General features: G+C 61.5%; 53 protein-coding genes (1 of these 53 running past the window's edge). 22 read left to right on the top strand and 31 right to left on the bottom strand.

Features of this window, described 5'->3' with window-relative positions:
- The 11 genes from P0D70_RS24950 to P0D70_RS25000 form a co-directional block, all read right to left on the bottom strand.
- Positions 1-895 (bottom strand): Solitary outer membrane autotransporter beta-barrel domain (locus P0D70_RS24950; protein WP_408186424.1); only part of this gene is annotated, 895 nt, incomplete at its 3' end.
- A gap of 593 nt (positions 896-1,488) precedes the next feature.
- Positions 1,489-2,490 (bottom strand): response regulator, encoded by a 1,002-nt coding sequence (locus tag P0D70_RS24955; protein WP_408186456.1) that lies wholly within the window; start codon positions 2,488-2,490, stop codon positions 1,489-1,491.
- Positions 2,490-3,611, bottom strand: a complete 1,122-nt coding sequence (locus tag P0D70_RS24960; RefSeq protein WP_408186425.1) for an ATP-binding protein — start codon at positions 3,609-3,611, stop codon at positions 2,490-2,492. Before P0D70_RS24960 ends, P0D70_RS24955 begins: the two co-directional genes overlap by 1 nt.
- A 7-nt stretch (positions 3,612-3,618) precedes the next feature.
- Positions 3,619-4,953, bottom strand: a complete 1,335-nt coding sequence (locus P0D70_RS24965) for a sensor histidine kinase (RefSeq protein ID WP_408186426.1) — start codon at positions 4,951-4,953, stop codon at positions 3,619-3,621.
- 21 nt (positions 4,954-4,974) lie between these two features.
- Complete coding sequence (locus P0D70_RS24970; protein WP_091803662.1) at positions 4,975-6,363, bottom strand: class I SAM-dependent methyltransferase; 1,389 nt, start codon at positions 6,361-6,363, stop codon at positions 4,975-4,977.
- A 784-nt stretch (positions 6,364-7,147) separates the two neighbouring features.
- Positions 7,148-7,594, bottom strand: coding sequence for an SRPBCC family protein (locus P0D70_RS24975; protein WP_408186427.1), 447 nt, complete (start codon positions 7,592-7,594; stop codon positions 7,148-7,150).
- Positions 7,595-7,701: 107 nt separating this feature from the next.
- Positions 7,702-8,700, bottom strand: a complete 999-nt coding sequence (gene lipA, locus P0D70_RS24980) for a lipoyl synthase (RefSeq protein WP_408186428.1) — start codon at positions 8,698-8,700, stop codon at positions 7,702-7,704.
- Between the two features lies 1 nt (position 8,701).
- Positions 8,702-9,814, bottom strand: coding sequence for an acetoin dehydrogenase dihydrolipoyllysine-residue acetyltransferase subunit (locus P0D70_RS24985; RefSeq protein WP_408186429.1), 1,113 nt, complete (start codon positions 9,812-9,814; stop codon positions 8,702-8,704).
- 3 nt (positions 9,815-9,817) lie between these two features.
- Positions 9,818-10,822: an alpha-ketoacid dehydrogenase subunit beta gene (locus P0D70_RS24990; RefSeq protein WP_091803674.1), complete on the bottom strand. Its 1,005-nt coding sequence runs from the start codon at positions 10,820-10,822 to the stop codon at positions 9,818-9,820.
- 89 nt (positions 10,823-10,911) lie between these two features.
- Entirely contained in the window at positions 10,912-11,895 is a 984-nt protein-coding gene (locus P0D70_RS24995) for a thiamine pyrophosphate-dependent dehydrogenase E1 component subunit alpha (protein ID WP_091803676.1), read from the bottom strand.
- A gap of 40 nt (positions 11,896-11,935) precedes the next feature.
- Complete coding sequence (locus P0D70_RS25000) at positions 11,936-13,000, bottom strand: ATP-NAD kinase family protein (RefSeq protein WP_408186430.1); 1,065 nt, start codon at positions 12,998-13,000, stop codon at positions 11,936-11,938.
- Positions 13,001-13,440: 440 nt separating this feature from the next.
- Between P0D70_RS25000 and P0D70_RS25005 the strand changes: the two genes are divergently transcribed.
- The gene (locus P0D70_RS25005; RefSeq protein ID WP_408186431.1) at positions 13,441-15,405 is read left to right on the top strand and encodes a sigma-54-dependent Fis family transcriptional regulator; all 1,965 of its coding nucleotides are present in this window, start codon (positions 13,441-13,443) and stop codon (positions 15,403-15,405) included.
- Positions 15,406-15,445: 40 nt separating this feature from the next.
- On the opposite strand, the gene P0D70_RS25010 is transcribed toward P0D70_RS25005, so the two are convergent.
- From P0D70_RS25010 to urtA, 7 genes are all read right to left on the bottom strand, one after another.
- A complete protein-coding gene (locus P0D70_RS25010; protein ID WP_408186432.1) occupies positions 15,446-15,775 on the bottom strand; it encodes a zinc ribbon domain-containing protein in 330 nt (109 codons plus the stop codon).
- A gap of 118 nt (positions 15,776-15,893) precedes the next feature.
- Positions 15,894-17,126, bottom strand: a complete 1,233-nt coding sequence (fmdA, locus tag P0D70_RS25015) for a formamidase (RefSeq protein ID WP_091803684.1) — start codon at positions 17,124-17,126, stop codon at positions 15,894-15,896.
- Between the two features lie 36 nt (positions 17,127-17,162).
- Entirely contained in the window at positions 17,163-17,852 is a 690-nt protein-coding gene (gene urtE, locus P0D70_RS25020; protein WP_408186433.1) for an urea ABC transporter ATP-binding subunit UrtE, read from the bottom strand.
- 72 nt (positions 17,853-17,924) lie between these two features.
- The gene (urtD, locus tag P0D70_RS25025) at positions 17,925-18,668 is read right to left on the bottom strand and encodes an urea ABC transporter ATP-binding protein UrtD (RefSeq protein WP_091803689.1); all 744 of its coding nucleotides are present in this window, start codon (positions 18,666-18,668) and stop codon (positions 17,925-17,927) included.
- Positions 18,665-19,828 carry an urea ABC transporter permease subunit UrtC gene (gene urtC, locus P0D70_RS25030; protein ID WP_091803692.1) on the bottom strand — a complete coding sequence of 388 codons (1,164 nt, stop codon included), beginning with the start codon at positions 19,826-19,828 and terminating at the stop codon, positions 18,665-18,667. Before urtC ends, urtD begins: the two co-directional genes overlap by 4 nt.
- Positions 19,829-19,888: 60 nt before the next feature.
- Entirely contained in the window at positions 19,889-20,806 is a 918-nt protein-coding gene (gene urtB / locus P0D70_RS25035; RefSeq protein ID WP_091808902.1) for an urea ABC transporter permease subunit UrtB, read from the bottom strand.
- A gap of 74 nt (positions 20,807-20,880) precedes the next feature.
- On the bottom strand, positions 20,881-22,146 hold the full coding sequence (gene urtA / locus P0D70_RS25040) for an urea ABC transporter substrate-binding protein (RefSeq protein ID WP_091803694.1): 1,266 nt from the start codon (positions 22,144-22,146) through the stop codon (positions 20,881-20,883).
- A gap of 253 nt (positions 22,147-22,399) precedes the next feature.
- Here urtA and P0D70_RS25045 point away from each other — a divergent pair, with 253 nt between their 5' ends.
- Positions 22,400-25,864, top strand: coding sequence for a hybrid sensor histidine kinase/response regulator (locus P0D70_RS25045; RefSeq protein ID WP_408186434.1), 3,465 nt, complete (start codon positions 22,400-22,402; stop codon positions 25,862-25,864).
- The gene (locus P0D70_RS25050) at positions 25,857-26,915 is read left to right on the top strand and encodes a response regulator transcription factor (RefSeq protein WP_408186435.1); all 1,059 of its coding nucleotides are present in this window, start codon (positions 25,857-25,859) and stop codon (positions 26,913-26,915) included. Before P0D70_RS25045 ends, P0D70_RS25050 begins: the two co-directional genes overlap by 8 nt.
- Positions 26,916-26,962: 47 nt before the next feature.
- Here the strand turns inward: P0D70_RS25050 and P0D70_RS25055 are convergent, their stop codons facing one another.
- Complete coding sequence (locus P0D70_RS25055; RefSeq protein ID WP_408186436.1) at positions 26,963-27,496, bottom strand: GNAT family N-acetyltransferase; 534 nt, start codon at positions 27,494-27,496, stop codon at positions 26,963-26,965.
- 558 nt (positions 27,497-28,054) lie between these two features.
- On the opposite strand from P0D70_RS25055, the gene P0D70_RS25060 reads away from it, so the two are divergent.
- Positions 28,055-28,252, top strand: coding sequence for a hypothetical protein (locus P0D70_RS25060; protein ID WP_408186437.1), 198 nt, complete (start codon positions 28,055-28,057; stop codon positions 28,250-28,252).
- 109 nt (positions 28,253-28,361) lie between these two features.
- Here the strand turns inward: P0D70_RS25060 and P0D70_RS25065 are convergent, their stop codons facing one another.
- Complete coding sequence (locus P0D70_RS25065) at positions 28,362-28,547, bottom strand: hypothetical protein (protein WP_091803709.1); 186 nt, start codon at positions 28,545-28,547, stop codon at positions 28,362-28,364.
- A gap of 1,070 nt (positions 28,548-29,617) precedes the next feature.
- Here P0D70_RS25065 and P0D70_RS25070 point away from each other — a divergent pair.
- Positions 29,618-30,601 (top strand): GlxA family transcriptional regulator, encoded by a 984-nt coding sequence (locus tag P0D70_RS25070; RefSeq protein WP_091803712.1) that lies wholly within the window; start codon positions 29,618-29,620, stop codon positions 30,599-30,601.
- A 347-nt stretch (positions 30,602-30,948) separates the two neighbouring features.
- A complete protein-coding gene (locus P0D70_RS25075; RefSeq protein WP_091803715.1) occupies positions 30,949-31,257 on the top strand; it encodes a hypothetical protein in 309 nt (102 codons plus the stop codon).
- A gap of 23 nt (positions 31,258-31,280) precedes the next feature.
- On the opposite strand, the gene P0D70_RS25080 is transcribed toward P0D70_RS25075, so the two are convergent.
- From P0D70_RS25080 to P0D70_RS25095, 4 genes are all read right to left on the bottom strand, one after another.
- Positions 31,281-32,528 carry an enolase C-terminal domain-like protein gene (locus P0D70_RS25080; protein WP_408186438.1) on the bottom strand — a complete coding sequence of 416 codons (1,248 nt, stop codon included), beginning with the start codon at positions 32,526-32,528 and terminating at the stop codon, positions 31,281-31,283.
- 53 nt (positions 32,529-32,581) lie between these two features.
- A complete protein-coding gene (locus P0D70_RS25085) occupies positions 32,582-33,874 on the bottom strand; it encodes an MFS transporter (RefSeq protein ID WP_091803722.1) in 1,293 nt (430 codons plus the stop codon).
- Positions 33,875-33,971: 97 nt separating this feature from the next.
- Complete coding sequence (locus P0D70_RS25090) at positions 33,972-34,739, bottom strand: SDR family oxidoreductase (RefSeq protein WP_408186439.1); 768 nt, start codon at positions 34,737-34,739, stop codon at positions 33,972-33,974.
- A 109-nt stretch (positions 34,740-34,848) separates the two neighbouring features.
- Complete coding sequence (locus P0D70_RS25095; RefSeq protein WP_286162109.1) at positions 34,849-35,571, bottom strand: FadR/GntR family transcriptional regulator; 723 nt, start codon at positions 35,569-35,571, stop codon at positions 34,849-34,851.
- A 246-nt stretch (positions 35,572-35,817) separates the two neighbouring features.
- Here P0D70_RS25095 and P0D70_RS25100 point away from each other — a divergent pair, with 246 nt between their 5' ends.
- The 3 genes from P0D70_RS25100 to P0D70_RS25110 all read left to right on the top strand — a co-directional run bounded on the left by P0D70_RS25100 (position 35,818) and on the right by P0D70_RS25110 (position 39,679).
- The gene (locus tag P0D70_RS25100) at positions 35,818-36,489 is read left to right on the top strand and encodes a gluconate 2-dehydrogenase subunit 3 family protein (RefSeq protein ID WP_408186440.1); all 672 of its coding nucleotides are present in this window, start codon (positions 35,818-35,820) and stop codon (positions 36,487-36,489) included.
- A gap of 62 nt (positions 36,490-36,551) precedes the next feature.
- Entirely contained in the window at positions 36,552-38,324 is a 1,773-nt protein-coding gene (locus P0D70_RS25105) for a GMC family oxidoreductase (protein ID WP_091803732.1), read from the top strand.
- 2 nt (positions 38,325-38,326) lie between these two features.
- The gene (locus P0D70_RS25110; RefSeq protein WP_408186441.1) at positions 38,327-39,679 is read left to right on the top strand and encodes a c-type cytochrome; all 1,353 of its coding nucleotides are present in this window, start codon (positions 38,327-38,329) and stop codon (positions 39,677-39,679) included.
- 96 nt (positions 39,680-39,775) lie between these two features.
- Here P0D70_RS25110 and P0D70_RS25115 read toward each other — a convergent pair whose 3' ends face one another.
- The 4 genes from P0D70_RS25115 to P0D70_RS25130 are packed head-to-tail and all read right to left on the bottom strand — an operon-like array spanning position 39,776 to position 43,533.
- On the bottom strand, positions 39,776-40,600 hold the full coding sequence (locus P0D70_RS25115) for an amidohydrolase family protein (RefSeq protein ID WP_408186442.1): 825 nt from the start codon (positions 40,598-40,600) through the stop codon (positions 39,776-39,778).
- A complete protein-coding gene (locus tag P0D70_RS25120; protein ID WP_408186443.1) occupies positions 40,597-41,445 on the bottom strand; it encodes a sugar phosphate isomerase/epimerase family protein in 849 nt (282 codons plus the stop codon). Before P0D70_RS25120 ends, P0D70_RS25115 begins: the two co-directional genes overlap by 4 nt.
- On the bottom strand, positions 41,442-42,182 hold the full coding sequence (locus P0D70_RS25125) for an SDR family NAD(P)-dependent oxidoreductase (protein WP_408186444.1): 741 nt from the start codon (positions 42,180-42,182) through the stop codon (positions 41,442-41,444). Before P0D70_RS25125 ends, P0D70_RS25120 begins: the two co-directional genes overlap by 4 nt.
- Before the next feature lie 19 nt (positions 42,183-42,201).
- Entirely contained in the window at positions 42,202-43,533 is a 1,332-nt protein-coding gene (locus P0D70_RS25130; RefSeq protein ID WP_408186445.1) for an MFS transporter, read from the bottom strand.
- A 189-nt stretch (positions 43,534-43,722) separates the two neighbouring features.
- Between P0D70_RS25130 and P0D70_RS25135 the strand changes: the two genes are divergently transcribed.
- Positions 43,723-44,637, top strand: a complete 915-nt coding sequence (locus P0D70_RS25135; RefSeq protein WP_091803748.1) for a LysR family transcriptional regulator — start codon at positions 43,723-43,725, stop codon at positions 44,635-44,637.
- 224 nt (positions 44,638-44,861) lie between these two features.
- Here P0D70_RS25135 and ctlX read toward each other — a convergent pair whose 3' ends face one another.
- Together ctlX and ocd are read right to left on the bottom strand one after the other, a co-directional pair.
- Positions 44,862-45,800 carry a citrulline utilization hydrolase CtlX gene (gene ctlX, locus P0D70_RS25140; RefSeq protein WP_408186446.1) on the bottom strand — a complete coding sequence of 313 codons (939 nt, stop codon included), beginning with the start codon at positions 45,798-45,800 and terminating at the stop codon, positions 44,862-44,864.
- 50 nt (positions 45,801-45,850) lie between these two features.
- Entirely contained in the window at positions 45,851-46,927 is a 1,077-nt protein-coding gene (gene ocd / locus P0D70_RS25145) for an ornithine cyclodeaminase (RefSeq protein WP_408186447.1), read from the bottom strand.
- Positions 46,928-47,144: 217 nt separating this feature from the next.
- On the opposite strand from ocd, the gene P0D70_RS25150 reads away from it, so the two are divergent.
- From P0D70_RS25150 to P0D70_RS25170, 5 genes are all read left to right on the top strand, one after another.
- Positions 47,145-47,576 carry an Lrp/AsnC family transcriptional regulator gene (locus P0D70_RS25150; protein WP_091803811.1) on the top strand — a complete coding sequence of 144 codons (432 nt, stop codon included), beginning with the start codon at positions 47,145-47,147 and terminating at the stop codon, positions 47,574-47,576.
- Between the two features lie 229 nt (positions 47,577-47,805).
- Entirely contained in the window at positions 47,806-49,158 is a 1,353-nt protein-coding gene (locus P0D70_RS25155) for an MFS transporter (protein ID WP_091803814.1), read from the top strand.
- Between the two features lie 33 nt (positions 49,159-49,191).
- Positions 49,192-49,851, top strand: coding sequence for an RraA family protein (locus tag P0D70_RS25160; protein ID WP_408186448.1), 660 nt, complete (start codon positions 49,192-49,194; stop codon positions 49,849-49,851).
- A gap of 107 nt (positions 49,852-49,958) precedes the next feature.
- Entirely contained in the window at positions 49,959-50,735 is a 777-nt protein-coding gene (locus P0D70_RS25165) for a class II aldolase/adducin family protein (protein WP_408186457.1), read from the top strand.
- 22 nt (positions 50,736-50,757) lie between these two features.
- The gene (locus P0D70_RS25170; RefSeq protein ID WP_408186449.1) at positions 50,758-51,684 is read left to right on the top strand and encodes a 2-hydroxyacid dehydrogenase; all 927 of its coding nucleotides are present in this window, start codon (positions 50,758-50,760) and stop codon (positions 51,682-51,684) included.
- 21 nt (positions 51,685-51,705) lie between these two features.
- Here the strand turns inward: P0D70_RS25170 and P0D70_RS25175 are convergent, their stop codons facing one another.
- The gene (locus P0D70_RS25175) at positions 51,706-52,659 is read right to left on the bottom strand and encodes a LysR family transcriptional regulator (RefSeq protein WP_286162111.1); all 954 of its coding nucleotides are present in this window, start codon (positions 52,657-52,659) and stop codon (positions 51,706-51,708) included.
- 141 nt (positions 52,660-52,800) lie between these two features.
- Between P0D70_RS25175 and P0D70_RS25180 the strand changes: the two genes are divergently transcribed.
- The 7 genes from P0D70_RS25180 to P0D70_RS25210 form a co-directional block, all read left to right on the top strand.
- Complete coding sequence (locus tag P0D70_RS25180; RefSeq protein ID WP_408186450.1) at positions 52,801-54,033, top strand: Zn-dependent hydrolase; 1,233 nt, start codon at positions 52,801-52,803, stop codon at positions 54,031-54,033.
- Positions 54,030-54,932, top strand: a complete 903-nt coding sequence (locus tag P0D70_RS25185; protein ID WP_408186451.1) for an HpcH/HpaI aldolase/citrate lyase family protein — start codon at positions 54,030-54,032, stop codon at positions 54,930-54,932. The genes P0D70_RS25180 and P0D70_RS25185 overlap by 4 nt, the downstream gene beginning before the upstream one ends.
- Before the next feature lie 168 nt (positions 54,933-55,100).
- Positions 55,101-55,679 (top strand): RNA polymerase sigma factor, encoded by a 579-nt coding sequence (locus P0D70_RS25190; protein WP_408186452.1) that lies wholly within the window; start codon positions 55,101-55,103, stop codon positions 55,677-55,679.
- Positions 55,680-55,691: 12 nt separating this feature from the next.
- Positions 55,692-56,000: a hypothetical protein gene (locus P0D70_RS25195; protein WP_091803831.1), complete on the top strand. Its 309-nt coding sequence runs from the start codon at positions 55,692-55,694 to the stop codon at positions 55,998-56,000.
- A 181-nt stretch (positions 56,001-56,181) separates the two neighbouring features.
- Positions 56,182-56,898: an O-methyltransferase gene (locus P0D70_RS25200; RefSeq protein ID WP_408186453.1), complete on the top strand. Its 717-nt coding sequence runs from the start codon at positions 56,182-56,184 to the stop codon at positions 56,896-56,898.
- 268 nt (positions 56,899-57,166) lie between these two features.
- Positions 57,167-57,436 (top strand): MoaD/ThiS family protein, encoded by a 270-nt coding sequence (locus tag P0D70_RS25205; RefSeq protein ID WP_408186454.1) that lies wholly within the window; start codon positions 57,167-57,169, stop codon positions 57,434-57,436.
- Positions 57,437-57,527: 91 nt separating this feature from the next.
- Positions 57,528-57,671, top strand: the start of a protein-coding gene (locus P0D70_RS25210) for a WD40/YVTN/BNR-like repeat-containing protein (protein ID WP_408186455.1). Its footprint extends 1,014 nt past the window's final position; the window shows 144 of its 1,158 coding nt (coding positions 1-144); its start codon is at positions 57,528-57,530; its stop codon lies off the right edge, out of view.

Raw genomic sequence — 57,671 nt, forward strand, 5'->3', positions numbered from 1 at the left:
CGTCCTGGCTCGAAAGAGGAACTTCAAATCCGCCCCCGACGTTGGCTAGTGTTGAAAAACCCAGCGCGCCGTAATTGGGTCCGAAAAATCCGCCATATCCCGCATTGACAACGTAATTCAGCGGGCGCGCAAATAGCCGGGCACCCGTCGGCCCCGAGTAAGACGACTGGATCGACCATGAACCCGCTGTTTCCCTGAACCGGAGTAAAGGATCCGACTCGTCAAAGCTGGAGACCCACGACCATGCAATATGCCCGCGAATAGTCAGCGTCTGTGCCTGCGCTATGTTCGCCGTCCATTCGAGCGCGGCATTCGGCGTGATCAGCCATGCATTTTCGTGCCAGTTAAGCAGCGGTCCGTCGGTAGCGGGTTTCAAGCTAGTGGCCGCGCCTGCATACGAAGCGTCATTGAGCAGCCTGGCGACGCTGAGGTCGAGGCCGGGCTCGAATGTAAACCCATAGCCGAGTTTGCTTTTCAGGAACAGACCGCCCGTCGCGCTGAAGGCCGACCACCTGCTTACGATGCTCCCTGCCGCGCCGTTTGGCGCATTGATCATGAAATCAGCTTTTTCATGAAAGTAACCACCGGACACTCGCCAGCCAACACTGTTGCGATCGGAAAAAATGAGCAGACTGCCCTCGTAGGGGATTCGGGTGACAGTAAGCGATTGCGGAACCGCACCGTCCGAGATGTCGAGGTGCGCGGAGCTGATGTCCGGGGTCGCGCTCAAGTTGACGATTTGCGAATACCCCGAACCGAGACGTGCAGCGCCGATGAGGTCCCGGTTGGACTGCGCAACGGCAGGGCCCGCGCTGGTGACAACGAAAAAAACGAAGAGAAACTGGGCCACACAGACCGGCGCAACGCTACATTGGGTTTGAGCCGAAGATCGCATGCGGGGTTCTCTCCGTGTGGCGAATGAATACGCGCTAGGTATTCAATGTACCGCATGCAATGTACCGCATGGATCCGGGCGAAGTCATTGAACTAGAAAACGGCGCGTTCACCGGGACGGCGCACTCGGCTCATATGTGCTTCAGGCATGCCGAAGGTATTTCAAGTCTGAGAGCTGATTCGCAGGGAAAATGGACTCGGCGAGTTCCCGCAACCTCAATCACCATCCAGCAGGCCGTTGAATCAATCGGATGCGTTACGTTTTAAGCAATGACCATCAAATCACGCTTATTTCGCGTGTGCGGCAATCCTCTCCCTGTTCCTTGCGTGATATCGCCTTTTCTATGGCGGACTTTAGGCTGGATATCCGCTTTGCTTTGCGTCGCTAAATGGTCTACTGGCATCGCCGCGATTTACTTGTATTTATTTGCGTGAGCCAAACGGAAGAGCAGCGTCGCCATTAAGTCTCTTTTGGCATTAGCGCGCCGCCGGCTGATTCACGACTTCTCGCCCACACATATCGGAATGGTCTGCCCGAGGTGGGCGCCACTGTCAGCAATGGACGAACAACGCCACTCCCACCCGCAGCGGCGCTCAGAACTGCTCGATCCACGTCGCGAGGCGATCGGCAGAAAACTCTGTTTTATATTGGGTAGGCCGAAACGCGACGGCGTTGCCTTCACGTACCGGCTGGAGCGCGAGGTCGTTCGCGTCCAGCCAAAGCAGGCTTGCCAACCATGCAGCGTGCCGGCTCGATACGGCCTGGTTTGCCGGTTCTCCCAGAAATTCGGTAAGCGCCGCAAGCTCGTCCCACACCAGAGCATCCGCTTCGCGCCTGACCCTGATGCCCGCCTCCTCCAACGTGTCAGCCAGCGCCGCCACAGCGTCGCCAGCGCCAGAAACGGCACGTCGGTTACGCAACTCCGCGAGCTTCGCCGACACCATGTTGCCAAACGCCCCGCTCCGGCTACTTTCGGCCGCGACCAGATCCGAGTAGTCCAGCAACAGCCAGTCCGGCTCGGCATTGTGCACATCGGCGAGCAGTGCGGCCGCGAGGTACGTCTCCACCGGCTGGAAGCGCTCGGGCCCGATCAGCGTGGCGGACAGCGCGCGAATCAGACCGATCCGAGTGGCGAGAGTCTGCTTTTGCAGCACGCCGAGTTTCTCGCGCAGCAAATGGTCCCGCTCCTTGCGCAGTTCGGACAGTTCGAGCGCCTGTTTCAGTTCCATGCGCAACGCTGCAATGTCCCACGGCTTTTTGATGTAGCGGTGGATATGACCGAGGTTGACGGCGGCAACAGTCTGGTCGATCTCCGAATAAGCGGTAGTCAGTATCCGCACGACATGCGGATAGCGCTCGCTTGCATAGCGGAGCAACTCGTTGCCGAACTCGCCCGGCATGCGCTGGTCGGAGACAAGGACGCCCACCGTGTCACCGTGTGCGTCCAGTAACGCTTTGCCCTCTTCCACCGAGTTGCCAGTCAGGACTGGCGCCAGGCTTCCGATGGCACGCTGGAAGTATTTCACGGCCGTGGCCTCGTCATCGACGAAGATGATCGCCGCCGACGACTCCTGTGTGGCTTTCGCTTCGTTCATCAACAACTCCTGTGCGTTTGACCTTTGATAGGGGGGAAATCCAGCATGACGGTGGTGCCAACCCCCGACGTGGACTCGATCTGGAGTCCGCCGCCACAGGACTGCATGACGCGATTGCACAGAATCAGGCCCAAGCCGTTCCCGCCGGATTTCGCGTGCGTTGTAATCGGGTCCGTCAACAGGCGGGCCTTTATCTCGGGCGGAATTCCTGGCCCGTTGTCGCTAATGCGAATGCCGGGGCCGTGCTCTGCTGTCACGGTAAAGCGCACCGACGGAGAAGGCACATCCGCCAGCGCGCGCAGCGCATTCGACAATAGCGAAGAGAGCACGAGCGCCACGCAATTGGGCTGCGTCACGACGGGAAAGTCGCCGATGATCTCAACCTGCACCCACGAGCGCTGCGCCGCCGCAAACGGATAGGTGTCGAGCAAAGCCGAGATCAGTCCATGTGCCGTTATCTCGGTGCGGGCATCGCCCTCCGCCATTTTCCGGTGCCCATTGTGAACCGATCGCCAGAAGGACGAGACCACCGCAATGCAGTATTGTGCGCTCTCGCGCATCGCTCTAACGGCCCCGGTGATCTCGAGCGGCGAATCGTGCTCCCTGTCGTCGCGATTTTCGATGCTGCTCGCGTTCAACGCGATGGAAGCGAGCGGCGTGTTCAGTTCGTGCGCCAGAAAGGCGAGCGTCTCGTCTATCGCCATCAACCGCTGGTTCTGAATGGCCCGCTCGCGATAGCGCTCGATCGCCATTTGCAGTGTCTCGCGCACGGAAGCGGGCTTAAGCGGTTTTTCGAGGATGCGGAAAACCTCGCCGGTATTCACCGTTTGTAGCAGCACGTCCACGTCTGCGTAAGCGGTGACCAGAATACGAACGATGTGCGGGTATTCCTGCGCCACCTGTCGCAACAGGTCGCCGCCATCGCGGCCAGGCATGCGGAAATCCGTCACCAGCACGGCAATGCGGGCGTTGTCCTGTTGCAGGATCGCAATCGCTTCGTCACTGCTTTTCGCGAGCAGGACCTCATAATCCGCATCGACCGCGCGTGCGAAATATTTGCCCGCCAACTCTTCGTCGTCGACGTAGAGAATAGTGGGCTGCGTCTGCCTGATGTCGTTCATGGGGTTCTCACGGGGCGCGCGACAGATCGAAACTGAACGATGCCCAACTTCCCAGTTCGCTCTCAGCGTACAGCAGGCCGCCATGGCGTTCGATAACGGCATAACTGATCGACAGACCCAAGCCTAGGCCCTGACCGACATCACGTGTGGTGAAGAACGGCTCGAACACGCGCGCCAGATGCTCATCCGCGATGCCCGGCCCGTTGTCCCGCACCGTCACATGCAGGCGTTGCTCCGACCACTTCACCGAGATGTGAATCGTCGGCCCGGCGGTGCCCGCATTGCGCATGGCCAGCACTGAATTGGAAAGCAGGTTGATCAATACACCGATAATGGCCGCTTCGTCGCCCAGCACGAGCGTATCCGCGGGAAGCTCACGCGTCACGGCTACACCGCGCAATTCATGCGCGATGAGCCGGATTGCCGAATCGAGTGCCTTTTCGAACAGGAAAGGCGTGCCCGCCTCCGCCTCGGCGCCGGGCCGGCGGTAAGCGAAGGTCTTGAGGTCCGATACGATGTGCTGGATCCGCTGCATGCCCTGCCTCGCGTCGACAAGGCATTCCTGCAGCGTCGGTTCCGTTTTGGTCACGGGCTCCTCCAACGCGACCTCGATCGCCATCAGGCAAAAATTCACCGGGTTGTTGACTTCATGCAACAGGCCCGCGGCCAGCGTACCGACTGCCGCCATTTTTTCCTGCTGCAGCAGTTGGCCTTTGATGTCGAGCAACTTGCTGTTGGTCTCTTCGAGCTGGGCATTCTTTTCCGACACTTCGGTCTTCAGGCGGAACAACATGAAGCGCACCCGCTCATTGAAGAAAGTGTAGACAGCACTGGCGGCAGCGGCGAACAGAAGAAGCAGTACGTTGACGGTCATCGTGCCGACCAGCACGGCGCCATGCGGAGGCAGCAGGCAGGCAAGCAGGTACAGGACGCAGGACAGCACCCCGAAAACCAGGTTCTGCCACAGCCCGAATGGCAACGCGATCCCGGAAGCGAAGATGGCAAGATTCAGACCCATATAGTAGGGTGACTGAACACCGTCGGTCTGCCAGATCATCCACGAAATCATGGCCTGCGGCAGCAGCAGCCAGGAGAGCGTCAACCATGGGGACATGCGTCGGCCCCATGCGGTGCCCAGCATGATCACGATGCCACCGATCAGCAGCGAGACGAGCAGGCGCGCGGCGGCGAACGACGTCTGCAGTTGCGGATACTGCGCGTGATCCAGCCCCACGCCCAGCAGGACGAGCACAATGGCCGTATACGCGCCGCCGCGGCTGAACGTCACGCGGAAGTCCGCCAGCTCGGTCTGATAGCCTGTGTGCAGTTGACTGATACTCATGGATGGGTGTCTGCTGACGTGTCAGAGGATCGTGGCTTCAGCGAACACATTCACCCCGGTCTCGTCGACGTAGAGCTTCTGTTCGGTGGACTGTGCGGGCAGCAGCGAGCGCATGCCGCTCTCGTCCCGATAGATCAGATACCACTCGAGCAGATGCTCCATGCCGAACTTCTCGGGGTTCGCCGAGTGGACGTTGGTGACCAGCAGTTGCCCGCCAGGTCGCGTACGCGCAGCGAAATAACTCAACAGGCGCGCGCACACCTTGTCCGATAGATAGTCGAACAGGCCCGCACAGTACACGGCGTCGAATTCCCGCAGAGACGCATCGGGTGTAATTTTGCGTTTCAGCAAATCGTGCACCGATTGATGCACCGTCTCCACCGAAACCGTTTTTCCGGCCTCGGCCGCCGCGCTTTCGATGGCGGCCTTCGTGAAAGCCAGTGTTTCCTCGCTGAAGTCCACTAACTGGAACGACAGCAGATCGGGACGCGCGTATTCGCGCACGAAGCGCTGGATCTCGAAAGCCGGTCCGCAGCCGACGTTGAGTATCCGGAACGGTCTGCCGGCAACGCGCGCCGCTTCGGCCTGACGCGTCAGAAAGTCGATCAGCAGCGTGATCCGGTTCCGGTGCGCGGTCGCCACGGCGGCCTTGAGGAAAGCCGTATTGACGATCTGGAAGTAGGTGGTCGGTCCCTGTTGCGGATCGTTCAGGATCTGGTTGACCATCTCGTAGTCGCCGGCATAGCCCAGCGGCTTCGTAAACGTCCGGTAAACGAAAGGGGCTCGCAGCAGCAACGGATGCAGTGCCGCTTGCGCGTACGTACGATGCACGGGGGCACTGTCTACGTCGACGAGTCCGGCCTCTTCTTCGAGCCGCACGAGGTACGACTTGACCTTGTGCATGATCGGCGTGGCGAGCTCGTAGAACAGGTCCTCGCGCAGCCTGCCGTCGGTCTTTGGCAGGCTCTCGGTGAGATCGACCTGCTCGACCCAGCGCGACACTTCCGAGAGGAACGCGCGCATCTCGTTGACCACGATCTGGTAGCCGCGCCGGATATTGAAGCGCGCATCCCAGTCGCTGATGAAGAGTTCGGCTTCTCGCCCGACCGACCTGGGTTCATTGGACAGGACGCTCAGTTCGCGCCATTCGTCGATCAGCGCCAGCGATACCACCGCCGTGAGGCCGGTGTTCACCAGACTGACGACCACGGCCTTGCCCAGATAGGCGTTCTTGCTACCCATCCGCACGCTCAGCTCGCTTAACACCTCGCTGACCTGCACGATCGAGTAGGGGTTATAGACCTCCATCACCAAAGACTTTCTCTGGAGGTTAATGATCGTCCCACGCACGTGCTCGCGTTGCGAGTTGCGGAAGCTGACTACCGGATCGATTTGCGTTTGAGAGTACACGGTATAAGAACCTGAGGAATCTGGAAAACGCAGTTGGGTGTTGGATGAAGTCCAGTGATTGGCTGCCGCACTTACGACATGGGATACGAGCCGTGGACGTGGATCAAACCAGTGTTGCGCGGGCAACAATAAAACCCTTTGCCAGAAGCTGGCCTCCGGCGAGTCGCAGTGTAACACCAACAACGGTTAATTCTGAACCACGCCAAATTAGCGGGGAAGCACGTCGGCAAGTTTGCCTTACGAGCGCCTACACGAGCTGGAATTGGAGTGTTGACGAGCCGTCTTTCTCAATGGCCGCTACTGTGGACAGGAAGATGATTGCTATAGCGCGAATTAGTCCGCTACGCAATAGCGACGCTCAGCCGCGCTGGGTCTACGAATGCGGGCGTGACTCACCGCGCTATTCCGAAGCCGGCACAAGGGCTCTGGCGGTTCGCTCGGATTGAGCTTCCGGGAATTGACCCAAATAGCTTTAGCTTTCCGTTTTATTACGTGTTAAAAGGCGCCTGCGCACGGGTGAATTACGCAAATAGCATCTTGATTTGACCTTTGCCAACGGTATAACGTCCAATTGCAAAATTGTTAGCTATTGGCTTTGCCGCGCTCTTGGGCCCGATGTGCTTCGAAATACGAATGCCTTTGCCAGCCCTACGGCGCATCTATCCAATTGGACAGCATGCGCCGGCCGGAACGCGCGTGTAAGCACCTCATAGACCGCGGTTCGGCATAAGCAGTGAATCGCGGTATGAAGGACAGCACCGCGCCCACGCCCATGCCTGCGCAGTCAACCTGGAATCTCGGGCTCGACCAGCTTGGCCAGTTGAACCAGCGACTCTTGCCAGCCGAGGTAGCACATCTCGACAGGAATGACCTCGGGCACGCCCTCCTGCACGACGGCGAGTTCGGTCCCGCAAGACACCTGCCGCAGTGAAATGGTGGTGATCATCTGGCCGGGCAGGTTCGGATCGTCGAACCGGTCCGTATAGCGGATCTTCTCGGACGGCACCAGCTCGAGGTATTCGCCGCCGAACGAGTGACCGTTGCCGGTGCCGAAGTTACGAAAGGACATCTTGAACGTACCGCCCACCCGCGCGTCCATGTGGTGAACCTGACAGGTAAATCCGTAAGGAGGAAGCCATTTTGCCAGCGCATTGGCTTCGAGGAATGCCCGGTACACGCGTTCGGGAGTAGCGCGCAGGATCCGATGAAGGTTGACGGTTCCGGTAGTCATGGTGTGTTCGCCTTTCACTAAAGAGTTGGACATACTCCTACGACGAACCGGCGCCAGCAATATCGACATGGCAGTGACTCGGGAAAACCCGTAGACACCAACGGACTTCACCCGTGACCGTTCCTCCGGCCTGCGGCCGTCACCACATCGGCGGCATGATCCGCGTGATACGACGAACGCACGAGCGGCCCCGCAACCACCTCGCGAAAGCCCATTTTCAAACCCTCGTCGCGCCACGAAGCAAACTGTCCCGGCTCGACGTATCGACGCACCGGCATATGAAAGCGCGACGGCGCAAGATACTGGCCGATGGTGAGGATATCGACATCATGCGCGCGCAAATCGCGCATGGTGTCGAGTAATTCCTGGTCGGACTCGCCAAGTCCGACCATCAATCCCGACTTCGTCAATACGGCCCCATTCGCCTGCTTGACGCGCGCGAGCAACGCGAGCGAGCCGCGATAGTCCGCGCCGGCACGCGCGGCCCGATACAGTGACGGCACCGTTTCGATGTTGTGATTGAACACGTCGGGCCACGCCTGCGAGAGTTCGGACAAGGCCCGCTCCACGCGCCCCCTAAAATCCGGCGTCAGCACTTCGACCCGGATGCCCGGTACACGCTCGCGCAGCAACGCGATGCAACTTGCGAAATGCGCGGCGCCGCCGTCGCGCAAATCGTCACGATCCACCGAGGTCACCACCACATAGCGAAGACCGAGCGCCGCCACGGCTTCGGCGAGCCTGCGCGGCTCGCCATCGTCCAATGGCTCCGGCCGGCCGTGCGCGACGTCGCAGAACGCACAACGCCGCGTACAGATGCCGCCCATGATCATGAACGTAGCGGTGCGCTGTGCAAAACATTCGCCGATGTTCGGGCACATCGCCTCCTCGCACACCGAATGCAATCGATGCTCGCGCAGAATCGCCGCCACGCCGGCAACCGTCTCGCTCATCATCGGCCGCGCATGCAGCCACGGCGGCTTCGGCAAGGCTTCGCCGCCGGCGAGCGGCACGATCTTCACCGGAATTCGCGCGAGTTTGTCGCCACTGCGCTTGCCGTGCTGGCCAAGTGCAGTGACGCTATCGCCATGCAGGGCGGCGTCCATCTCAACGCCCCAGGAAGTCGTTGAGCAGGCGGTTCACCTCCGAGGCCGCCTCCATCTGCACCATATGCCCCTTTCCTTCGAGCACATGAACGCGGATATCGCCCTGGAGTTCCTGTGCATGCGAAGCCGGAATGATCTGATCCTGAGCACCCCAGATCACCAATGCGCGAGGAACCAACTCCACAAGCCGGTCGCGATAGCCCGCGCGTTGGACGTCGCCATCGAAAGCAGACGCGGCAATCTTGCGTAGCGTGTCCTGCACGCCTTCGAGCCGCTTGTACTTGACGATATCCTCCACGAGTTGGCGCGTCACGAGCGTGGGGTCGGCAAACAGCTTCGCCAGGTGCGGCTTGAGCGCGTTGCGATTGCTGCCCTCCGTGAATCCGCTGATGTACCCGCCATTGATTTCATTGCCGAGCCCCGCGCCCGCGATCAGCGAAAGCGACGCCACGCGCGCAGGCGCTCTGGCGGCCACCGTCATGGCCACCAACGCGCCCATCGAATGACCGACCAGATGAGCGTTGCCGATACCGCGGTCGTCCATGAACGCGATTACGCTATCCGCCAGTTCTTCCGCACTGCCGGTCTCGACCGCTTTGCCGGATTCACCGTGGCCGGGCAAATCCAGCGCCCACACGGTTCGATGCGCGGCGAGATCGGCATGATTGAAAAGCCAGTTGTTGAGATCGCCGCCAAAGCCGTGAATCAGCACCGCGGGCGTGCCGCCATCGCCCAGTTTCAGATAGCGCACGGTGCGCCCGCCGATCTGCGCTTTTTCCGGCTGGGGTCCGGATTCGCCGGCCTCGGCGCTGGCCGGCACGAAGTCGCGCTGAAATGCTTCGACCGCCGCGTCGATCTCCGCATCCGCCGCCTCCGCGTCGGCTACCACGGCAAGCAGCGCGCCGATCGGCAGCGTGTCGCCCTCCTGCGCGATCTGCCGCCGCAAGATGCCGTCGAACGCGCACTCGACGCCGGACGAAATCTTGTCCGTCTCCACGTCGAGTATTTCCTCGCCTTTGGTGACCTTGTCGCCGATCGCCTTGAGCCAGCCGTTGACCTGCCCCTGCTCCATCGAAAGGCCCCACTTGGGCATCGTAATCATATGGATCGGCATCGCTTAACCTCTCACTTTCAACACGGCGTCAGCGATCTGCCTGGCCGACGGGATATACATATCTTCGAGCACGCCAGCGAACGGCGTGGGCGTATGCGGCGCGGTCACCATTTCGATCGGCGCCTTCAGCGAGTGAAACGCGCGTTGTGCGATGAGTGCGGAGATATCCGTAGCCATCGAGCAGCGCGGATTCGCTTCGTCCACGACCACGACGCGGCCAGTGCGCCTCGCGCTTTCGAGAATGGTCTCTTCGTCCAACGGCGAGGTGGTGCGCAGATCGATCACCTCGACCTCTATGCCGTCTTTCGCGAGTTTTTCCGCGGCCTCGGTGGCGTAATGCACCATGCGGCCGTACGTGACGATCGTGGCGTCGTCCCCGTCCCGTACGATGTTCGCTTCGCCGAACGGAATCGCATACGACTCTTCGGGCACGTCGCCTTCGCGGCTGTATAGCAGCTTGTGCTCGCAGAAAATCACCGGGTCGTTGTCACGAATCGCCTGGATCAGCAGCCCTTTCGCGTCGTACGGTGTGGACGGACACACCACTTTCAGTCCGGGTATGTGCGTAAACAGCGAGGTCAGCATCTGCGAGTGCTGGGCGGCCGCGCGCAAACCAGCGCCCTGCATTGCGCGTATCACGACCGGCGTCACCGCCTTGCCGCCGAACATATAGCGGAACTTGGCGGCCTGATTGAAAATCTGGTCGAAGCACACCCCCATGAAATCGATGAACATCAACTCGGCCACCGGCCGCATGCCGCACGCGGCCGCGCCCACCGCCGCGCCGATATAGCCGCCTTCGGAAAGCGGCGTATCGAGCACGCGGCCCGGATACTTGTGAAACAGGCCTTTCGTGACGCCGAGTACGCCGCCCCACGCATCCTGTTCGCCTGGCGAGCCTGCGCCGCCCGCGTTGTCCTCGCCCATCACGATGACGGTTTCATCGCGGGCCATTTCCTGACTCAGTGCTTCGTTGATTGCCTGAGAAAATGTGATCTTGCGTGCCATGTCTGTCTCCTGGCGACCGGCGTTAGCGCTGTCGCGCCGACTTCGGTTCCGTGAAAGTTTGCGAATCGTTCGGGTTTGCCGCGGACGCGTTACGGATAGGACACGTAGACGTCGCTCAACAGGTCTTCTGCGGTTGGCAGCGGAGCGGCCTTGGCCTCGGTCACGGCGCTATCGATCAACACCTTGACTTCCGCATCGACGCCGCGCAATTGATCCGCGCTGAGCATCTCTGAGCGCACCACGCGTTCCTCGAAACGCTTCAGGCAGTCTTTCTCGTCCCGCAGTTTCTGCACTTCGCCCGGCGCGCGATAGGTTTGCGCATCGCCTTCGAAGTGGCCGAAGTAGCGCGAGAATTTCACTTCGACGAGCGTCGGCCCGCCGCCGTGACGCGCCCGTTCGATCGCCTCGCCAAGCGCCTCATGCACCGCGAAGAAATCGAAGCCGTCCACGATTACGCCTGGCATGCCGAAACCGCTCGCGCGATCGGCAATGTTGTCGGTCGCAACGGACCACGTCGAAGAAGTCGCTTCCGCATAACCGTTGTTCTCCGCGACGAAGATCACCGGCAAGCGCCATACGGACGCGAGATTCATCGATTCGAAGATCACACCCTGATTCGACGCGCCATCGCCGAAGAAACACACGCCCACGCCGCCCGAGTTCTTGTACTTTGCCGCGAGCGCCGCTCCGCAAATCAGCGGGCCGCCCGCGCCGACAATACCGTTCGCGCCGAGCATGCCCTTCGACAGATCGGCGATATGCATCGAGCCGCCTTTGCCGTGGCATACACCGGTCTTGCGGCCATAGATTTCGGCCATCATGCCGCGCACGTCGACACCTTTGGCGATGCAGTGGCCATGACCGCGGTGCGTGGTTGCCACGTAGTCCGCGTCGTTCAGATGCAGCATCGTGCCGACCGCGGACGCTTCCTCGCCCGCATACAGGTGCACGAAACCGGGTATTTCGCCGGTCGCGAATTCCACGTGCAGGCGCTCCTCGAACTCGCGGATCGTGCGCATCATGCGATACGCCTTCAGCAGTTCGTCCTTGCTCAACTCAGTTGAAACCGACATGGTGTGTCTCCTTGGAATGAATGCACTGCTTGCCTACAACCTACGTTTGATGCGCAACCACATTTGCCACTTCACGAACCAGTTGCCGCGACGCCGAGTAGCGCAGCGTGCGTTCGACATCGACGGTGAGCGGCCCGTCCCAATCCAGCGAGATTTCGTATTGATCGCCGCGCTCCAGTTCGATTTCGCGCTCGCCGTCGAACGCGAGCGTGCCGTGTTCGGCATCGAGCGGCACCCAGTTGCCGACTTCGAAACGCTCGCAGGTCCGCATGAAGACCCGCTCGACGCGCCCCGGTGCAATCGGCGCGACCAGCGGCACGCCGGATTCGCCGGGCCGCGCAAAGCGCAGATGCAAACCGTGCGACGCCGTGCGCTCGACGGGCGCCCACGCGCCGCCGATCGACGAGAGCCCGATGCCGTCCGGCGACGCGAAGGTGAGAAAGAGCGTGTCGATATCGGCCGGATCGGATACGGCGCGAGCACCGACGAAGCGTTGCCGGCTCACGCACACATCCACTAACGCGATCTCTTCACGGCCGCGGTTCGGACCGGCCACGCAGCGCACCACAAGGCGTTTGTTACGCGTGAACGCCACTTCTGGCGGCACCGCGCCGGACGCGGCCAGAGCGCCGGCGAGACCGGCGACCGTCGCCTCGCGCAGATCGGGAAACGCGTTGTTCGTGCCGGTCGACAAGGTCAGCAACGGCACCCTGCCGCAATGCGCGGCCACCGCGCGATGCGTGCCGTCGCCGCCCAGCACCGCAATCAGTTCGACGCCGGCCTGCAGCATGGCGGCGACACCCGCGTGCGTGTCGGCGGCGCTGTCGGTAATCGGTTGTTCGATGAAATCGACCGCGGGCCAGCGTTGCTGCGCGGCGACCGCGGCATGCGTATCGAGCGCGCGCAGCAGCAACGCGGCAACGCCGGTCCGGTCGCGCAAGGTCAGCACGCGATCCACGCCGAGCACGCCTAGGCCCGCCAACAGACGAACGACCATGTTGGCTTTCTCGGCTGTCGGAAACACCGATGCGTAGGAGGTAAGGCGGCGAATGTCACGACCCGACGCAGGGTTCGCGATCACGCCGACGGTCACTGGCGATGGCACTGGGCTTGTCTCCTGCCCGCGTCTTGCGCGGACTCATACCTGGAGCGCCGTCTTCGAGCGACGACGCTTTTGTCATGAGCAGAACACTGCAAGGGGTGTGCCAATTTCACCGCGCGAGCGTCAGACCAGGCGAAAGTGCCTTGTTTAAAGGGTCTTGCGCCTCGAACACGTTGCGAGGCGGGTTGGTCGCGCCGTGCGCCGCAACGCGCGGCGCGTCTCACGTACCGCGTGTGCGACGTGCAGCGGCTGGCATCACTTGCGCATTGAGTCGTGCAAACGCTTGTGCCACCTGCATCGAGGCGATGCGAGACGGCGTCTCATCCCGAGTTGAGACAAACGTCTCACGCGTCTCGCGTGCTGCATTGCAATGTGATTGATGCGGCAGGATGTGCTACAAGAACAGCCTGACCTGACTGCGTGTCGCTCGACCGGAGCCGAACATGCCTTACGTTTCGCAAAACCAGCACGTCGAACGCGTGCGCGGCGCCATCGAAGGACGGCTTCCCGCGCCGGCCGATTCCACGCGCCTCGTATCGTCGTGGCAACGCTCGTTCGAACAATATCGGCTCGATCCCGGGGCGGCGATCGGCCCACGCGTCCTGACGTCTGCCGAATTGCGCGAAGTGCAGGGAAAAGAGGAAGCTTTCCTGCGTGCCTCGGGCCAGTGCCTGAGCCGCCTGCACGACATGATTCGCGTCGCCGACTATTGCGTGATGCTCACGGATGCGCACGGCATCACGATCGACTACCGGATCGAGCGGGAACGCCGCAGCGATTTCAAGCACGCGGGACTGTATATCGGATCATGCTGGTCCGAACGGGAAGAAGGCACGTGTGGCGTGGCGAGCGTATTGACCGATCTTGCGCCGATCACAGTGCACAAGACCGATCACTTTCGCGCCGCCTTCACGACCTTGACCTGCAGCGCCGCGCCGATTTTCGCGCCGACCGGCGAGATGATCGGCGTGCTCGACGCCTCCGCCGTGCGCTCGCCGGATAACCGCGACAGTCAGCGGTTGGTGTTCCAACTGGTGCGTCAAAGTGCCGGCCTGATCGAGGACGGCTATTTCCTCAATCAAACCGCGCAGCACTGGATCCTGTTCGGTCATTCGAGCCGCAACTTCGTCGAGGCGCAACCCGAAGTGCTGATCGCGTTCGACGAATGCGGCAATCTGGTCGCCGCCAATCGCAAGGCGCGCGAGTGCATTCCCGCGTTGAACGGTCCACGCCACATCGACGAGATATTCGACACGACCGACGTGCACCTGCACGACGTCGCGCGTACCGATGCGATTGTCTGTCTGCGTTTGCGCGCGACCGGCGCCACTTTATATGCGCGCATTCGTGCGCCGCTCAAACGCGCTTCGCGTGCGACAACCGGCACGGCGGCCGGTGCCGCGCGGCAATCGCGCGGCGAGACTCAGGACGATCTGCAAGTCGGCGCATTGGGCCGTTTTCTGAAAAGCGCCGATGCACGTATCGCGCACAATGCGTCGGTGGCATTGCGCATCATCGGCAAACGGCTGCCGATTCTGATTCTCGGCGAGACCGGCGTCGGCAAGGAAGTCTTCGCGCACGCCGTGCATGATTCGGGCGCGAGACGTACACGGCCATTTATCGCCGTGAATTGCGGGGCGATTCCCGAATCGCTGATCGAGAGCGAACTATTCGGCTACGCGCCCGGCGCCTTTACCGGCGCACGCAGCCGCGGCGCTCGCGGCAAGATCGCGCAGGCGCATACCGGCACGTTGTTTCTCGACGAAATCGGCGATATGCCGCTCAATCTGCAAACACGGCTGCTGCGCGTGCTGGCGGAAGGCGAGGTGATGCCGCTCGGTGGCGATGCGCCCGTGCGCGTCGATATCGACGTGATCTGCGCCACGCACCGCAATCTCGCGCAGATGGTGGCGGAAGGATCGTTCCGCGAAGATCTCTACTACCGCTTGAGCGGCGCCAGCTTGCCGATGCCGCCGTTGCGCGAACGCGCGGATATCGGCGACATGATCGCGGCCGTATTCGACGAAGAAGCGCAAATGGCCGGGCATGTCCTCACGCTCGACCCACGCCTCGCCGAACGCCTCGCGGCCTTCGCATGGCCGGGCAACATTCGCCAGTTACGCAACGTACTGCGTTACGCCTGCGCGATGTGCGATTCCGCGCGCGTTGAATTGCGGCATATCGCGCCGGACGTTGCGGCATTGCTGGCACCCGAGGGCGCGGGCAATCGCGCATTGGCCTCGGCGTTCGCGCAGCAGGACCCGTGCGACGAGCGTACGCGCATTGTCGAAGCGCTGACGCAACATCAATGGCGGCCCAACGCCGCGGCGCAATCACTGGGCATGTCGCGCGCGACCTTATACCGGCGTATCGCGAAACTGGGGATCGTCGGGCCGCATCGCTGCTAATGCTTTTTCCGCAGGCGCCGATAATCCATCGGCACTAGCGTCAGTGGCTGATCATCCATGGCCTGCCCGCGGGATTGGTCTTGAGGCCGCCCGCGGTCGTCGCGCCCTTGGTGCTGCCCGATCCGCATCCACAACCCGGCCCATGCCGGTGCTTGTACTCACCCGAGCGTTGCGGCGCATGCGCCGAACGCTCGTTGACCTGATGCCCGGCGCGCGCGCTCGCCGCCATCAACGACAACGAAGGCAAGCTCAAGGTGCGTTGCGCCGGCGTGTCACAGGTGGGGCATGCGCAAGGCATGTCGCGCTCGGCCACGCGGCGGATCGCCGCGAATGGGCCGCAGTTCTCGCAACGGTAATCATATGTCGGCATGGTATGGTCCTTGAGTACCTTGATTCGTTCTATCTCCAACGACCGCCGCGCCAAGGACAAACTCAGCACGGCGGTCTTCCAGCCACGACCCTTTCGGGTGTTTCAACAGCCGCCTACGTCAGACCAGATCCGGTGACAAAGGTAGATCCACGCCGCCGGTAATGTGCTTGACGGGCCCTGCGGAAGTCGGCTGGATATCGAAGTCGAAAATCTGCGTCGGCAACCAGAGCGTCGCGCACGCGTTAGGCACATCCACGACGCCGCTGATATGCCCCTGCACCGGCGCCGTGCCCAGAATCGAGTAAGCCTGAGCGCCCGAGTAACCAAACTTCTTCAGGTACTCGATCGCATTCAGGCACGCCTGACGGTAGGCGATATGCACGTCCAGATAGTGCTGCTTGCCCTGTTCGTCGACGGAAATGCCTTCGAAGATCAGGTAGTCGTTATAGTTGGGTGTGATCGGGCTTGGTTTGAAAATCGGGTTCTTGATCCCGTACTTCTCCATGCCGCCTTTGATCAACTCCACCTTCATATGCACCCAGCCGGCCATTTCAATGGCGCCGCAGAAGGTGATTTCACCGTCGCCCTGGCTGAAGTGCAGATCGCCGACGGAAAGACCCGCGCCATCCACGTACACCGGGAAATACACCTTCGAGCCGCGCGACAGGTCCTTGATATCGCAATTGCCGCCATGCTCGCGCGGCGGCACGGTGCGCGCGCCCTCGGCGGCGGCGTTGTCGCGCGCGTCTCCGGCGAGGCGCCCCATGTGCGCCGTGGCGGCGAACGGCGGATTGGCGAGGCCGGGAACGCGTTGCGGGTCGGTGGCGATCAACCCGGCTTCGCGCTCGTTCCAGGTGGCCAGCATCTTCGGATCAGGCAGGCAGCCGATCAGCCCCGGGTGAATCAGGCCCGCGAAATTCACGCCGGGAATATGGCGCGAACTCGTGTAGAGACCATGAAAATCCCAGATCGACTTTTGTGCTTGGGGAAAATGGTCGGTCAGGAAACCACCGCCATTCTTCTTCGAGAAGAAACCGTTGAAGCCCCATTGGCTCTCCTGCTTCGCGCCGATGTCGAGCAGGTCCACCACCAGCAGATCGCCCGGCTCCGCGCCCTTCACGCCTACCGGTCCCGAGAGGAAGTGCACGATGGAGAGATCGATGTCGCGCACGTCGTCGGCACTGTCGTTGTTCTTGATGAAGCCCCCGGTCCAGTCGTAGGTCTCCAGAATGAAATCGTCACCCGGATTGACCCAGCAGGCCATCGGGATATCCGGGTGCCAGCGGTTATGGACGTTCTCGTTGTCGTAGGCCGACTGGTTCAGATCGACCTTGATTAGCGTTTCAGCCATTGCAAACTCTCCTCTTGGAAATTGCAGACAGTCGGCTCACACCGACAGATACTCGCGAATCTTCGCGGTGTCGGCGTCGCTGCGCGTGCTCTCATGCACGAGGCGCCCGCCTTCGATAACGAAGAGCCGGTCAGCCACATCGAGTGCGAAACTCAGGACCTGCTCGGACACGACAATCGTGATGTCCCGCAACTTGCGGATCTCATTCAGCGCGCGCGCAATGTCCTTAATGATGGACGGCTGAATGCCCTCGGTGGGCTCGTCGAGCAACAGCACCTTGGGCTCCGTCACCAGCGCGCGGGCAATCGCCAGTTGTTGCTGCTGACCGCCGGACAGGTTGCCGCCCTTGCGAGAGCGCATCTCATAGAGCACCGGAAAGAGCGCATAGATCTCTTCGGGCACGCGCTTCGTAGGCGAGTTCTCCAGACCGGTCTGGATGTTCTCCTCCACGCTCAAGGTGGAGAAAATCTGCCGCCCCTGTGGCACGTACGCGATACCTTTGGCGACGCGCCGGAAACTTTCATCGCGCGAGACCTCTTCGCCATCCACCTGTACCGAACCCGCCTTGAGCGGCAAAATGCCGATCAGCGACTTGAACAGCGTGGTCTTGCCCATGCCGTTGCGTCCCATGATCGCCACGGTCTCGTTGCGGGCGGCGCTGAAGCTGATGCCGTGCAAGGCTTCGCTCTGGCCATAACTGACGAATACGTCGTCGACATTCAACATGCTGGGCTCCTCGTTGCTCGTTTCACGGCCGCCTGCTGTCCAACTCGTGGTTCGTTCGACTTCGTACACGACTCAGTGGCCCAGATAGACATCAATCACGCGCGGGTCGTTTTGCACCTGTTCCATCGCGCCCTCGGCGAGAATCTTTCCCTGGTGCATTACCGTGACCTTGTGGGCAATCTGCTCGACGAATGCCATGTCATGTTCGATAACGATCATCGAACGGTTCTGGCAGATCCGTTTGAGCAGTTCGGCCGTGACCTCGCGCTCGCGCACGCTCATACCGGCGATCGGCTCGTCGAGCATCAACAGTTCGGGCTCCTGCATCAGCAACATGCCGATTTCCAGCCACTGTTTCTGCCCGTGCGACAGCAAGCCGGCTTCGAGATCGAGCTGACTGGCGAGGCCGATCTCACCAGCCACGCTTCTCACGCGGTCCATCACGTCGTCGGTGCGGCGAAACGCCAGCGCACCGAACACGCCACGTCCTCGCGGAAACGACACTTCGAGGTTCTGAAACACGGAGAGGTTTTCGTAGATAGACGGTGTCTGGAACTTGCGGCCTATCCCTTTGCGCACGCGGCGAAACTCCGGCAACTGCGTCATCTCTTCGTTGCGGAACTTGATGCTGCCGTGGGTCGCACGCGTCTTGCCGCAGATGAGATCGAGCAGCGTGGTCTTGCCCGCGCCGTTCGGTCCGATCACCACGCGCAGCTCGCCGCGATCCACATACAGGTTGAGCGAATCGATCGCCTTGAAGCCGTCGAACGAGACGCTCAGCTCTTCCACAGCCAGCACGAAATCGGTATTGCTCATGAGGCGCTCCTTGCGCCGCGGCGCGCGAGCCACGGCTTCACATGACTGTCGTAGAGACCGGCGAGCCCGTTCGGAAATGCCATCACCACGCCAATGAAGAGCGCAGCCATCAGGAATAGCCACAGGTTCGGAAAGCTCTCCGAAAACCACGTCTTGCCGAGATTGACGAGCACCGCGCCGTAGACCGCACCGACCAGCGACATGCGTCCGCCGACAGCGGCATAGATCACCATTTCAATGGAAGGCACGATCCCCACGAACGACGGTGACATGAAACCCACCTGCAACGTGAACATCGCGCCACCGATCGCGGCCAGTATCGCGGCGACGCAGAACGCGAACACTTTGAACATGGCCACGTCGTAGCCCGAAAAACGCACGCGGTCTTCCTTGTCGCGCATGGCGAGCAGCAGCGTGCCGAGCTTGCTGCGCTGGATTTGCCGGCAACAGAGAATCGCCACCAGCAGCAGGACCGCATTGACGAAGTACAGGATCAGCTTCGCACCGTCGCCGCGAATGTCCCATCCGAGCAGCGTGCGCAAATCCGTAATGCCGTTCACGCCGCCCGTATACCCTTGCTGGCCGATGATCAGCACCGAAAGAATCAGCGCCACCGCCTGCGTGATGATGGCGAAGTACACGCCGCCCACGCGCCGCTTGAACATGGCAAAGCCCACCACGAACGCCAGCGCGCACGGTACGACCACCACCGCCGCGAGCGCGAACGGCAGCGAATGAAACGGCTTCCACCAGAACGGCAAAGCGGTGAGCTGGTTCCAGTCCATGAAGTCGGGAATGCCGGGCGTCGACTGGATTTTCGTGCTGACCGGGTCGGAGGCTTCGAGCTTGAGGAACATGGCCATGCAGTAGCCGCCGAGGCCGAAGAACACGCCTTGCCCGAGGCTCAACACGCCGCCGTAGCCCCATGCCATTACGAGGCCGACCGCAACGAACGCGTAGGTCAGGTACTTGCCCATCAGGTTTAGACGGAACACGTCGAGCGCGAGCGGAAACACCACGAGAATCAGCGCTGCCAGCACGGCGATGCTGCCGTAGCCATCGGTCGTCAGCCAGCGCCACAGCGCGGGCCGCAGGCCGGCGCGCCCGGCTGCATGATCCGGCGAAGCGGGCACGCCGGCGGAAGGGTTCAGCGGGTCCATATGCGTTTCTCCGGGCTGAAGCAATTGATAGGTCGGTTCAGAGGCGCGCTCAATGAAAGATCACGCACGGCGCACCTTCGACGCGAAAAGTCCTTGCGGCCGCAGCATCAGCACGATCACGATGGTCAACAGCGTCACCACGCGCGCCGACGAACCCGTCATGAAGAACTCGCTGATCGACTGCATCTGCGCAATGCCGAACGCGGACGCCACCGTGCCAAGCAGGCTCGCGGCGCCGCCGAACGTCACCACGAGGAACGAATCGACGATGTAGAGCGAGCCGCTGGTCGGCCCGGTGGAACCGATCGCGGTGAACGCCGCGCCCGCGACGCCCGCCATGCCGCAGCCGATCGCAAAGGTCAGCCGGTCGGTCTTGCGTGTGTCGATGCCCGCGGCATTCGCCATCTGACGGTTCGCCACCGTGGCCCGTACACGCAGGCCCCAGCGCGAGCGGTACAGCGCCAGCAGCACGCCGCCTGTCATCAGCACGGCGAGGCTCATCACGAAGAGGCCGTTGATCGGAATGTCGAGGCCCGGCTTCGGCGACCATGAGCCCATCAGCCAGTCGGGCAAAGTCGGGCTCACTTCTTTCGGACCGAATACCGAGCGGAATACCTGCTGCATGCCGAGGCTCAACCCCCAGGTGGCCAGCAAGGTGTCGAGCGGGCGCCGGTATAGATGACGGATCAACGCCCACTCCGCGACCCAGCCTGCCGCGAACGCCAGCGCGAAAGCCGCACAAATGGCGAGCGGGAAATACACGGGCGCGAAGCCGTGCCAATAGTTGTCGGCCAGCTGCGAAAACATATAGATCGTGTACGCGCCGATCGTCATGAATTCGCCGTGCGCCATATTGATGACGCCCATCTGGCCGAAGATCACCGCCAGCCCCAGCCCCATCAGCAGCAGCACGCTGAAAAGGCTCAAGCCCGCGAAACCCTGCATCAGCGTGATGTTAAGAATGTCCGAAGCCGACATGTCGCTCTCCTCGAATTGATCGGCGCGCGCTCGCACTGCGGCGAGCGCGCTGCACTCGTGGCTTGCCGCGGTGATTACTGGTAGCCCTTCGGGAACGGATTGGGCTCGATCAGATCCGGCGATTCCGCGACCACCTTGAACTGGCCGTCGGCCTGCGCCTGACCGATCCGCGTGCGGCTCCACAGGTGATGGTTCGCGTGAATCTTCACGTAGCCTTCGGGCGCGGTCTTCAATTCGATGCCGGGCGAGGCCGCCACCACCTTGTCGACGTCGAAGCTGCCGGCCTTCTCCACCGCCGCTTTCCAGAGCCATGGCCCGAGGTAGGCCGCCTGGGTCACATCGCCGATCACGGATTTCGGTCCGTATTTCGCCTTGAATGCCGCAACGAATTTCTTGTTGTTGTCGTTCTCGAGCGATTCGAAATACTTCATCGCCGAATAGAAGCCCGCGAAGTTTTCGCCGCCAATGCCGAGCACTTCGTCTTCCGTCACCGAGATGGTCAGCAGGAACTGCTTGTCCGCGGTGATGCCGGCCGCTTTGAGCTGCTTGTAGAACGCCACGTTCGAACCGCCGACGATGATCGCGTAGATGCAATCCGGCTTGGCGATCTTGATCTTGTTGATCAGCGAATTGAAGTTGGTGGTGCCGAGCGGGTAGTACTCCTCGCCGACCACCTTGCAGCCGGTCAGATGCTGCTCGATGTGCTTGCGCGCAATCTTGTTCGAGGTGCGCGGCCAGATGTAATCCGAGCCGATCAGGAAGAAGCTCTTGGCCTTCTTCGTCTGGTTCGCCCAGTTCAGCCCCCAGAGAATCTGTTGCGTCGCTTCCTGGCCGGTGTAGAACACGTTGTGCGACTGCTCAAGGCCCTCGTAGAAGGTCGGGTAGTACAGCAGGCCGTTGTCGCGTTCGAAGATCGGCAACACGGCCTTGCGCGAGGCCGACGTCCAGCAGCCGAACACGGCGGCGACGTGATCGTTCTCCAGCAGCTTCTTCGACTTTTCAGCGAAGGTGGGCCAGTCGGATGCACCGTCTTCCTGAATGACCTTGATCTGGCGGCCAAGAATGCCGCCCGCAGAATTGATCTGTTCGATCGCCAGCCGCTCGGCCTGAATCGAGCCGGTTTCGGAGATCGCCATCGTGCCGGTCGCCGAGTGCAACTGCCCCACCGTCACTTCGGTGTCGGTGACGGCAAGGTGCGTGGTGTTGACCTTCGCGGTCGGATACTGCTGGGCCCGCGCGATGCCGGACATGGCCAGCGCGGGCGCGGCAGCGAGCCCCATCAGCAGTTTGCGGCGCAGTGCCGAGGGCATGCCGGACTCGTTCTGATCATCGTGTGACATCGAATTCTCCTTGTAGTCGTGGTCGGGCGACCCGCGCTGGGAACCGGATGGCGGTGTCGACGCCACGAAAGGTAGGTAGCCAATTTGCGCGGCCCAATACGTCAGTTGACGTAGGGCGCGACGAAAATCCGCTCCCTATAATCGCGGCGGCGTGGCGTGCCCCAATGGCGCGAGGGGAAGGAGGCGAGCGCGAATGGAATGCAATTTGCATGGCCGCACCGCTAGCCACGGAATCCGCCGACGAAAGGCCTCGATGCACCAAACGCAACCACAGAACCCGCTGCCCGCCGGTCCCGCCACCCAAGCTGGGGCATCGCGCCCACCCGCAGGCGGCACGCAGCGTATCGTCAAGATCCGCCGCGACTACAACGCGTGGGTCGGCGACGAGACGCTCGAGGACTACGCGCTGCGTTTCACGCCGCGCACGTTCCGGCGCTGGTCGGAATTCCGCGTCGCCAATACGGCGATCGGCGCGGTGTCGTTTCTGGTGCTCGAAGCGATTGGTGGCGCGCTGGTGGTGAACTACGGTTTCACCAACGCGCTCTGCGCGATCCTCGCCGTCTCGCTGCTGATCTTCCTGACGGGCATTCCGATCAGCTATTACGCCGCACGCAACGGCGTCGACATGGACCTGCTCACGCGCGGCGCGGGCTTCGGGTACATGGGCTCGACGCTGACCTCGCTGATCTATGCGGTCTTCACTTTCGTTTTTTTCGCGCTGGAAGCGGCCATCATGTCGCTCGCGCTGGAGCTGTATCTGAAGGTGCCGCTTTCCGTGGCTTACGTGATCAGCGCGCTCGTGATCATTCCGGTCGTGACCTTCGGCATTACGTTCATCAACCGTCTGCAGGGCTGGAGCCAGCCGTTGTGGCTCGTGCTGCTGGTCGTACCGTACGTCGTGGTGTTGTGGCGTGAGCCGCATGTGCTCGCGCAATGGGTGACGTTTCGCGGCGTTTCGGGCAACGGCCACGAGTTCAATCTCGTCGCGTTCGGCGCGGGCTGCACCGTGGTGTTTTCGCTGATCGTGCAGATTGGCGAGCAGGTCGACTATCTGCGCTTTTTGCCGCCGCGCACGCGCGCCAATCGCTTTCGCTGGTGGGCCGCGCTGATCGCGGCCGGCCCTGGCTGGATCGTGCCCGGCGCGATGAAAATGCTGGGAGGCGCGTTTCTCGCCTTTCTCGCCATCCAGCACGAGATCGATCCGGTCAAGGCCGTCGAGCCCACGCAGATGTATCTGGTCGCGTATCAGTACGTGTTCCACTCACCCGAAGGCGCGCTCGCCGCGATGACGCTGTTCGTCATCGTGTCGCAACTGAAGATCAACGTGACCAACGCGTATGCCGGTTCGCTCGCGTGGTCGAATTTCTTTGCACGGCTCACGCACAGCCATCCGGGGCGCGTGGTGTGGCTTGTGTTCAATGTGCTGATTGCGCTGCTGCTCGTTGAAATGGGCGTGTTCGAAGCCATCAGCAAGGTGCTTGCGCTGTACGCCAACGTGGCGATTGCCTGGATTGGCGCGGTGGTGGGCGATCTCGTCATCAACAAGCCGCTCGGGTATAGCCCGCGCCATGTCGAGTTCAAACGCGCGCACCTGTACGACGTCAACCCGGTCGGCGTGGGCGCCATGCTGATCGCTTCGCTGATTGCCGCGCTCTCGCATGCGGGTGTCTTCGGCGCCACGGCTGAAGCGCTGTCGTCGTTCATTGCGTTGCTGGTCGCGTTCATCTGCGCGCCGCTGCTGGCCATCGCCACACGCGGACGCTTCTACCTGGCGCGCGACGGCCGCGACCTCGAACAGGGCGCGATACTGCGCTGCGTGATCTGCGAGAACACCTTCGAACGCGAGGACATGGCGCACTGCCCGGCTTACGCCGGTTCGATCTGTTCGCTGTGCTGCTCGCTCGATTCCCGCTGCAACGACTCCTGCAAACCGCACGCGCGGCTGCCCGCGCAATTCGGCAGCTCGATGCGCACGCTCTTTCCCAAGCTCAAGCTCGGGCCGGCGGGCTTGCGGCTCGCGCAGTACGCCGGGTTGCTGATCGCCGTGCTGACGCTACTCGGCGGCGTGCTGGCGGTGCAGTGGTATCAGAGCGTGCGCACCCTGCCCGATCTCGACACGACCGTCCACGAGGTGCTGCTGCAGGGCTATCTGAAGGCGTTTTTCGCGCTGGCGCTGGTCGGGTGTATTGCGGCGTGGTGGCTCGTGCTCGCCAACGAAAACCGCAAGGTCACGCAGGAAGAATCGCAACGGCAAGCCGAATTGCTGATGCAGGAAATCGAAGCGCACCGCAAGACCGACGCCGCGCTTCAGCGCGCAAGCGCCGCGGCCGAATCCGCCAACCGTGCCAAAAGCCGCTATGTGACGGGGCTGAGTCACGAACTGCGCACGCCGCTCAACAGCATCCTCGGTTACGCGCAACTGCTGCTGCAAGGCACCGACGAACTGCCGCCGGCGCGGCGCAATGCCGTGGAGACGATCTATCGCAGCGGCGGGCATCTGCTGGCGCTGGTGGACGGCCTGCTCGACGTTGCGCGGATCGAAGCCGGCAAACTTCAGTTGAACGTAACGGAGATTTCGCTGCCCGATTTCGTCACGCAACTTTCGGCGATGCTGGAACCGCAGGCCACCGACAAAGGCCTGCAGTTCGAATTCCAGACGGGCGGGCGCATGGCGGAGGTGGTGCGCATCGACGAAAAGCGCGTGCGGCAGATTCTCATCAACCTGATCGGCAATGCGATCCGCTTTACCTCTCACGGTTCGGTGAAGGTGCGCGCGAGCTATGCGTGGGAGACCATTACCTTCGAAATCGCCGATACCGGCCCCGGCATGCCGGCCACCGAGCTGGAACGGCTGTTCCTGCCGTTCGAGCGCGGCACGGCGGCGCGCGAACACGATCATGGCGCGGGGCTGGGATTGACCATCTGCCGCATGCTCACGGAGTTGATGGGCGGCAACCTGGAAGTGCAAAGCGAAGTGGGCAAAGGCACGCGCTTTATCGTCAAGCTGTTCGCGCCTGAAGTGCGTGCGCCGCAGTTGCTGGCGAGCGGCCCGCTCAACGTGAAGGGTTACGATGGGCCGCGCCGCACGGTGCTGGTCGTGGACGATCTCGCGGAGCAACGCCGCATTGTCGTGCAGACGCTGACGCCGCTGGGCTTTCACGTCGTGGAAGCCGCCAGCGGACCGGAGGCGCTGCAATGGCTCGGGACCGCGTCCGCGGATCTGATCGTGATGGATGTGTCGATGCCGGACATGGACGGCTTCGAGGCAAGCCGCCTGATTCGCGACAACCATCTGTCGGCCGCGCCGGTTCTGATCCTGTCGGCCAACGCATTCGCGGACGATCGCGACAAAGGCGCCGCAGCCGGTTGCGACGACTACCTCGCCAAGCCGCTCTACATTCCGCTCCTGCTCGACAAACTGGCCGCGCTGCTGCAGTTGCACTGGATTGTCGAGCCGACCGAAACCGCTGCGAGCGCCTCCCCCGTTGCACGCGCCGACGTAACGGCGAGCCTGCCCGCCGCGTTGCGCGAGAAACTGCATGCGCAACTGGAAATGGGCTACGTGCAGGGCTTTATCGAACAACTCGACGCCGCCGAGCATGGCGCACCGGAACTCGCCAGCGTGCTCGAACCGTTGCGCGCGCTTGCGCGCCGCTTCCGGCTGACCGAACTCGCGCATCTGCTCGCGCCTACCCAGCAGGTCAATCCCGATGCATGACGACACTTTGCTCCTGCCGCCCGACACGCAACCGGACTTGCCCGACGGCAAACCGGTGGTGCTGATCGTCGACGACACGCCCGACAACCTCGCCCTGCTCTCCGATACGCTGCAGGCGTCCGGCTACGCGGTACTGGTGGCGCTCGATGGTCAATCCGCGCTGCAACGCCTCGCGCGCATTACGCCCGACGCCGTTCTGCTCGACGCGTTGATGCCTGGCCTCGACGGCTTCGAGACCTGCCGGCAGATCAAGGCCGATCCGCGCAACCGGCATCTGCCCGTGATCTTCATGACCGCACTGACCGATAGCGAACATGTGGTGCAGGGATTTCGCGTGGGCGGTATCGATTACGTCACCAAGCCGGTCAAGCCAAGCGAGGTCAGCGCGCGGATTGCCGCGCACGTGCAGCGTTCGCGCCAGCAGCGTCAGGCGGACAGGGTGCTGGAGATCGGAATGCGCGCGGCGCTGATCGCGGCGGCGAGCGGTGAAATCAGATGGCAGAGCGATCTGGCGCGGCAACGGCTCGCCTGGTATGAGACGGGCCGCAAGCTGACAGAAGGGGGAAATGATGACGGAGGCTGCCTGGTTTCGGCTTCGTTGACACCCAGCCGTGCTGACGAAGCCACGCTGTTGCATCACCCGCTCGTCGAAGCCGGCCCGCGGCTGCCTGCCGTGCTGGCGCAATGGCTCGCGCGCTGGATCGAAGCCGGCTGCGACCTGCAAGCCGCCTTCGAGACCGCCGCCGACCGCGTGCGCCGCGTGGCGCGTGTACTGGGACCCGCGACGCGCGGCGAATGGGTGATCCTGCTGGAAGAATTCGACGACGCCGCTCATACCAGCGCCCTCGCCTCCCAATTCGGCCTGACGGCGCGAGAAGCAGAGGTGCTGCTGTGGCTCTCGCGCGGCAAAACAAACCGGGATATCGGCGACATTCTCGGCATGGCGCCACGCACGGTGAACAAGCACCTCGAACATGTGTTCGGCAAGCTGCATGTTGAGACGCGCGCTGCTGCCGCAGCGATTGCGGCGAAGGCGAGCACGCGGTATTGACGCAACTGGACAACGACGGGTTTGGTCGACGCACCGGCCAGAATTGTCTATCCCTTGTTTGTGGGCGGTTGGCCAGGAATACGGTACACGACAGACTTGTACTTTGGCGTTACACGGCCTTCCACGATGACACCGCCAAGAGATTCGGCAATGCGGCGGCTGGGTCGGTTTTCCTCGGCAACCGGATACGTAAAGCTCTTACAGCCTATTGCGCGCGTTGCCCATTGTGCAACCAAAGTTACAGCTTCACGGCCAAAGCCCTGCCGATGGCGATCTTCACGAATCCAGATGCCGAGTTCCGGAGCCTCGGTCCCTACGTGATGAAGCCCTGCCAATCCGAGAAAACTCCCGTCAGCGCGTTGACGCACCACGAAGACGTAGTCCGATCCGTCGTCTATCTTCGGTATCCAGGACCGCCAAACAACATTGAAATCATGCCGGGAAGCGGGAGGCTCCCACCCCATGTAGCGGGTCAGCGAGGGGGTGATGCACATGAAGGCTTCGTCTGCATCGTCGACCGAAAACGGCCTGATCGAGAGGCGCGCCGATTCAAGCCAAATATCCGTCTGTCGCTGCGCCATCGGCCGCCACCCTTTGAGCGTCGTCTATATGTCTACGATTGTCGAGGAATCAGAAACCTGCGTCGACTGTCGATTCACGGCTGTATGCATGGCCCGTACCGTAATCAACCGTTGCGCCTCAGCGCCTCAAACGCCGGTTGAAAGAGCAACTTTCTGCTAAAGCTCTTCAAGCGATTTTATTCCCGGCCGACGGACAAAAACAAAAGTTGTGCAAACCCCCGATTGGGGCGAAACCTTGGCATCGCCATTGCATGTTTGGACCGATTCCGCCTGAATCAGCTCTTTCATATGTCCTGTTCGGTCAAGAGCGTGACTTCATCCGCCGTGTGCGTCCGCCGCCCCCTTCGAGCGACTAAACTGGGCTTCGGTCTTTCGAGGGGGCTTCTCTCAAGCGAACCCCACCCCTCGATTTTTCGGCCTGCCGCTCCCTCGGGCGGCAGGCTCTTTTTCGTGGACCTCTTCAATATCAGGCCGTACGCATGACGACTGCCGGCCTCACCATCGGGTGAAAGACGACCCGCTCCAGTTGCAAAACCGCATGACGCTTTCGAGGAAAGCATGCAACTACCGTACGTAGATAATTTCATCAAGGATTGGCAACACGGCGTCACCTACAACATCTGCGCCTATCGCAAACTTTCAGGGCAGGAGATGGCGCGCGCGATGCAAGTCTTCATTCAACAACAGGGCGAGCGTCAACCGAAGCAAGGATCGGTTGTCAAGATTTTCTCTGTGATCGGCCTTGGGGACCCTTAGCCGAGGTGATGTGTCAGACACGTCCGCGATCGTGCGCGTGACGTCTCGCTGGGCAATAGCTCCGAAGCGCGCCGAATGGGAGCACACGCCGCCGTGCCGACGCCGCGGTCTAATCGAACATTGACAGCAGTTCCGCAATGTCCGCGTCAGGCAATCGCTTGGCGAGCATGTCCCAGAAGATCACGTCGCGCATTGCGCTGGCATCTTCGGCCGTTTTCCACTCGCGCGCACCAACAATGGAATTGGCCGTCTCGCGAGCTGCGGAAACAATTGTCTGAATGTCTTGTTTGTGCATGAATCCGTTAACGGTCACGCGTAGAGCTTATTTAGCCTGAGGCGCAATCGTTTGCTAAAAATTTTTTCCACCTCGACCCGGCCGCAAGACGATGCATGTGCGGTGAACGAGTTGAAGATAGCGCTCCACATGATACAAGCGCGTTCCGTGCGCAAGGAGACAGGAAACTCCTTACTCGAAAACCCGCGCGGATCGCGAAGCCACGCCTGCTGAACACCGACAGGCCACACACGCCGGAAAGACTGCCAGGCGGGCAGCCGGCGCGAATTCATAGCTCTGGTTGATCCGGAAGGAAATCGACACGCTCAACGCTCGTGCCCGGACCGATGCCGAACGCACCGACTCGTGATGACCAGGCTCCGCAGTGACGGGAGAGTCGGCTTGCGAGGGTGTCACATTGAACAAATGTGAAGGCGGTCGTTTCCTGGGACGTATCGTGTTGCAGCATCCTCGGCAGATGGACAGTGCCGGCGACGGGCGACGACCTATATGGTCCCATCTCCAAGCGCACGGCCTGACCGACCGGACGTCATTCTAACGCTCCCGATGTGTTGCACCACTTTGCGGCGGTTATCGGAAAGCTTCTGTCCGAGAAGACCAAACCTCGGGACGCCATGCGCGAGGAGCTGAGGCACCCACTTCCCGATACCAATGGCAGACATTCGTGACAGTGCACCACGCGACGAAGCGGAAGCACCCAAGTGAGATAAACCTAACCGCAAATACATTCCTCGCGATATATTTCGCCCATATTGGCCATTTCGCCAATATCGGACAGCAATAATTCCGCATCGCTGATAAATGAAGAATATATGCGCTATACATTCCGTCTCGCTTCTGTTGAAAATTGCACCGGCAATTTCGAAACATTACCCGCCTGCCGGGACGAATCAGACGCCCAGCAAGGCTGTGGACCACCTGACTATTCCGTGTCGTAAACAGCCAACGTGTTGGCCAATTCAGCCATGAAATATTGTCGTCAGAATCAAACGTATAGCATGAGCCAATAAGAAAAAGACAGGGTCTTGGGGAGAAGACTTTGCAGACCACAAATTTCCGGGGAAAAATAAATGGATTTGGTACATACTCTGCCGCGCAATTCACGGCAAAGTGCCGTGCCGATGCAAACCAGCGCTCTGACTCGCGTCGACATCGCACTGTTCAATGGTTTCGCATTGCCTAAGGTCGCTGCAATCATCGAGATTTTTCAGAAGGCTAACTCGCTCGCCGCGACACAGCGATCGGGCCGCGCACGCTACGACGTCTCGTTGCTCTCCGCGGCGGGTGGGCGCATTGCCAGTTCGTCATCGGTATTCGTCTGGACCGACGACGTCCAGTCGCACCGAGGCACGAACGAGTCACACCTGTTGTTCATTGCAGGCGGTCCGGGCGTGCAGCAGGCGTGTCGCGACGAGCGATTGAGTGACTGGCTGCGCCGCAGGCATCCGTTCAGCGAGATCGTGCATCCGATCGCGGAAGGGCAGTTGCTGCTCGCGGCGGCCGGGCTACCTAGTCGCTACTGTCCGCTTCTTTATGGAGGCAGCGAAGCCCACGGCCTGCATCCGGCGCGATCGCTGACAGAAGCGCCGAGTGCCGTCATGACGGCGCTGCGCATCGTCGAAGAGGATCTCGGCGCCGATCTGGCACAACAGGTCGCCGGGTCGATCGCGCCTCAGCCGAAAGCGCCCTTCAACGCGTCGCTCACACTTGGCGCGACGCCCCAGATCAGCGAAAAAATTCTGGCGTCGGCGCGTTGGCTTGAAGCGAACGTCGATCGTCCCATCTCAATCGACGACGCGGCGCAGGTCGCGGCGATGAGCGAGCGCAACTTCCTACGCCGCTTCAAGAGCGAGATCGGCATCACACCCTCCGACTATCTGCTTCGCGCGCGTTTGAATATGAGTTGCCGGATGCTGGTCGAATCGCGTCTGCCGGTCGACAAGATCGCGCGCCGTTGCGGTATTGGCAGCGGCGGGCAGTTGTCGAAACTGTTCAGGAAATACCTGGCGACAACGCCGACTGATTACCGGATGCGCAACCAGGTGGCACCGTAAAAGTCTCCCCACGAAGGTGCGGGGTCAACGGGATGCGATTCAATCGCTCCTCGCCGACGAACAGGTGCTGGCGTATGAGTCGCAGACCCGGCTAACAGACTGCGAGTCTTGCGAAGACGGGTCCGGGCAACCGCTTGACGGACGGCGACCCTTGACTCTATCGGCCAAGATTGTGGTTCATTCAGCCGAGCTTTCGTTGCGCTAATAGAGCTTCAGTAACATTCAAACCTGTCGATTCGTTCTTCAATGCGCAAGGACGATCGCCCCAACCAACTGGCCATTCGATCCCAAAGTTTGAATGAATGGCTTTTTATTCCGACGGTTCAACGTAGCGAGTGCATAGGAGTATGGGCGAGTTCATTCCAGAGTATCTGATCCGCGAACAGGCGGCGGTGGGTGCGCTCGTTCTGTTCGCCATTATGCGCATTGTCTGCGCTGCCGTCGCCTTCGAGAAGGGATGGCGCATATCCGTCGTGCAAGCTTATTGCATTGCGATCGCAGCGCTTTACTGCCTTCCCCAGCTATTCGATCTGTTCGTGTACTCGTATGGAATGCAGGCCGCGACTGCGGCCGCGGAACTCGAGGGTAAAGCAGCCGGCTCTGCGATTGCCCTCTTTTTCGCCCCGATTCTGAGTCACAGGCTCGGCTACGAATAGTTGCCCTTCAAGTTTTCGGCCCTTCACGGCGTCTGCAACGTCCCGTCTTTCAACCTTGTCTGAGTCCACGTCGTAACGCTGATCTCGCACGGATATTTCGCCGCCTCGGCTTCATCGAGCTCCACGCCGAGACCGGGTTTGTCGTTCGCATAGACGTAGCCATCCCTGAACTCGGGAAGCCCTGGGAAAACGTCGAGCAACGCAGCCTGCGGACCTTTGAGGTCCTGGATCACGAAGTTGGGCGGCTCGGTGCCGGACCACTCCTGCACGCCGAAATTACGCGCGGCGAGGTCGATATGGATATTCGCCGCATGCGCCATCGGCGACATGTCGCCCGGTCCGTGCCACGCCGTCCTTACGCCAAACTGCTCGGCGAAAATCTGCAGCTTGCGTCCGGCCGTGATGCCCCCGATCTGGCTCAAATGCACGCGAATATAGTCGACAAGACGTTCGGTGATCAGAAAGCGCCATTCGTACGGATTGTTGAATAGCTCACCCTGAGCCAACGGCGTGGTGGTCTTCGCGCGTAATTGCCGCATCCATTCGCCCTCTTCGAGCGCGATCGCATCTTCGAGAAAGAACAGATCGTATTGCTCCAGTTCGCACGCAAAGCGGATCGCTTCAACCGGTTTGAGACGTTCGTGCACGTCGTGGCACAACGCGACGTCGAAACCGATCTTGCTGCGAATGCCGTCGAACAGCTTGAGGGTCTCGCGCATGTACTTTCGGCTGTCGAGATACACGCCCTCCGCCGAACCCGAAGGCGCACTCGACGGCGCCCTGCCATAGCCGCCCCCGCCATAGCCCCCGCTCTGGCAGCGAATATGCGTGATGCCCTGCTCGCGATACTTCTGGATGTTCTCGCAAAGTTCATTGAGGTCGCGGCCGTCGGCATGCCGGTAAATCGGCACGCCTTCACGGCACTTGCCGCCGAACAACTGATACAACGGCATATTGGCCTGCTTGCCCTTGATATCCCACAACGCCATATCGATGCCGGAGATCGCGTTGTTCTCGATCGGCCCATTGCGCCAGTAAGCGTTCTGATGCATCAATTGCCAGATTTCCTCGATCGCCTCGGCATCGCGTCCAATCAGCAGCGGCCGCAAATATTCCTCGATCAGACATTTGACCGCTACGTGGCGGTAAGCAAATGTCGCGCAGCCGAATCCGACCAGACCCGGCTGGTTGGTCTCCACCTTCACGACGATCAGGTTGATGCCTTCCGGCGCGGTCAGAATGACCTTTACATCGGTAATCAAAGTTGCCATTTTTCAGCCTGCCAGAAACGAATCAGAGAGAACCAGTCGGCACGGTCAGCGTATTACGTGCGATTCAACGAGAGCGGCGCTTCACGCTTCGCACGCTGATCGGAATGAGCGGGCACGGTCATCATCAGGATCACGGAGAGCAGCAAACCGCCCGCCATGAAAATGTACGAAGCCGCCGGGCTGCCGGTCGCGCCGTTCAGATAACCCACCACCCACGAGCCCGCAAACGCACCGAGCGCGCCGCATGCGTTGATGAGACCGATCGCGCCGCCGAGCACGTTGCTCGGAATCAACTCCGGCACCAGCGCGAAGAACGGACCGTACGGCGCGTACATCGTTGCGCCCGCCACGACCAGCAGCGCGAACGATATCCAGAAATGCGAGCCGCCGATCAGATACGACGCGACGAACGCAACCGTGCCCACCAGCAGCAACGGCCATACGAACAGCTTGCGATTGCGTGTCTTGTCCGAGAGCCACGAGGCGAGCAGCATGAGGATGATCGCCGCGAGGTACGGCACGGCGGCGAGCCAGCCGACCGAAACGATATCGATCGTGGACGCTGCCTTGAGGATCGACGGCAACCACATGATGAAGCCGTACACGCCGATGCTCCAGAGCGCGTGGATCGCGCAGAACTTCATCACGATCGACGAACGCAACGCCGTCTTGTAGTCGCGCACCGGCGCAATGTCGGCCTGCTCGGCTTTGAGGCGCGCGGTAAGTTCGGTCTTTTCGGCTTCGCTCATCCACGGCGCGTCGGCCGGACGATCCTTGACCGTGAACCACCACACCACCGCCCAGATGAGCGCCGGCGCACCTTCAATAACAAACATTTCACGCCAGCCGAAACTGCGCACCAGATAGCCCGATACCACCGACATCCACAAGACCGTCACCGGATTGCCGAGAATCAGGAAGGTGTTGGCGCGCGAGCGCTCGGTGCGGGTGAACCAGCGGCTGATGTACATCAGCATCGACGGCATCACGGCGGCTTCCACCACGCCGAGCGTGAAGCGCAGCACCATCAGCATCGGAATATTGCTGACCATGCCGGTTGCGGCCGCGCACAGTCCCCACAGAATCAGGCTGAAGAAGATCAGCTTCTTCACGCTGTTGCGCTGCGCGTAGATCGCGCCGGGCACCTGGAACAGGCAGTAGCCGAGAAAGAACAGCGAGCCGATCAGCGAGGACGTGCCGTGCGTGATCCCGAGATCCCTGTCGATCCCGGCCGCGGCGGCAAAGCCGTAATTGGCGCGATCGAGATAGGCGAGGCTGTATGTAATGAAGATGATGGGCATCAGATACCACCATCTTTGAGTTGCTACGGGCTTGACGCTTTCCATGATGTCTCCGGATCGGTACGGCGCATACAACGGTTGACTGCGCGCGAGTCGTTTATTTGTTCTGCTGTACTCGCGCGGACCTGCATTCAATAAAGTTTCAGAGTACGGCCAGCCATCCGCCGTCCACGTAAATGATCTGGCCGTTCACATAGCTCGACGCAGGCGACGCGAGAAAGACCGCCGTGCCGACGAGTTCTTCCGGTTTGCCCCAGCGTTTCGAGGGGTTGCTGCTTTTCACCCATGCGTCGAAAGCGGCGTTCTCGATCAGCGGTTTGTTCATGTCGGTGAGGATGTAGCCAGGGCCGATCGCGTTCGCCTGGATATCCGAGGCGGCCCACTCGGCGCTCATCGCGCGGGTCAGCATCTTGATGCCGCCCTTCGCCGCGGTGTAAGCGCCGACTGTCGCGCGGCCTGCTTCGCTCGTGAGCGAACCGATGTTGATGATCTTGCCGCCCGTGCCGCGCGCGATCATGCGTCGCGCCGCCTGCTTCGCGACGATGAATGCGCTCGTCAGGTTGGTGTCGATCACGCGCTGCCAGTCGCTCAGTTCGAGATCGACGAGCGGCTTGCGAAACTGGATGCCCGCGTTATTCACGACAATGTCGATCTGCACGCCGTCCTTATCCCACTGCGCGAAAGCCTGGGCGACAGCGGTCTCGTCGGTGACGTCGAATGCGCGACCCAGTGCCTGGTAACCCTTGCCGGCAAGTTTGCCGACCGACTCGGCAACCGTATCCGCGCGCGTGCCGTTGAGCACGACGCGCGCGCCCGCCGCGGCCAGCCCCTCGGCCAGCGCAAAGCCAATGCCGCGTGCCGATCCGGTGACGAGCGCCGTGCGGCCGGTGAGATCGAATAGTTGGGTCATGCTGGATCCTCTGTGCAATCGGAAGAAAAGGCGCGAGTACGCCCATCGCGACGGCGCTGCGCGTCGCGTTTCAAGTTCATGGGGTGGCTGTCCGCGAGAGAGGCTTGCGTCAGGCCGGTTGATCGTTGGCGGTGTCGTTCAATGCCGCGCGGTCTTCGAAATCCTGCTCGGCGCGTTTGATGAGCGTGAGTACGGCCTGTTCAGCGGCCTCCGGATCGCCCTGCTCGATCGCGATGCACAGCGCCTCGTGCATGGGCAGTGAACGGGCCGGACCACCGGCGATTTCCGAGCTGAGCTCGAAGCTCGTGCGGAGAATCGCCGACAGCGCGTTCTGCATCTGCTGGACGAACTGGTTGTGACAGGCCGCCAGGATCGCGCCGTGAAACGCGAGGTCGGCGGGAACGTATTCGCCGTGACCAGCCACCGCGCGCTCCATCGCCTTGAAGGCACGGCGCACCGCCACGCGATCTTCCGGCGTTGCGCGTTTGGCGGCGAGTTTGGCGGCGTTCGGTTCGATGATCAGGCGCAATTCCATCAGGTCTTCGATCAGACCCGGCTCGACGGTGCCGGCGCGCGCGCGCCAGGTGATCACGTCGGGATCGAACAGTTGCCACTGCGAGCGCGGCAGCACGATCGTGCCGTAGCGGCGGCGTACCTGCAGCATGCCCTTGGCCGAGAGCGACTTCATCGTCTCGCGGATGGTGATGCGGCTCACCTGCATCTGCTCGGCCAGAATCGGCTCGGCGGGAAGGATATCGCCGGGCATGAACTTGCCTGAACAGATCTGTTCGCCCATCTGGTTCAGGACCTGCCTATGTAACGTCGCCACCATTCACTCTCTAGGTCATACGTATGATGTAGAAGATAGGCGTGTACCGGTTCCATCGCAACCAGGGATGACCCTCGGGGTGCGTTCCGCCCTGACCACGTTTTGACTCAATTTTAACTAACCAGTTAGAATATATTGGAATCGGAGATTCGGGACGAGTCACGAGCCTTCTATTTTTGTTCGCATTTGCGATGATTTTCTGGGGAAAACGACGTGTTACGCCGTAAGTTTTTATCGTCAATGGTCCTGATGGCTGCGGGCATCGCAGTCGCCAAGGCCCGTGTGATTTTCGGCGGCATGCCGTGGTTCAAGGATCCGGTGGTGCTGCCGGAGCCAGTGGTGGCGGACGGCTGGAAGTTCTTCACGGCTCAAGAGGTCGCCGCTGTCGAAGCAATCGCCGACCGGCTGATTCCGTCGGACGAATTGAGCATCGGCGGCAAGGAAGCGGGCTGCGCGCTCTTCATCGATCGCCAGTTGAGCGGCGACTACGGCCGTGCAGCCACGCAATACCGGCTGGGAGAATTCAAGCCGGGCACGCCGAGCCAGGGTCCGCAGATCAAGGACACGCCCGCCGAGCGCTATCGCGCGGGCCTGAAGTCGCTCGACGACCACTGCAAGCAGAATTTCAGCGGCAAGGCCTTCAATGCGCTTTCGCCCGAGCAGCAGGATGGTCTTCTCAAACAGCTCGAAGCCGGCGCGCTCGCGCTCGGCAGAGTCGATTCAAAGGCCTTCTTGAACCTGGTTCTACAGAACGTGCGCGAAGGGTTCTTCGCCGATCCGATCTACGGCGGCAACAAGGACATGGCCGGCTGGAAGATGCTCGGCTTCCCCGGCGCGCAATACGATTTCCGCGACGTGATCGGTCGTCAGGGCGAAGACCTGAAGATCATTCCGATCAGCCTCATCAGCCGCAAGAGCTGACGCGCGCGGATCCAATTGCATCACTGCATCACTGCACCCCACTGCAACAAGCGGAGAATTACATGGCACTCAAACGTGCTAAGGCCGACGCCGTAATCGTCGGTCTCGGCTGGGCCGGTTCGCTCATGGCGAACGAATTGACCCAGGCAGGTCTGAACGTGGTCGCGATCGAACGCGGCGCATGGCGCGATACCAGCAGCGATTTCCCCACCACGGTCGACACCGACGAACTGCGCTTCGCCACGCGCCGCGCTCTCATGCAGCCGCCCGCCGTCGAAACGCTGACGTTCCGCAACACGTCGGATCAGACCGCGCTGCCGCTGCGCGACTGGAACACCTACCAGTTCGGTATCGGCGTGGGCGGTGCCGGTACGCACTGGAATGGCATGACGTGGCGCTTCCTGCCGAACGACTTCCAGACCTATACGAACACGGTCGAGCGTTACGGCAAGAGCAAATTCCTCGAAGGCATGCAGGTGCAGGATTGGGGCGTAACGTACGCCGACCTCGAACCGTTCTACGACAAGTTCGAGCGCCTCGCCGGCACCTCGGGCCGTGCGGGCAACATTCAGGGCAAGCTCCAGGAAGGTGGCAACCCGTTCGAAGGTCCGCGCAATCGCGACTATCCGTTGCCGCCGCTCGAACGCACGCGGGTCGCAACGATCTTCGATAAAGCTGCGCGCGAGCTCGGCTATCACCCGTTTCCGGTTCCTGCCGGCAATACCTCAGGCGCGTATGTGAATCCGCTGGGCGTCCATATGGCGCCCTGCACATATTGCGGCTACTGCGAGTTCTTCGGTTGCGGCAACTGGTCCAAGAGCAGCCCGCAGGCGTGCATCATGCCCGCGCTCATGCAGCGCAAGAATTTCAGCGTGATCACCGAATCCGAAGTGCTGCGCGTGAACCTCGCCGAAGACAGGAAAACGGCGACCGGTGTCACCTTCGTCGACCACGACAACAACGAGTGGGAGCAGCCCGCCGACATCGTCGTGATCTCGGCCTACCAGATGGACAACGTGCGCCTGATGCTCCTGTCGGGCATCGGCAAGCCATATAACCGCGAAACCGGCGAAGGCGTGGTCGGACGCAACTACGCGTATCAGACCATCTCGGGCGCGTCGATTTTCTTCGAAAACGAGCGGCTCAATCCGTTCATCGGCGCGGGCGCACTCGCGCAGGCGATCGACGACTTCAACAGCGACAACTTCGACCACAGCAACCACGATTTCATCGGCGGCGGCGTGGCGCTCGTGCACTCGACCAACGGGCGGCCGATCGGTTTGAGCAATGGCGTGCCGCCCGGCACGCCGCGTTGGGGCAGCGAGTGGAAGAAGGCGTATCAGCACGCTTACCAGAACTACAACTCGATCTACGTAATGGGCAACAGCTATCCGCATCGCGACGTGTATCTCGATCTCGACCCGGAGTACAAGGACCGTTTCGGTCGACCGCTTTTGCGCGTGACGTTCGACTGGATCGAAAACGACAAGCGCTCGGCGAAGTTCATGGCCGACAAGTCCGAAGAACTCGGCCATGCAATGGGCGCGAAAACCGTTGTGCGCAGCGAGCCGACCACCAGGCCGTTCTCGCCGATGGACAATCTGTCCTCGCATACGACCGGCGGCGCGATCATCGGCGACGATCCGAAGACCAGCGCACTCAATCGCTACCTGCAAAGCTGGGACGTGCATAACACCTTCGTGGTGGGCGCGTCCGCGTTTGCCAACAACGGCGGCTACAATCCGACCGGCACCGTCGGCGCCACCACGCTGTGGGCCGCGGAAGCGATCAAGTCGCAGTATCTGAAATCGCCCGGCCCGCTGGTGAGGATCTGAACGTGCGCGCCAAGACATTCATCGGTTCATTCAGCGCGGTGTTGCTCGCCGCCGCGGCTTTCGTCGCGTGGGATCATGCGGGCGATGCGCACGCGCAGAACAAACCCAACGCGCAGAGCAACGCCGGCAGCCAAAGCGCATTGAACGCGCCTTCGCCGAAGGCGGCGCCGCTTTCATCCGCCGATTCGGACGCCGTCAAGCGCGGCCTGTACCTGGCGCGCGCCGGCGACTGTATCGCCTGCCACACGGCCGAGGGCGGCAAGCCCTTCGCAGGCGGCCTGCCGCTGGAAACGCCGTTCGGCAAGATCGTCGCGAGCAATATCACGCCCGACAAGGACACCGGCATCGGCACCTGGAGCGACGCGGAGTTCATTCGCGCCGTCAAGGAAGGACGCGGCAAGCACGGCGAATTCCTGTACCCGGCGATGCCTTATACGGCCTATGCGAAGGTCAGCGATCAGGATCTGCGCGATATCAAGGCGTATCTGGATACCGTCCCGCCTGTGAACAACAGGGTCGACGCGAATCAATTGCCCTTCCCGTTCAACATCCGCATGCTGATGTTCGGCTGGAATCTGCTGTTCTTCGACAAGACGCCGTTCAGGAATGACGACAGGCAGTCGGTGGAATGGAATCGTGGCGCCTATCTGGTCGAAGGGCTCGGTCATTGCGCGTCCTGTCACACCGCGAAGAACTTCCTCGGCGGCGACGAGGCCGCGTTGCAAGGCGGCTCGCTGCAGGGCTGGCACGCGCCTGAAATTACGGGCAATGCGTACACGGGGCTCGGCAAGTGGTCGACGGATGACATCGTCGAATACCTGCATACAGGTGGCAACAATCGCAGTGTCGCGTCGGGCCCGATGGCCGAAGCGGTGACGAATTCGCTGCAACACCTGAGCACTTCAGACCTCCATGCAATGGGCGTGTACCTGAAGAGCTTGCCGGGATCCGATCGCAAGCCAGCGGCAGCGCTTGCGGCAAACGACTCCACCATGACGCTTGGCCACTCGCTGTTCATGGCGAACTGCGCCGCGTGCCACCGTTCGTCAGGGCAAGGCGTGACGGGCATGGTGTCGTCGCTCGCGGATAGCGCGGGTGTACAGGCACCCGATCCGACCAATATGCTGCGCACGATCCTGATCGGCAGCCGCGGCGCTGTGACGCAAAGCAATCCGACCGGCGCGGCCATGCCGAACTTCAGCTGGAAGCTGACGGACGGCGATATCGCAGCGATCTCGACGTATGTGCGCAATAGCTGGGGCAACGCGTCGGCGCCGGTCTCCGCCGACGACGTCAAGAAAGCCCGCGGCAGTCTCGGCGCACAATCGGCAATCGGTGTGGCGCAGAACCGCTAGCAGGTCACGCGCCTGTTCTTGCAATGTCAAAAGCCGGCGTGGTGTCACGCCGGCTTTTTTGCATCGCGATCCATTCAACGCATTTCACAGATCTGGCTAAAAGCCGAACAGGCTGCGAGGCGTCGTCCACAAGACACGGCGGCGCGCGTCGGCATCGGGAATCAGGCGCTGAAGCAGCGTCAGCAGCGGGGCATAATCCATCCGCACCGGCGAGCGCAGGAACGGCCAGTCCGAACCCCAGACGCAACGATCCGGTCCGAAGGTGCGAAGAAGTTGCCGCGCGAAAAACTGCGCATCTTCGTACGGATAGTCCAGCTGCGAAAACTTCTGCAGACCGGAAATCTTGACGGCGGTGCGATCGGTATCGGCAAGACGCATCAGCGACTGAAAACCTGGCTGGTTGATACCGGCCGCCGGCTCAGGTCGACCGCAATGGTCGATGAGCAACCGCGTCGCGGTTCGCGCGATCAGCGGCTCGAGTGCGACCAGTTGATCACCCGTCACCTGAATCTGCGCGAACATATCGAGGTCCGCCAGCATGCCGAAAAGCGGCTCGGCATGCTTCATCGCTTCGACGCCTTCCATTGCCGGATTGAAGGCGACGCCGACCACGCCCGCAGCCTTCATTTCCTGCAGCGCTTGCCGGTTCACATTGTGGTCCACCACGGCAATGCCTTTGAAGCGATCTCCATGCTGCGCAATGGCGTCGAGCATGCAGCGATTGTCCGTGCGGTAGCCGCTCGTCGGCCCGACTAGCAACGCATGCTGCACGCCGCACGCATCCATCACGCGGGCAAACTGCGCAGCGGTGCCGATTTCCTGCATCGACGGCCGGTACGCGGTGTCGGCGCGATAGGGAAAGCGTGCGGGATCGAAGACATGGTTGTGACAGTCGATCTTCTCTTCGTCGAAAATTGTCATTGGAGGGACTCTCCGAGAGATCCGCGGCGGCGGCGTGCCGTCTCGAACAGAGCGTACGTGCTTCGATAGGCGAGGTCGAGCCGTTCTTTCACGGGCAGCGACGGCATCGGCATTTCCACACTCACGGCCGTGCCGACAGGCAGCGCGTCCAGCAGATCGTCGAGCGGCAATGCACCCTGACCGGGAGGCAAGCGGCCAGTGCGTGCCTCGAGAATCGTCGCTTCGTCACCGACGGGATCGTCGTGCGACGCGTCGCAAAGCTGTACCGCTTGCAGCATTCCCGGCGGCAGTGCCCGGATGTCCGCCGCACTGCCGCCCGAGCGCGCGAGATGCAACGCATCGACGAGAATCGCGAGATTTGCACTGCCCGCGCGCTCGACAATCGAGCGTGCCTCACCCAGCGTGCCGACGTGGCGCCAGCGCATGAACTCAAGATCGACGCGCAAACCATATCGCGCGGCAAGTTCGCACAAGGCCGCGACGTTGGCGGCCAGCCGCGCTGCGTCGGGGTCGTCGCCGGAAATCGTCACGCATGCAGCGCCCAGATCGGCGGCTGCATCGAACATGGGCGCATAGGACGCCACGTCGATCTCGGGCAACACCGGAATGAACTCCACGTCCTGCACTCTCATGCCTTCGTCGGCGAGAACGCGTTTGAGTGCGCGATGCGCTTCGCTACCCACCACGGACGGATAGGCGATCGCACCTGGCGACGTGGGGTTGGACCTGAGCCCCACCGCGTCGAAGCCCGCGCGCCGCGCTTGCACGACCCACTCCAGCGGAGCCAGCTCCAGCGCCGTGAGATGCGCGACCGCAAGCTTTGGCGCTACTGTGGAAGCGTTCAATATGTCGCCCTCCCGCCGGTCAGATCGAAAGTGAAGCCGCTCGTGAAGCTGCATTCGGGACTGGCGATCCAGCTGACCATCGCGCCGACCTCTTCGATCTGCAGGAAGCGGCCCATCGGAATCTTGGCTTTGCTTGCCTCGATATGCGCGTCGGACATCTCTTTGAACAGCTCGGTTTCGACCATTGCCGGCGCGACGCAGTTGATCAGCACGTTGTCCTTCGCCAGTTCCTTCGCCGCGGCTTTGGTGAATGCGATGACACCCGCTTTCGCCGCCGAGTACCCAGAGATGAACTGTACCCCCTCCTTACCCGCGATCGACGCCACGTTGACAATGCGGCCGCCGCCGCGTGCGCGCATATGCGGAATGGCGGCACGGCAACAGTAAAACACGCTGTTCAGATCCACGGCGATCACACGTTCCCACGCATCCACGGGATATTCCCAGCACGGCGCGACCGGCCCGTTGATTCCCGCGTTATTCACGAGAATATCGACCTGTCTCAACGCGTCGAGCGTGGCCGCGAATGCCTGCTCGACCGAGCCGATCGAAGCGACATCCACCTGCTGCACATGGTCCGGCGTGAAGCCGAGCCGTTGCGGGTTGCAGTCGCTCACATCGAGGTCCCATAGCGCCACGCGCGCGCCATCCGCTTTCAGCTTTTGCGCGATACCGAGGCCAATGCCACGCGCGGCGCCCGTGACGATGGCCACTTTTCCGTCGAGAGAGCGAGTCATATCGGGTTACTTCCTTTCGTTAAGAGATGATGTTCTTGAATTCGATGCGCTTGATATCGCCGACCACGAAGATGTACGACAGCGCGCCAACCAGCGTGACGGTCGAAATGAAGGCGAGCGCGTAGACGAACGACCCCGTCGCGTTGACGATCAGGCCGATCACGAGCGGCGTGACGATGCCCGCCGCGTTGGCGAACAGATTGAAGATGCCGCCGCTCAGACCCAGCAATCCTTTAGGCGCGATGTCGGAGACGATCATCCAGGCGAGCGCCGACATGCCTTGAGCGAAGTAGGCGACACACAGAATCGCGATGACCATAGCGGTCGATTCGACATAGTTGGCGAGGACAATGCTCGACGCCGCCAGCAGGCCGGCGATCACCGGCAGCTTGCGCGACCAGTTCAACGAGATGCCACGGCGCAGCATGGCGTCGGAAATCCAGCCGCCCGCAAGCGTTCCCACCGATGCGGCGATGAAAGGCAGCACCGCGATCAGCCCGACCTTGAGCCACGGCATATGACGCTCGGTCACGAGGTAAGTCGGGAACCACGTCAGAAAGAACACGTTGGTCGAGTTGCAGGCGAACTGGCCGATACAGATGCCAAACATGCTGCGCCGCCTGAGCAGCGCGCCGATATCGGACCAGCGGAAGTTCGTGGCCTTCTGGCTGCCGTCGACCACGCCACCGCCCTGCGCGATATAGTCGAGCTCGGCCCGATTCGCGCTCTTCGACTGGTGAGGCTCATGAAAGCGCATTAACCACACGCCGCCGAACAGCACCCCGACCGTGCCGACGATACCGAACAGCGCGCGCCATCCATAGCGTTGTTCCAGCCAGAACAGCAACGGACTCAGGAACGCCAGCCCCACGTATTCCGCGAACGTATAGATGCCGGTCGCTCTAGCGCGCTCGCTCTGCGGAAACCAGATCGCCACGACGCGGCTATTGGTCGGAAAACACGGCGCTTCGGCAATGCCGATCAGAAGACGCATGATCAACAGCGACACAAAGCCGGTCGCCAGACCCTGCAAACCCGTGAACAGCGACCAGAGCGTGAGCGCGAAGAAATAGGTCCAGCGGGTGCCGACGCGGTCCAGCATCACGCCGCCGGGAATCTGGGATGCGGTATAGGTCCACGAAAACGCTGAAAAGATCACGCCCATCAAGGCCGGATTGAGGCCGAGTTCGTGACTCATGCTCGGCGCGGCAATGCCGGCGACGCTGCGATCCAGATAGTTGATCATCGTGCCGACCGCCAGCAGCGCGAGGATGCCGAAGCGGGCGCGGGTTCGCCGCGCGGTCGTGGCGACGTCGATTGTCGCGGCGCCTGACTGAGTTGCGTGGTTCATGGTGTCTCCATCCTGTCTGCTTTCTTGCGCGGCGCGCGTTGCCGGTCCAACCGGTGCGCGTTACGCGATGCGGAAGTCGGGCTCCCGTTGAGCAGATACTAGATAGGTGACGCGCGCTTGTCGTATGCCGAGTTTCAGCTACCCTATAACTTTTGGTTAAGATCTCCGGATACGCGTTCTGGAGGATCCATGCGGTTCAAGCTGAGGCAAATGGAAGTGTTTCGCGCGGTCATGCTGACCGGGTCGATCAACGCGGCGGCGAAGATGCTCTACGTGTCCCAGCCCGCGATCAGCAAACTGGTTTCCCACACGGAAACCACGCTGGGACTGCGCCTCTTCGAACGCACCAAGGGGCGGCTCATCCCGACGGCGGAAGCGCAGGCGCTCTTCAGGGAAGTGGAACAGGTCTATCAGGCGGCGCTGAGCGTCGATGAATTCGCGCGGGCGTTGGCGCTCGGGCCGGCGAGCCTGTTGCGGGTGTCGTGCAGTCCGTCGTTGGCGACCTCGATCGTCGCGCCCGCGATCGTCGAGTTGAAGCGGCAGTTGCCGGCGCTGAGCGTGGACTGGCACACCACGCTGATGGCCGACATGCCGCTCGAAGTCCTGAGCAAGGCCGTCGACGTAGCCATCACGTCAATGCCGATCGAACATGAACATCTCGATGTGGTGCCGTTCATGCGTGGCAGGATGGTCTGCGTGGTGCCGCCCGGTCACCGCCTCGCCGCAGCCGAACCCATTGCACTCAGCGAGTTGATCGGCGAACCCATGGTTCTGTTTCGGCGCGACATTCCGTTCGGCACGATGATCGCGCGCGCGTGCCAGCAAGCCAATGTGGAACTGGAATCCGTGGTGGACGTTACGCGCGCCGATCAGGCGCTGGCGCTCGTCAAGGGCGGTCTCGGGCTCGCCATTGTCGACGAGTTCGCCGCGGAGGCACAGGGTTTGATCATCCGCCCGCTGGTCGAGGAACTCGAACTCGTCTCGACGTTTGTCTATTCGAAGTTCTCTCCCCCATCGCGCAACACCGCACTGTTGATGCACGCGGTCTACGAGCAGGCGCAGCGGATCGATCGGCATATTCATGGTGTGTCGCTGCCGGAGTGAGGCCGCAATGGCAGCGCGCCGTACCCGACCGCTGATATGGATGGAGGCCGACACTGCCGATGTTGCGCTGGCGTCGTAGTCCACAAGCACGCCCATGTTGCCCCAAAAAACGCATCACAAAATCGCAGCGGTCGGCACATTCAGCAGCGCGCCGTTTGCAGAGGAATGCCGGATAGTCCGAAGGCACTTCTACGAGTGCGTCGCTCTCGATAACATGGATAGGCTCAGCGCCTCGCGAGATGGAGGCCCGCGAGCATGCATCGCACGGACCCGCCTGCCATTTCGATGGTCGGCACCTCCAGCGGAAGCAGCTGCGCAGAGCGCTCGATCAGCTCGCGCTGCTGGTGCGTGAGGCACTCGAAAGCGCGCCTGGAGAGCGCGAGCACCCGTCCATCCCGGCCCGACAGTTCGAGCGCGTTGCCGGCGAAGCTCGCGATCTGTGCATTCTGCAATGCGATCACCGTGCGACCGGTCTCCGTGAGACGCCGGTGAATATCGTCGCGGCGCTTCGGGTCGACGATCAGATTCATGCCGACCAGCGCGAACTCGGTGGCGACGCTCATCATGACGTTAGTGTGATAGACAGGGCGGCCATCGGCATCGGCTGTGTCAAAGCATATCGGTTCAAAGTTGAAATGCGTACAGAACCGTTCCAGCGCAACAGGATCCGCTCGGCGTGAGCGCGCTGTATAGGCGATACGAGCGATGTGATCGAGCACCATCGCGCCCGTGCCCTCGAGAAAGACGTCGTCGTGCTCCAGCCCGGAATAATCGATCACGTCCTGAACGCGATATTCGCTCTTGAGCATCTCGATCACGTCGGCCCGGCGCTCGCGCCGCCGGTTGACGTTATGCATTGGATACAGCGCAACATGACCGCCGGGATGGGTCGAAAACCAGTTATTGGGGAAGACGGAGTCCGGCGTGCCCCGCTCTCCATGATCGTCGAACAGATGGACGCACACGCCCGCGGCACTCAGCACACGCGCGGCTTCGGTGACTTCCGCGTGTGCCGCGGCAGCCAACGACTGTGCCGTGCCTTCGCCGCCACACGGCGCGCTGCGCTGAAAAGCGTTGTCGGCGGCGGTCTCGGGGTTCGGAAGAAAACGATGCGGGCGGATCATCACGACCGAGGCCGGCGCTTGAATCGACAGAAGTGTCATGGATTGCGAGGGACGAAAGACAGTGGGAACGACGACGGGCTACGTTAGATTCAGCGGGCGAATGCGAGGACGTCGGCCGCCCCGAGTGCTGGCTCCGACGCTTTTTCCTGAGACGCGCCGATTAGCGCGAACAGATTCTTCGGATCAGTGGCAGGCGGGATCAGCGAGATTTCGACGCCCGCATTGTGCTGACGCGCGAGCCCGTCGAGGTAACGAAGCGCCGAATAGTCTTCGAGCGCGAAACCCACTGAATCGAACACCGTGACTTGCGTAGCACTATCGCGCCCGGCTGCTTCGCCTCGCAGGACGCGCCACAGTTCCGTGACGGGGAAGTCGGCGGGCAGTTGCTGGATGTCGCCTTCGATTCGAGTCTGCGGTTCGTATTCGACAAACACACGCCCCATGCGCAACACGTCGGCATGCAACTCCGTCTTGCCCGGACAATCGCCGCCGACAGCATTCAAATGCATACCCGGAGTGATCATGTCGGGCGTCAGGATGGTCGCGTAAGCTTTGTCGGCTGTCACTGTCGTGACGATATCCGCGCCGCGCACAGCTTCAGCGGTGGACGCAGCCCGCACGGTACGCAGCGCCGGAAATGCAGACAGGTTGCGTACGAGCTTGTCCGTCGCACGCTCGTCGAGGTCGAACAGTCTGATTTCCTCGATGCCCATTAGCGTGTGGAATGCGATTGCCTGAAACTCGCTCTGTGCGCCATTGCCGATGAGCGCCATCGTTCTGGGTTCCGGCCGCGCGAGTGCCTTTGCCGCAAGTACCGACGTGGCGGCCGTGCGCAGTGCGGTGGTGAGCGTCAATTCCGCAAGGAGAAGCGGATAGCCCGTGTCGACATCGGCCAGCGCACCGAACGCCATCACGGTATGGATGCCTCGCTCTGCGTTGACCGGATGGCCATTGACGTACTTGAACGCGAACAACCGTGAATCCGCAACGGGCATTAACTCGATCACGCCCTCCCGCGAATGGCAGGCCACGCGCGGCGACTTGTCGAAGTCGTTCCATCGAACGTAGTCGGAATGCAACGTGTCGACGAGTTCACTCAGGAACCGTGGGACACCTAATGAAGAGATCAGTCTGCTGGTAGCGGGCACATCGAGGAAGCGGGTCATGGGGTTTGTCTCCTGGGTTGGGCGCGGCTCCGCGAGCCGCCTGATAAGCCATTATTTCCGCAACCCAGGCCAACAAAAAGTGTCCACTTATGACAAAATAGCTACCTTAATGAGCAATTTGCCCATACTGAATGGCAATTTGTTTATCCGACGCAACCATTGCCGTCAACGAACGGCGAAGCGCCCGTTTCAGCGTCATGCAAAGGAAGCGAATTACATGATCAGCCTTGACGACGTGGACCATCAGCTCATCGCGCTGTTGCGCGACAACGCGCGCACGCCAGTCGTCACACTCGCCCAACAGTTGCGGGTGGCGCGGGCAACGGTTCAGAACCGGTTGACCCGGCTGGAAAAGAACGGCGTGATCGTCGGCTATACGGTGAAGTTGAAGCCGGCCGTGGAAAAGCACCGGATTCGCGGGCTGATGTCGATTGCCGTGCAGGGCAATCGGGCGGCAGAGGTCGTGAAGGTGTTGCGTGGTCATCCAAACGTCGCCACGATTCACAGCACCAACGGGCGTTGGGACCTCATTGCGGAACTGCTGGCGGACTCGCTGGAGAATTTTGATCGCGTACTCGGCACGATCCGTTTGATCGACGGCATTGCCAGCACGGAAACCAGCATTCTCTTGTCGACACACAAAGCGTGATCGCGGCACGCACGGCGCGCCATGCCCAAGCCTGCTGTTCCAGGCGTTTCCCGCCAACAGCCGCGCGCATGCACCTCCTGATTTGCATCCGCGATCATTCGCTCCATTAATACAAAGGATTAGAAAACAGACTTTTACTTATTCTTTTTGGTTTCCGATAAAGGCACCAGGCCATGCGCGCAATCGCTGCGTTCATCCACTGAAACTGCTGTGCCTCAAGGAGAAACCCATGACGTCCTATCGCCCCGCGGACACACCACCCCCATCAGACGGCGCCCCGGCCAACATGAAAAAGATCGCGGTGGCGAGTGTGATCGGCACGACCGTAGAATGGTATGACCTGTTCGTCTTCGCCACCGCCTCGGCACTCGTCTTCAACAAGGTGTTCTTCCCCGGCTTTGTCCCGTTAGTCGGCACCTTGCTGGCGTTCGGCACGTTCGCCTCCGCCTACCTCGCGCGCATTGCCGGGGCCGCCCTCTTCGGCCATTTCGGCGACCGGCTCGGACGCAAGGCGATGCTGCTGGTGTCGCTCATCATCATGGGCATCGCGACGTTCTCGATCGGCCTGCTGCCGAACTATGCGTCGATCGGCATCTGGGCGCCCATTCTGCTGCTCACCTTGCGCGTCATTCAGGGACTCGCGCTCGGCGGCGAATGGGGCGGCGCCGTGCTGATGGCGGTGGAACATGCCCCCGCAGGCAAGCGTGGACTGTACGGCTCGTGGGTGCAGATAGGCGTGCCTGCCGGCACCCTGATCGCCAATCTGGCGTTTCTGGTCTGCAATGCCACACTTTCAAACGACGCACTGCTCTCCTGGGGCTGGCGCATTCCGTTCCTTGCGAGCGCATTGCTCGTGGGGGTCGGGCTTTACATCCGTCTGAACACATCCGAAACGCCGTCGTTCCGCAAGATCAAGGAAGCCGACGCGCAGGTCAAGTTGCCGATCGCCGAGGTCCTCACCCGATACTGGAAGCAGGTTCTGCTCGGCGGCATCGCGACGATGTCGACGGGCACCTCGTTCAACCTGATTGTCGCGTTCGGGCTAACCTATGGGACGCAGACGCTGGGATTCTCACGCAACGCGATGCTCTCCATTGCACTGATTGCCTGCGCGCTTTGCATCGTGTTGCTGCCGGCCTTCGGCAAGCTCTCTGACATCGTGGGCCGCAAGCCGGTGATCATCGGCGGCATTGTCGCCGAGGCTCTGCTCGCTTTTCCGCTTTTCTGGCTGCTGGATACGCGCGAGTTTCCGTTTGCGCTGCTCGGTTATCTGCTGATGATGACCGCCTTCGCCGCGAACTACGGACCCATTGCCACCTTCCTCGCGGAGTTGTTCGGCACCGAAGTTCGCTACTCCGGCCTGTCGGTGAGTTATATGTTGTCGGGGCTGCTCGGCAGCGCCGCTACGCCGATTGTCACCACCGCATTGTTGTCCGCTACGGGCAGAGGTTCGTCGGTGGCGTGGTACATGATGGGCTCGGCTGCTGTTTCGGCACTCGCGCTCGTGCTGCTCGCGGAGACGCTCCGCCGCGATATCTCGTCCGCGGCGCGCGCGAATGCCGCCACCGCAAGCATTTCGTGAAGGGTTGATATGCAAACGGAAAAGGCCGCTCTGATGCAAGACACACCAGACTCATCGTTACTGCACAGCCTCGAATCCGTCAGCTTCCCGACACTCGGGCATTTCCTGGAGAATGGCTTCGCGGACCATCGCCTGCGCGCGATGGTCCGCAACGTGAAAGTAATCGGGCGCGCGGTGACGCTCAAGTTGCTATCTCCCGACGCCATCCCCGTGAACCGCGCCCTGTCGCAACTCAAACCCGGCGATGTGCTGGTGATCGATATGAGCGGCAATCATACTCATGCGCCGGTTGGAGCAGTCACGGCATGCGCCGCGCTCAACGCCGGCGCGAAGGCCGTCATTGTCGACGGCGTGGTGACCGATCTCATCGAACTACGCAGCACGCGGCTGCCAATATTCGCGCGCGGAACGTCATTGCTGACGACCAAAAAACGCGACACCATGTCGAGTCAGTTCAACGAGCCGGTGGTGTGTGGCGAAGTCGTGGTGCGCCCAGGCGACATTGTGCTGGCCGACGACAATGGCGTGCTGTTCACCCAGGCACCGGCGCTTGCCGCCGTGATCGATCTGGCTCTGGCGTCCGATCACGCGGAACCCTCGATTCTGGCTCGGCTCAACGCCAAAGCGCCGCTTCACGAGGTCCTGCAATGCTTCATCTCATCAAGTATTCACGCCGCTAATGATCAGCATTAGAACAATGAAGTTGACGGACACTGACACGCTAACGAACACTACGCCCACTACAGCAAGTGAGAACCCGGGAGACTTCTGAAATGCAATCCACCCCTACCCCCGATCGCATGAGCGAAAAACCGGCGCAGCCGGCTGCCGAACAGCAGGTAAGAGAGGAACTGGCGGCGCTCTACAGGCTGGCCGCGCACTTCCGCATGACCGACATGATCGACACGCACATCACGGCGCGCCTGCCCGGCTTGCCGGGGCAGCCGCCGGCATTTCTGATCAACCGCTATGGCGTGCTGTTTCACGAAATGCGCGCGTCGGACCTCGTGAAGATCGATCATCTCGGCAACGTCATCGACGAGCGGGCTCACAGCGAACCGGCGTTGTTTCGTGTCAACGCCGCGGGATTCACGATTCATTCGGCCATCCACGCGGCACGCGACGATCTGCATTTCGTGATCCATACGCACACCGCCGCGGGAACAGCGGTATCGGCTCAGGAGCAAGGGCTGCTGCCGATCAGTCAGCATGCGTTGAAGTTCTACGGCAAGCTCGCCTATCACGATTACGAAGGCATCGCGCTGGAACTCGGCGAGCGTGAGCGCCTGGTGCGCGACCTCGGTTCCTGCAAGGCGATGATCTTGCGCAATCATGGGTTGCTTGCGGCCGGCGCCACGGCAGCCGAAGCGTTCCACGAGATCTATTTCCTCGAGCGGGCCTGTCAGGCGCAAATCCAGGCGCTGGCCGGCGGCAGCGCGTTGCACATTCCACCGCGGGGAGTGTGCGAGTTGACCGCGAGCCAGTTCGCTCGCGAAGACTCCGCGGAAATTTCGGAGTTGGCATGGCACGCGGCGTTACGGTTGATCGACGACCCGCAATCCGACTACCGCAGCTAAGCCCGTTTTCTGCTTCAATGCCATGACCAAATTAGTTCTAATGAGCCGTGACTACGACATGTCACACCTCGTGCAGCCGATTCTGCGCGCCGCCCCTGAATTGGATGTCGTGGTGCACGGCGAGCAGTCCGCCGGCGATGCTGAAATAGCCGTGTGCTGGAACCCGCCGGCCGGCGCGCTGGCGGAGTTGCCGAAACTGCGGCTCGTTCATAGCATCGCCGCGGGCGTCGACAACATCCTGTCAGACCCTGCCCTGCCCGCCGTGCCGCTGTGCCGGGTCGTCGATCCGCAACACGCGCGCGGTATGAGTGAATTCGTCACGTGGGGAGTGCTGCATTTTCATCGCCAACTCGACCGCGTGCTCGCCAATCAGCGTCTTGACCGCTGGTTCCGCCACGATCAGCGCGATGCTTCCGAATGCGCCGTCGGCATCATGGGATTGGGAGAAATTGGCAGCCGCGTCGCGACGGATTTGCAGCGCTTCGGGTTCGCAGTGCGCGGCTGGGCGCGTAAGGCCCGTGAATTGCCGAACGTGACGACCTTCGCCGGCGCCGAGGAATTCAAGCCATTTCTCCAGGGGACGGACATTCTCGTGTGTCTCCTGCCGCTCACGCACGAAACCCGCTGGATTCTCAACGCAAACACGTTCGAGCACTTACGGCCTGGCGCGAAGCTGATTCACGTCGGCCGAGGCGAACATCTGGTGCCCGCGGATCTGATCGCGGCACTGAAGAGCGGGAAGATCGGCGGCGCGATCGTCGACGTGTTCCCGACCGAACCGTTACCCCCCGAAGATCATTTATGGCGCGCACCCAATCTGATCGTGACGCCGCACATGGCTTCGGTGGCAAGCTCGGAGACGATCGGCGCGCAAGTGGCGCACAACGCACGCAGGCTGATTCGCGGCGAACCGCTGCAGAACATGGTCGACATCGCGCGCGGATATTGAGCGAGGTTGCTGAGCGAGGCGTTAGCGGCCAACACCTTCCTCCTGGCCGTCGATGAACACATTCAGGGCATCGATAAACGCGGCTTCGGCGGCGCTCAACTTACGGTCCTGTGACCACAACATGTAAATATCGAGGTCGGCCACGCCTTCATCCGGCGGCAGGCGCTGAAGGCGGCCTTGAGCAATGTCGTCGCGTACGACATGTTCCGGCAGGCAGCCTATGCCGAAGCCCGCGAAGATGAAGCGCCTCACCTCGGTCATGCTCGACGACGAACCCACCACGCGCCCGGTGAAGCCCATCTCGTCACGAAAGAACGTGAGCGGCGACAGGTGGTCGCCCACCTTGTCGCCGGTGAAGGAGACAAACTTTTCGCCGGCGAGATCGGCGACCCGAAGATCGTTACGCCCAAAGAGCGGATGATGACGTCCGCAGAAAAGCGCATACCGTTGACGCAGAAACACACGGCTGTCGACCCGTTTGGGTAACGCGCGCCGTGGCGTCAGTCCGAGCGTTGCGGACTTTTGCTGGAGACTGTTCACCACGTCGGCGCTGCGCATTTCCTGACTTTCAAGTTCGATACGCGGATACGTGCGATGAAACTCGGCGAGAAACGTATCGTAGGCCGGAAAATCGATGCCGCTGACGGTACTCACGCGCACCATGCCGGAGATATCGTGATCGCGATCCACCTCGGCGAGTGACAGGCGCGAAATCGTCCCGTATACGTCTTCAGCAATCTGCTTCACTTCGATGCCGGCCTGCGTGACCTCGATGCGCGGACCGTGGCGATCCACGAGGCGCAGACCCAACTGCTCTTCCAATCGGCGCAGCGCCTGGCTGACCGCGGGCTGCGTCAGATGGAGTTTCGCCGCCGCGCGACTCACGCTGCCTTCTTTCGCAATCGCAAGAAAAGTCCGCAGCAAATTCCAGTCAAGACGGTCGTTCAGGTAGGTGTCAGGGCGATCTTTACTCACGATGAGCCTCACTGATTTCATCATCCGCCAAAATTATACTTAGGATTAGAATTAGAAATTAGACTTATCATTTTTGATTACCGATAAAGGCATCACGACGAACCCGACGCGGCCATCTCGCCGCGGCTTCAGGAGTGTGTGATGCTAAAAATCAATGGTGAACGGCTCTGGACGAGCCTGATGAACATGGCCGCTGTCGGCGCTACGGCGGGCGGCGGTGTGCGGCGCCTCGCATTGACCGAACAGGACGCGGCCGGCCGGGCGCTTTTCTCGCAATGGTGCGTCGACGCGGGCCTCACGTTGTCCGTCGATCAGGTCGGCAATCTCTTCGCCCGGCGCGCCGGCAAACTGAACGATGCCGCACCCGTGGCAAGCGGAAGCCACCTCGACACCCAGCCCGAGGGCGGCCGATTCGACGGTGTGTATGGCGTGCTGGCCGCGCTCGAAGTTGTCCGCACGCTGAACGACGCGAACATTCAAACCGACAAGCCCATCGAAATCGTCGTGTGGACCAACGAGGAAGGCGCGCGATTCACGCCGGCCATGCTCGGTTCAGCGGCCTTTACGGGCATCATGCCGCTCGCTCAGGCATTGAGCACGCGCGATGCAGCCGGAACATCGGTCGAGCAGGCTTTGCAGGCAACAGGCTATGCCGGCGCGCGCGCCGTGCCTGGCGTTGTCTTCGACGCCTACTTCGAAGCGCATATCGAGCAGGGGCCGGTGCTCGAGGAAAGTGGCGTGCCGATCGGCGTCGTCACGGGCGGCCAGGCCATTCGCTGGCTCGATGTGCGCGTACGTGGGCAGGCCGCGCACGCAGGCACGACGCCGATGCAGTACCGCCGCGATGCGCTATTTGCGAGCGCGGAAATGGCCGCGGAACTGGAAAGCATCGCGGCAGATTTCTTCCCGCAAGGCCTTGCGACCATCGGCGAACTGCAGATCCGCAATGCATCGCGCAATACGATCGCGGCGGACCTGTCGTTCACGGTGGACCTACGCCACCCCGACGACGCGATGATCGAAAACATGGAAGCCGCGCTGCGCGAGCGCTTCGATGCCATCGCGAAGCGCCGCCGCCTCACGGTCGAGGTGGGGCAGCATTGGGTCAGTCCGGCTACGCCGTTCGACCCGCACTGTATTGCTGCGGTGGGCAACGCGGTGGAGGCGCTGGACTATCCGCATCAACGCATCGTCAGCGGGGCCGGCCATGACGCGATCCATCTCGCCAAGCATTGTCCGACCGCGATGATCTTTATCCCCTGCGTCGACGGTCTAAGCCATAACGAAGCCGAAGACGCCTTGCCGGAAGACGTCACGCGTGGCACGGACGTGTTGCTTCACGCCATGCTGGCGCGCGCGGGGCATGCCGTATGAACGCACACCCAACGCCGCGCCCGCCTGGCCTGCGGCGCACATGGCTCTTCGCACCCGGAAACAATTCCGAGGCCCACGCAATCGCGCTGCAAAGCGGTGCGGATGCCATTGTCGCCGACCTGGAAGAAATGACCTCGCCGCAAGACCGGCCGCGGGCACGCGAACGCATTGTCACGTTATTGCGCGAGGCGGCTCGGGCCGGCACGTTCGGTTCGGTACGGATCAACAAACTGGAGCACGACGGCCATGCCGATCTCGAAGGCATCATGCCCGGCGCCCCACGGGCGATTTTTCTGCCGCACGCGGAGAGCACGGCCCAACTGGCCTCACTCGACGATGCACTGGCCATCATCGAGCGCAAGCTGGGCATTCCGGCGGGCTCGACGGAGGTGGTTCCAGTTATCGAATCCGCGAAGGGTCTGGTCAATCTGGGCGCGCTACTTCAGGTGGGCGCACGAATAAAATGCTGCATGCTCGCAGTCGAAGACCTGGCGGCGAATCTCGGCGCTCGCCGCACACCGGGCGGTATCGAACTGCTTTACGCACGGAACCGCTTTCTGATCGAGAGCATTGCCGCCGGTTGCGTGCCGATTGATCTTCCTTGCACCTATCGGTCGGCGCAGGTGCTTGGGCAGGACCTGGACCTCTGCACGCAACTCGGATTCGCATCGAAAAGCGTCGTGTTTGCCGAACACGTGCCGGCGATTCACCGTGCGCTGACGCCATCCGCGGAGGACGTGCGGGCGGCGCATGCGCTCATCCACGCGCACGCCGCACAGCAGGCGAATCCGCCGGATGCCGGTTCGGCCTGGATCGATTATCCGGAGCGCAATAACGCGCAACGTCTGATCGCACGTGACGCGCTGCTGCGCGCCTTTGACGACAGCCGCAACGCGTAGGCCGCGCGCATCGCCGCCGCGGCTTTTATCGGCAGGGCTGTCAGGGTCGATCGCAAGAGGCGTGAACGCAACGATCTTTAGGATCGGGCGTCGGCGCAACAAATATTCGACTGGCAAAATTTTTTAAGCCAGCCACAATATTTGCGCGCCTGAAACGTCTTCAGACGCATGGAACCCCCACCCACCCCGGCCACGATGACCGAACGAGACAGCGACATCACCGCGACCGTGGTGCGTGAGCGCACGAGGCTCGGCAATTTCATCCGGCGCCGCATACGCGATCCAGACGATGCCGAAGACATCCTGCAGGATGTCTTCCACGAATTCGTGCAGGCCTACCGCCTTCCGGCGCCGATCGAACAGGCTAGCGCGTGGCTTTTCCATGCGGCGCGCAATCGCATCATCGACCGCTTCCGGAAGAAGAAAGAAGAGCCGCTATCGGACCTTTTTGACGACGACGAAGCCGGCAGTGAGTATCGCCTCGACCTGAACTTACCGGCGCACGATGCGGGCCCCGAAGCCCAATACGCGCGCGCTGTATTACTCCAGGCCCTGCAGGATGCGCTCGACGAGTTGCCGCCGAATCAGCGCGACGTGTTTATCGCGCACGAACTCGAAGGCCGGTCTTTCAAAGACATCGCGGCTGAAAGCGGTGTCACGCTCAATACGCTGCTTTCACGCAAACGCTATGCGGTCCTGCATTTGCGCGCCCGACTGCAGGCCATTTACGACGAACTGGATATTTAGAGGAGTTGAAGTATGAAATTTCGAATCAGATGTGCAGGTAAAGCGTTGCTTGTGATCGTCGGCATAGGCGTGCTGGGGTGGGCGGTCATGACGCTATGGAACTGGGTGATTCCGACGTTGTTCGTCGATGCCCGGACGATCGACTTTGCGCACGCACTCGGCTTACTGGTTCTGAGCCGCATTCTGTTTGGCGGATTCCGCGGACACGGCGGCTGCCGCGAGCGGCGACTGTGGCGCAAATGGGATGCCATGACGCCGGAAGAGCGGGAGCGCGTGCAGGCCGGCTGGCGATCACGGCCCGGCAAACGCGCGGAAGATTGACTATGCGCAAAACCCCGACGTCCGACTGCCACGAGGACTGGCCAGTCGTGACGGTGCGCCTTCCCTGGGCAATCGAACTGGCCGGAACAGGCGCCACAACCCGTATTCCTGACATTGATGCGAAGTGATGCCGGTCGGTGTTTTATTACTTCGCCGAGCCCGGTTAGCCCCGGGAAAACCTATGAGATCGACGACCACGACGCTTTTGCAGCGGCTTCACGAGCAAAGCCGGACAGAAATGATGCTCCGCGCGCGGGCCCAATTTCCGGGATCGAGTGATGAGTTTCAGACTCTCGCGGAAGAATACGACACGCTCGCCCCTCACCTGCGCGGGCGCTTTCTCGAAACGCTCGGGCTTTCCACCGACGACTTCGAATCCACGCAAGGGACGGCGCTGTCGTTGGCGGTTTCGGAGGAAATGGGACGATTTTTGCGCAACATGGTCCTTTCACATAAGCCACGTCGAATTCTCGAACTCGGCAGCTCGTATGGCGTATCCACGCTGTATTTTGCCGAGGCGCTTCGCACCTTGAACGACGGCGTGGTCGTCGCGACGGAACTGGACCCCGAGAAGTGCGCCCACCTCCGCGCCCACGTCAGAACCGCGGGCGTCGATGCCTATGTCGGGTTGCGTGAAGGTGACGTGTTCCAGACCGTTTCCTCATTGGACGGTGCGTTCGACATGGTGTTTATCGACGTATGGGCGAACACGTATCTTGACCTGTTCAAGCAGACCGAACGCCTTCTGCGCCCCGGCTCCATTGTTCTCGCCGATAACATGTACACAGCCGAGGACGCTGTCCGGCCCTTCAAGCAGTACCTTGACGGCAATCCACGCTTTTCAACGACAACGCTGGACTTTGAATCAGGGGTCGAGTTTACGGTCGTGGTTGCTTGAATTGCTGCGGGGTGGTTGTTGATGCGGTTGAGCGCGCGTCAGTTCCTCGATGAGCGCGCCAGCGCGCAATCGCCCCACCGCCAGCGCCGACCTCGCAAGACTCCACCACCGGGACACCGACGGGATACCGTTGCCCGGCTTGAAACTCGTGACGCGCGGTGATTCATGCCGCTTATCTTCTGCTGAATCGCGACACCCCGGAGCAAGCGGCGAATCGCCTACACTACAGAACCAACGGACACTGCCATCCCCGCGACGTTACTCCGCCATGGCGCACATCTTCTTCGCTGCTTCGATTCAGCGACATATCGCAACGCCCGAGCGCGAGATCGACGCACGCACGCTGAGCGAAGCGCTCGAGGCCGTCTTCGCCGCGCAACCTCGACTGCGCGGCTACATCCTTGATGATCAGGGCGCACTAAGGCGGCATCTCGCCGTGTTTGTGGATGGTCGGCGGGTGCGCGACCGACAACGCCTGTCCGATGCACTCGGCGAGCAGAGCCGGGTTTATGTCGTGCAGGCGCTGTCGGGCGGGTAAGTGGCCACGCAGATTCGAGCTTTGCATGAGATCGGAGTGAGCGCTAAAACGCCAACGCCGATCGACATCTGGACAAAGGAGGACACTCCACATGAGCGATCGATTGCTTGTCGCGACCCGCAAGGGTCTGTTCGTTCTGCGAGCCAATGGAGCAGGCGTCTGGGAGTTCGGTGAGTTGCATTTCACCGGCGAGCCGGTGAGCATGGTGCTGCCTGATTCGCGCGACGGTTCGCTC

Source organism: Paraburkholderia sp. RL17-381-BIF-C (genome assembly GCF_046026435.1).
Taxonomy (GTDB): domain Bacteria; phylum Pseudomonadota; class Gammaproteobacteria; order Burkholderiales; family Burkholderiaceae; genus Paraburkholderia.

Coding starts and splice junctions, on each gene's coding strand:
- P0D70_RS24955 (WP_408186456.1), bottom strand. CDS start 2,490: ATGAACGAAGCGAAAGCCACACAGGAGTCGTCGGCGGCGATCATCTTC.
- P0D70_RS24960 (WP_408186425.1), bottom strand. CDS start 3,611: ATGAACGACATCAGGCAGACGCAGCCCACTATTCTCTACGTCGACGAC.
- P0D70_RS24965 (WP_408186426.1), bottom strand. CDS start 4,953: ATGAGTATCAGTCAACTGCACACAGGCTATCAGACCGAGCTGGCGGAC.
- P0D70_RS24975 (WP_408186427.1), bottom strand. CDS start 7,594: ATGACTACCGGAACCGTCAACCTTCATCGGATCCTGCGCGCTACTCCC.
- lipA (WP_408186428.1), bottom strand. CDS start 8,700: ATGGACGCCGCCCTGCATGGCGATAGCGTCACTGCACTTGGCCAGCAC.
- P0D70_RS24985 (WP_408186429.1), bottom strand. CDS start 9,814: ATGCCGATCCATATGATTACGATGCCCAAGTGGGGCCTTTCGATGGAG.
- P0D70_RS24990 (WP_091803674.1), bottom strand. CDS start 10,822: ATGGCACGCAAGATCACATTTTCTCAGGCAATCAACGAAGCACTGAGT.
- P0D70_RS24995 (WP_091803676.1), bottom strand. CDS start 11,895: ATGTCGGTTTCAACTGAGTTGAGCAAGGACGAACTGCTGAAGGCGTAT.
- P0D70_RS25005 (WP_408186431.1), top strand. CDS start 13,441: ATGCCTTACGTTTCGCAAAACCAGCACGTCGAACGCGTGCGCGGCGCC.
- P0D70_RS25010 (WP_408186432.1), bottom strand. CDS start 15,775: ATGCCGACATATGATTACCGTTGCGAGAACTGCGGCCCATTCGCGGCG.
- fmdA (WP_091803684.1), bottom strand. CDS start 17,126: ATGGCTGAAACGCTAATCAAGGTCGATCTGAACCAGTCGGCCTACGAC.
- urtE (WP_408186433.1), bottom strand. CDS start 17,852: ATGTTGAATGTCGACGACGTATTCGTCAGTTATGGCCAGAGCGAAGCC.
- urtD (WP_091803689.1), bottom strand. CDS start 18,668: ATGAGCAATACCGATTTCGTGCTGGCTGTGGAAGAGCTGAGCGTCTCG.
- urtC (WP_091803692.1), bottom strand. CDS start 19,828: ATGGACCCGCTGAACCCTTCCGCCGGCGTGCCCGCTTCGCCGGATCAT.
- urtB (WP_091808902.1), bottom strand. CDS start 20,806: ATGTCGGCTTCGGACATTCTTAACATCACGCTGATGCAGGGTTTCGCG.
- urtA (WP_091803694.1), bottom strand. CDS start 22,146: ATGTCACACGATGATCAGAACGAGTCCGGCATGCCCTCGGCACTGCGC.
- P0D70_RS25045 (WP_408186434.1), top strand. CDS start 22,400: ATGCACCAAACGCAACCACAGAACCCGCTGCCCGCCGGTCCCGCCACC.
- P0D70_RS25050 (WP_408186435.1), top strand. CDS start 25,857: ATGCATGACGACACTTTGCTCCTGCCGCCCGACACGCAACCGGACTTG.
- P0D70_RS25055 (WP_408186436.1), bottom strand. CDS start 27,496: ATGGCGCAGCGACAGACGGATATTTGGCTTGAATCGGCGCGCCTCTCG.
- P0D70_RS25060 (WP_408186437.1), top strand. CDS start 28,055: ATGCAACTACCGTACGTAGATAATTTCATCAAGGATTGGCAACACGGC.
- P0D70_RS25065 (WP_091803709.1), bottom strand. CDS start 28,547: ATGCACAAACAAGACATTCAGACAATTGTTTCCGCAGCTCGCGAGACG.
- P0D70_RS25070 (WP_091803712.1), top strand. CDS start 29,618: ATGGATTTGGTACATACTCTGCCGCGCAATTCACGGCAAAGTGCCGTG.
- P0D70_RS25075 (WP_091803715.1), top strand. CDS start 30,949: ATGGGCGAGTTCATTCCAGAGTATCTGATCCGCGAACAGGCGGCGGTG.
- P0D70_RS25080 (WP_408186438.1), bottom strand. CDS start 32,528: ATGGCAACTTTGATTACCGATGTAAAGGTCATTCTGACCGCGCCGGAA.
- P0D70_RS25085 (WP_091803722.1), bottom strand. CDS start 33,874: ATGGAAAGCGTCAAGCCCGTAGCAACTCAAAGATGGTGGTATCTGATG.
- P0D70_RS25090 (WP_408186439.1), bottom strand. CDS start 34,739: ATGACCCAACTATTCGATCTCACCGGCCGCACGGCGCTCGTCACCGGA.
- P0D70_RS25095 (WP_286162109.1), bottom strand. CDS start 35,571: ATGGTGGCGACGTTACATAGGCAGGTCCTGAACCAGATGGGCGAACAG.
- P0D70_RS25100 (WP_408186440.1), top strand. CDS start 35,818: ATGGCTGCGGGCATCGCAGTCGCCAAGGCCCGTGTGATTTTCGGCGGC.
- P0D70_RS25105 (WP_091803732.1), top strand. CDS start 36,552: ATGGCACTCAAACGTGCTAAGGCCGACGCCGTAATCGTCGGTCTCGGC.
- P0D70_RS25115 (WP_408186442.1), bottom strand. CDS start 40,600: ATGACAATTTTCGACGAAGAGAAGATCGACTGTCACAACCATGTCTTC.
- P0D70_RS25125 (WP_408186444.1), bottom strand. CDS start 42,182: ATGACTCGCTCTCTCGACGGAAAAGTGGCCATCGTCACGGGCGCCGCG.
- P0D70_RS25130 (WP_408186445.1), bottom strand. CDS start 43,533: ATGAACCACGCAACTCAGTCAGGCGCCGCGACAATCGACGTCGCCACG.
- P0D70_RS25135 (WP_091803748.1), top strand. CDS start 43,723: ATGCGGTTCAAGCTGAGGCAAATGGAAGTGTTTCGCGCGGTCATGCTG.
- ctlX (WP_408186446.1), bottom strand. CDS start 45,800: ATGACACTTCTGTCGATTCAAGCGCCGGCCTCGGTCGTGATGATCCGC.
- ocd (WP_408186447.1), bottom strand. CDS start 46,927: ATGACCCGCTTCCTCGATGTGCCCGCTACCAGCAGACTGATCTCTTCA.
- P0D70_RS25150 (WP_091803811.1), top strand. CDS start 47,145: ATGATCAGCCTTGACGACGTGGACCATCAGCTCATCGCGCTGTTGCGC.
- P0D70_RS25155 (WP_091803814.1), top strand. CDS start 47,806: ATGACGTCCTATCGCCCCGCGGACACACCACCCCCATCAGACGGCGCC.
- P0D70_RS25160 (WP_408186448.1), top strand. CDS start 49,192: ATGCAAGACACACCAGACTCATCGTTACTGCACAGCCTCGAATCCGTC.
- P0D70_RS25165 (WP_408186457.1), top strand. CDS start 49,959: ATGAGCGAAAAACCGGCGCAGCCGGCTGCCGAACAGCAGGTAAGAGAG.
- P0D70_RS25170 (WP_408186449.1), top strand. CDS start 50,758: ATGACCAAATTAGTTCTAATGAGCCGTGACTACGACATGTCACACCTC.
- P0D70_RS25180 (WP_408186450.1), top strand. CDS start 52,801: ATGCTAAAAATCAATGGTGAACGGCTCTGGACGAGCCTGATGAACATG.
- P0D70_RS25185 (WP_408186451.1), top strand. CDS start 54,030: ATGAACGCACACCCAACGCCGCGCCCGCCTGGCCTGCGGCGCACATGG.
- P0D70_RS25190 (WP_408186452.1), top strand. CDS start 55,101: ATGGAACCCCCACCCACCCCGGCCACGATGACCGAACGAGACAGCGAC.
- P0D70_RS25195 (WP_091803831.1), top strand. CDS start 55,692: ATGAAATTTCGAATCAGATGTGCAGGTAAAGCGTTGCTTGTGATCGTC.
- P0D70_RS25200 (WP_408186453.1), top strand. CDS start 56,182: ATGAGATCGACGACCACGACGCTTTTGCAGCGGCTTCACGAGCAAAGC.
- P0D70_RS25205 (WP_408186454.1), top strand. CDS start 57,167: ATGGCGCACATCTTCTTCGCTGCTTCGATTCAGCGACATATCGCAACG.